Here is a 57,671-nt window from a genome sequence, read left to right on the forward strand (position 1 = left end):
TAGAGCACAATCAAACTAGGAGATCACACTATGAAAATTGCAATTGCTGGCGATAGTGCTGGAGAAGTTTTGGCGCAAGCCTTGGTAGAACATTTAAAAGGGCGTTTTGACGTAGCGGATTTATCCCGTGATGAAGCGGGCAATCCAGATGATTTTTACGCAAATATGTCTGATCGAGTTGCGTCTGCCGTCCTTGAAGGACAATATGACCGCGCAATCTTATGCTGCGGTACAGGTATTGGAGTGTGCATCGCTGCCAGTAAAGTTCCGGGTATTCGAGCTGCTTTGACTCATGATACTTATTCAGCAGAGCGTGCGGCCTTGTCGAATAATGCGCAAATAATAACAATGGGGGCGCGTGTGATTGGTCAAGAGCTCGCGAAATCCATTGCTGAGGCGTTTCTTAAAGAAACATTTGATGAAAGTGGTCGCTCCGCTGAAAATGTAAAAGCAATCGATGCGATAGATTCTAAGTACCATTTGAATATATAACGTATTAATCTCATGAGTGTTGGCGGGGCGATTTTTAGCCTGCCAACACATTTAATTTTAGATAATAATATTTGTTTTGCTTTATGCGTTTCTCTTAAATTTTTAAAATATATCTCATAGAAAGTGCATATCTGGTTCCCTCAATAGCTTTCCCTGTCCTGCGATTTATTAAGTTAATCCCTAACCACCCAAATTCACCTGCTTTAGCATCATTGTTTGCTAAAGCGGTTTCAAACGACTCTTTTTTCGATATTCCTAAGTTCTTTCTCCAGTGAGGGATACATTTTCTCATGATGTTGCTATGACTTTGGCCTTTGCCATGCAGTAGGGAGAATGTCAGCGTGACATCATCAGTTTTAAGTAAGGACTATGCTTCGACAATAGACTTTGCCGCCTCAACACTTGTGAATCTTATTAAGTGGTTTCGCTTTTGGGTATACAGTTGGAACCCGTTTAAAAGTATTTGTAGCTGTTTTGGCTGATTCTTACCCAGCTCAGCAAGTGACTTAAGTAGGCTTAGATACGCTGGGCGATCTTGAACCGTTTTTCTGGGTTTTGCGGGTAGGGGAAGCGTTTCGCCGTTATAGCTTTCTAAATTGATTTTCTTGGCGTTCGATATGTCGAATTTTTGAGCACCTGCACCCAAAAGTGAAAGTAGATTGTTCTGCCATATTTCAATATCGGACGTAGCTATACTAGTGCTATCAGATAGCTGCGAGAGCTTATCTAATGTATTGGGGCTCTGTATTAATTTGAAGAGAACCTTACGACATTGATCAAACTCTTTTTCGAGGTCGCTATTTGAGGACTCAAGACTAAAGTTCATGATCGCTTCTGCGGGTGTTATAGGTATTGTTTTCTGATCGTTATCGTGACTGAATTTGTTAGTAATTAGCTGATTTAACTTTGAGTAATTTAAATTTTTTATAGGTATGTGAGGCTTAACGATCAGCACCACATATTTGGAGTGATGGCACCAAATAGTCACTTTTTGGTCACTAGTGATAAATAATAGTGTAGGTGTGACTAAAAGAAGGTAAAGGTGTCTTTAATAAGTTTGGTTTTAATCCATCAAATATTGATGACGTAGGGAGTACAAGTGAGTTGAGGTAGGAGAGTACTTTTTACCAATGACTGTATAAGAAAGTGGTACGCCCGAAAGGATTTGAACCTTCGACCTTCGCCTCCGGAGGGCGACGCTCTATCCAGCTGAGCTACGGGCGCATTGCACTAGGGCGCGAATTATAAGGGCTTGAGGCTGGGGACTCAAGACAGAATTTAGCTTTGCGTCACAAAATTACTGTTAAGCTGCAGCAATCACTAATCTGCAATATTTAGATTTCCCTAAAATTTCGATTTTGGTGTAGTCAAAAGGAATTTAAACGTGCGTAATACGTCTATAATGCTAACAATTGTTTGACGAATTAAAGGAATCTGTATGTCTAAATCTAATGTTCGACAACGAGTGATTGGTGCAACACTGGCTATGAGCGTTGTATTTGCTGCGCCTGCCTTTGCGGAAAGTAGTATGAGTACGATGCCCACGTCGGTGTGGGCGATCGATGATCAGCATAAATTGATCAATGTGAATCCCAAGCAGCCTTCAAATGTCAAAAAATCTGTCCAAGTTACAGGCTTGGCCGAGGATGACAAGATTATTGGAATTGACTTTCGCGTTGCCTATGGCGATATGTATGCACTAGCGAATACAGGGCGTATTTATCTAATCAATTTTAATACTGGTGAAGCAACGTTAGTGCCGGGATCGTCTCCTGTCGACTATATGGCAATGGGACCTTATGGGTTTGACTTTAACCCCGCGGCAGACAAGCTTCGTGTTGTTGGCGGTAAAAACCGTAATCTACGTTTACATCCCGAAACAGGCGGAATTGTTGACTTTGACAAAACAGTTCCCGCAACACAAGTGGATCCTAAATTGGCGTACAGTGAAAGCGATCAATTTGCGGGCGAGCTGCCTGATATCGTAGCAGCGGGTTACACGTATAATACAAAAGACAGCAAGCTGACGACGAATTATGCGATTGATCGTCGTAATGGTATGTTAGTGATGCAAGGTACCAAAGAAGGAGCAACGCCCTCCGTCTCTCCGAATTTAGGCGTATTGTATTCTGTTGGACACCTAGGGCTAGGTGCGATTCGTGATGCATCTATGGACATTAGTGATGTTAACAATGTTGCATTAGCCGCCATATTAAGCAGCCAAAACGAGCACACTGTGTTGGTAGAAGTTGACCTTGACACGGGGCGAAGCTACACATTAGGTACGCTAGGATCAGGTACTCATTACACAGGTTTTGCTATCGAACCTTAGTATAAGGACGTTTCTTAATGCAGAAATCGTTGTTTTTTGCAGCATTCTTATTGTCGGCGATGTCTATGTCCTCGTTGGCATCGGACATCCAAATAACGGTGTTGGATAATAGAGGTGAGCCACTTAAAGATGCGGTGGTGTTTTTGAAGTCAGATGCCTTGATCGCAACAGCGAAGCCTTTAGATGGGGTGGAAATGGCACAACAAGATCGCGAATTTGTGCCTGGTTTACGTGTAGTCACTCGTGGTAGTGGGGTTGAGTTCCCTAATCGTGACGATGTGCGCCATCATGTGTACTCTTTTTCACCCGCTAAGACCTTCGAGTTGAAGCTCTATATAGGGAAGCCCAAAGCGCCCGTTGTATTTGATGAAGAGGGGGTTATTGAGCTCGGGTGCAATATTCATGACACCATGCTGGGCTGGGTTTTGGTGACCTCGACACCTGTGTATGCCAAGACGGATGCAGAAGGTAACGTTGTTTTCAAAGGACATAAAGCGGACCAATATACGCTTGATGTATGGCATCGTTCTTTCCCCTATGGTGCACCTTATGAGCAATCATCATTGGCCGTTGCCAATGATGATGTTAGCCATACGATTAGGCTGTCTTCGACGGGAGGCGCGTTTTAATGAGGCGCCTCCTTGCACTGTTGCAATCTCGGCTTTCCACAAAGTTCGTTTTATTCACTCTGCTTTTATTGATCATTATTCAAGCTGCTGGCTTTTTGATTGTACGTGAAACTGTTGATCGTCATGTTCGAGCCCAATCAAGCGAATCGATCGCGGTATCTGAACGTATTTGGGAGCAGTTTCTAACGCAAGTTCATGATCGATTACAAGAAGGTGCTGAAGTGCTTTCTGCTGACTTTGGTTTCCGGTCGGCAGTCGCTTCAAGAGATGAAAAGACCATAGCGTCCGCATTGGTTAATAGCAGTGAGCGGATCGGGGCATCGGTGGCCATTTTGGTTAACCCTCAGTGGGAGTTACAGGCTTCTTCCTCTCAACACTCGATGACTTCCAAAAGTTTGGATGTGTTGATTCATCATTTAGCTGAATCCCATAGTAATAATGATAACGCTGATTTAATTGCTATTTATGATGGCCAGCCAACACAATTTGTGTGGGCTCCGGTTCGAGCGCCTCGTGTCGTGGGGCATGTCTTGATGGGATTTACGATCCAAGAAAGCCGAATTCAAGATGCTAGTGAACTAGCTGATGTTGATATGGCGCTACTCACAAACGATGGAAATTCAATCAAAGTACTTGCCAGTGCACCAAAGTTCTACGATTACTTCGCCGATCATATTTCGCCAGCGTATTTTTCTGATCGAGGGCAACGAGAGCTTACGATTGATGATGAAACCTATGTGACCGTTACTCAGGGCATGGAGGTAATTGGTGGAGACATCAGTATTGTGTTTATGGAGTCTCTAACCCAAGCAAGTGCCCGATTTAATCTTCTCGCTGATCAGTATCTTATTATTACTGGTGCGGGCGTGTTGATATTTGGTCTCTTGATTATTTGGCTTTCTAATCGTGTTACTCATCCTTTGGTAGCGTTAACCAAGGCGACCAGCGCTCTTGAAAAAGGGGACTTTCACGCTGACATTGGCGGTTTTGAGCGGCATGACGAGATCGGTGTCCTCGCTCGTAGCTTTGACGGTATGCGGACCAGTATCAGTGATCAGCAGGCAAAAATTAAACAGCTTGCGTATTACGATCCACTGACTTCTTTGCCCAACCTAATTAACTTTCGTACACACGTGCAGCAGGCCATTGAATCGCAGCAGTACGATCGAGTGTCCATTATTACCATCAACTTAGACCGATTCAAGCAAGTCAATGATGTGCTTGGTTATGAGATGGGGGACAATATACTCAAGGCAACAGCTAACCGTATTACGGCCATAGACTGTATTGAGCCCGATCAAGTTGCACGAGTAAGTGGAGACGAATTTTCGATATTAGTGTTACCTAATTGCACGTCGAATATGGACGTCGCCAAAGCGTTGCAAAATGCTCTTCGTGAGCCAATGGAGATTGATGACACGCAAATAGACTTGAGCTCAAGTATTGGTATTGCATCATGGCCAGATGATGTAGCGGATTGCAATAATTTGATCAACGCGTCCCAGCTAGCCATGTATTCGGCGAAAGCACGAAAAGAAGAAATCGTTGAATATCGAGAAGATCTAGTGACGTCTGCACCAGAAAACCTAGGGCTATTGTCTGAGTTACGTCGAGCGGTTCGACAAAATGAGTTGCGTGTTTTTTTGCAGCCTAAAGTGGATACGCGTAGCCATGAAGCCGTCGCAGCAGAAGCTTTGATCAGATGGGAGCATCCAGAGAATGGCATGGTTGCGCCATATCGTTTTGTCCCCTTTGCTGAACAAACGGGGTTCGTCAGAGAACTGACCAAATGGATGATTCGAGAGATTGCTAAAAATTGGCATGCCTTGCAGCCAGAAACCGGCATGTTACGCATTTCGGTCAACTTGTCGACACGAGACTTGATGACTTCTGGGTTGCCAGAATTTTTGCACGACGTGCTAGAGCGGTACCAGGTACCTGCATCGGGTATGTGCTTAGAAATCACCGAAAGCGCTATTATGGATGACCCTAAATTCGCCGAACAAACATTAGCGAAGTTGTCTGCTATGGGGTTCCGGTTGTCCATAGATGACTTTGGTACAGGGTATTCGTCGCTGGGGTATTTAAAGCGCCTTCCGGTGAATGAGTTGAAAGTTGATCAATCGTTTGTGTTTGGCATGATTGAAAATCCAAATGACTTGGTGATCGTTCAGTCAACGATCGATTTAGCCCATAATCTAGGTTTAGATGTTGTCGCTGAAGGGGTAGAAACCGTTGAGATGTATGAGGCGCTAAGTCAACTGGGCTGCGAGGAAGCTCAGGGGTATCTTATTAGTCGGCCTATGCCTATGGAAGAGTTCAAGGCATGGCGTCAGGATTGGTCTTTAAAACAGGCGTCGAGTGATCATCCCGTTTTTTCATAGTATAGATTTAACGAATCAGCTCGGAAGAGAGCGCTCATATTAAAAACTTATCATGGAAAAGAGCATGGTATTGCGGCGCTTGGTGTTCCAAACCTATGCTTCAGTACACCTCGTAAGCGCAGGTTTTACCGCTATTGTATGATAAAAGCATAAAATGCTGACTTGTTTGTGGTATTTTTTGTAAAATTAATACAGGCTAGTTATATGTGTTATTTTACTCAATTGCCCTTATGAACAGGAGGTCTACAGCGAGTGTCTAGTGAAAAGCCTGTACGTCCTAAGAGTAATCATATTGAATTAGCGAAAAAGCTGATTGATATCGTGTCCGCAAAAGGAATGAGTGTCGGCGATAGGTTGCCTGAAAAATACTTTGCCGATCAATGCGGCGTGTCTCGTACATTAATTCGTTCAGCTTTTAAGCTATTGAAAGAACGGGGTGTTCTTGATTGGAAAGAGGAGGTGGGCTACACGCTGATCGCTTCGTCTCATGATTTACTAGATTTTCAAGATGGGCTCCCAGCAGCAAGTGAGAGTGCGTTAGCAGACCAAATTCTATTGGATCGAACGGCGCGTCGGATCGCTCAAAGTGTGTCTGTTAGTGCGCTTACTCGACGATACAATGTTACTCGTCAGCGCGTATTAAGCGCGCTACAAAAGCTTCAAAGTGATGATTTAGTTAGTCAATCGGCTAGTCAATCTTGGGTGTTTCAGACGTTGTTGGATAATGCTGATTCGATAAAAGAGAGTCTAGAGTATCGTTTGGTCGCGGAGCCAGCAGCTATTTTGGCAAATGGTTTTAAGTTACATCAGCAGCTTGCTGTATCACTTCGTAAACAAATCGAATCCTTTTTAAAGGTCCCTGTTGGGGGGGCAGATCTTCAGCTGTTTATCCAGCAGGATGTGGAATTCCATCTGTTGCTCGCCACCTCCTCAGGTAATCGCTTTTTGGCGGACAGCTTGACCAATCATCACAGACTAAGGCAGTTGCCAAATGCGAGGATCAGTCTTACTGATTTTCGTATGCGTCAAGCGCACATGGAGCATTTAGAGATACTAACGATGATTGAGTCGGGTCAATTTGATGCTGCGGCAGATATGATGAAGGTTCATTTGAGATTGTCGCAGAGCTTGAGGCCTAGTACTGTAAACCGCGGAAGTCCCCCCCTTTTTAAGTAAAGTGTTATCCTTGCGTTACTCTTTGGGTGGGCCCCATAAATACATAATTGAGTTGTTTGAATGTCGAATCGTGCTCCATTAATTGCTTTTTTTCCCGAGGCCAGCTTTGGTGCTGCGCTTAATTGCGTCGCTATAGCACAATCTCTAGCGGAGTTGGGTGCTGAATCTGTGTTTGTGTGCCATCCCGGTTTTTCAGGTGTGTTCTCTCAATATGGTTTTAAGGAGTATCATCTTTCTCGCGATGTCGATGTCTCTCAAGATGAAACGGAAGATTATTGGCAAGAGTTTATTGAGCGGCATACTCCGCATTTTTCATTGTCTCCTCTTGATCAGCTAGATACGTACGTGGGTCCCACTTGGGATGCAATTGTAGAAACAGTAGAAAAGGAAGATGGGTCTCTTTATTCCTTGCTGGGACGATTGTCACCAGATTTAGTAGTGTTGGACAATGTCATTATGTTCCCCGCTATTCTGCGTTTGTCCATACCTTGGGTAAGAGTTATTTCTTGTGTGGAAACAGAGCTGGCGGATGCGAATGTTCCGCCTTACCTTTCGGGGTTGTCTGTGGGAGATGAGTCAGCAATTCAGACATTTAATGAAGCTTATTTAAAAGCTGTGGAGCCCGCTTGGCATCGTTACCAAAAATTTCGGCAAAGTCATAAATTACCCGTTTTATCTGATGGGGAATTTCTAGAGCCTTCGCCTTGGCTTAACCTTTTGTTAGCGCCCTCTATGGTAAGGCGAGAGCGCAGTGAGGTATTGCCCAAAGACAAATTTGTATATCTCGAAGGGTGTGTGCGACGAGAAGCCCCCTTTAATCTGCCGGTATTTGCAAAAGACACGTTTCCCCTTGTCTATGTGAGCTTTGGCAGTCTAGGGGCGATTGATGTTGCTCTGATGCAAAGAATGATCCGTGTTTTTGAGCGGATTGAAGCAAGATTTATTGTTAATGTCGGGGGGTTTTTAGAAAATTATGACAATGTTCCTGACAATGTGTTCTTAGGGGCGTGGTTCGCTCAGCCTTCTATCGTTAAATTAGCCGATTTGTTCGTTCACCATGGCGGTAACAATAGCTTTTGTGAGGCGTTGTATTTTGGTGTTCCTTCTTTGGTGATGCCCTATTGTTGGGATGGTCATGATAATGCTATTAGAGCCGTTGAGACAAAAACCGGTAGCATGTTGCACCGTTCAAATTGGACGGATGAAGAATTGAAGGATCATATAGAATCGTTGCTTGATAATAACTCTATGAAGAAGCGTCTGCGGGATAATGCAAGGGTCATGCAGCAGCAGCCGGGATCTGCTACGGCCGCGAATGCAATTTTAGCGTTGTGCTCTAAGTAAGTTCTCAATGCATAATTTTTTGCTACTGTAATTAGTCAGCTTGTTCGTGAGCGTATATCTGTAGTGGTCTGATTGTTGATGCCACTACAGAACTCATTCGGATATACATTTCTGTATATCCAACTCTATTCTAAACGGGCTCGTAACTGCCTTGTTACGTTAGTTTAACCTCCCTTATAGGTTGTGGATAATGTCAATCCTGTTATTGGGATGTTCCATACTCTACCTTTCTAATCCCTCCTGAAACAACGTTTTTAACCGTACCTAGAAGGTATGCAGTCAGTATTTCTTATGGTTCTTCAGTAAATTGTTTACCAAGCAAGCTGAAGTGTGCAAAGGGTGTGAATGCGTAACTAATGTTGTGCTGCGTGAATTCTAGAGCATTTCTTTCGAGATTTTTTATTTTTAGTTGACTCCCATAATTTTGTGATTTTCCAGATAGGGTTTTATAACTGTCTGTTTTAATTGGTGATTTATTATATCTGGATTGCTCTTCTTAGACGAAACTGGGTGTTCAGTCTTTACGTTTTAAATGAGTCTGTACCCTTCACTTGATTGGATAGGTCGTCGGGAAATGAACTTATATTTTTATCCATTGGTATTTTTTATAAAAAAAGTACTAAAAAACAGGTTGATTATTTTTTAATCTGGGTCCATATTATTTTCACAGACTTTATGAATTGCTTGATGCCGGTAGATCGGTTTTGCGGTCTGAATCTGATTGCGGCCTCTTTTTCGTTTGGTTTTGTAGATTGAAGTGAGTGAAAAATGACCTGCTAGCTTGGAGAATGATATGAGAATGGTTCGAGACTTTATTGTTAAAAGTTTTAGTGTTTCAGTCCTTTTTGCCGCAATAGCCAGTACAAACGCTGCAGCAGATGGTTTGGTGATTTCAAACTGGGATGGCTACATGGCGGCAGATGCGTTGCATAATTTTAAAGAGACTACCGGAATAGAATCCGAAATGGTTAACCATGCAACCAATGAAGAGATCATGGGTAAGCTAATCGCATCGAAAGGCAAAGGATATGATGTGGTATTTGTGTCCTCGCCATTTGCTGAAGTTTTGCATCAATTGGGCCTTGCTGCTGAAATAGACCATTCTAAAATTCCAAATCTTGCCAACCTTTACCCAGAAGCGAATAAACTCCCTCATGATCCGGGCAATACGTTCTCTGTCCCTTACACTTGGGGGACGACAGGGTTGTGTTATCGTGAAGATCTGGTTTCCCAAACACCAGATTCATGGAATGATTTGTTGAAGCCTTCAGCTGAGCTAGACGGAAAAATTACGATGTTGTCTACAGACCGTTGGTTACTTGCCGCTGGTTTCTTAGCGAATGGCTACTCCGTCAATGAAACAGACTCTAAAAAACTTGAGCAAGTTAAAGATGATTTAATTGAAGCTAAGAAACATCTGCTTGCCTACGATGATACAACGTTTTACGCCAAGCTGGTTTCTGGAGAAGCCTCACTGGTCCACGCTTGGGATGGCTGGTGCAACTACGGTATTGCCGAAAGTACCGACATTAAGTACGTCGTTCCAAAAGAGGGGACTGATTTATGGGTCGATACAATGGTGGTGATGAAAAGCTCTAAAAATATAGACGCGGCTTATACGTTTATCAACTATTTGTTGGATGCTAAGAACCATTCCTGGGCCGTAGAAAACATTTTATATAAAGTCCCGAATAAAGCGGCAATGGAAATCGTTGATCCATCTTACGCCATTCAATATCCAAATCTCGCAATGTCTCCTTCCGAACTTACTTCTTACGAAGAGCTTCGTGATGTTGGTAAATCCCAACGAGCATACTCTCGAGCAGTGAGTGAAATAAAAGCCTCTCAATAATTTAACCTAATAACTCTAATTTTAATAAGGTGTAGCCGCGTTCGATTAATCGTCGAACGTGGCTAGGGGAGACGTCGTCTTGAATTTCAAAAACAAAATGTCATCTGTACTCATTGCACCAGCGTTTTTATGGCTAATTGCGCTGATGGTCGTTCCCTGTGTGATGATACTGGTACTCGGTTTCTTCCAGCGTGGTATCTATGGCGGCATAGAATACAACTTTACATTGGAGAACTTTCAGCTGGTATTTGATTCTTTATATGCTGGAATCTTCTTAAGTTCAGCGCGGATCGCGGGAACAGCAACGATCATCGCGGTTTTTATAGGCTATTTTGCCGCCTATGCAATAGCGACCAGTCCCAAGAAATGGCAGCCAACATTACTCTTTTTTGCAGTGTTACCGTTTTGGTCAAATTACTTAATTCGTACGTACGCTTGGATTGTGTTGTTGAATCGTGAAGGGTTGCTAGTAGGTTTTTCAAAATGGCTTGGTATTGACGGCGGTATCCCATCAATACTCTATACAGAAAGCGCTGTGATATTGGGTTTAGTATACAACTACCTACCCTTTGTAATTCTATCTTGTTATGCGCCCTTGGCTCGTATGAATCCAGATTTTCGCGAAGCTTCAACTGATTTGGGGGCGAGCAACTTTACAACCTTTCGCCGAATTACATTGCCGTTAAGTGTGCCAGGAATTGCTGCTGGTGCAGTCTTTGTCTTTGTATTATCGATCGGGAATTTCATCACGCCTGCTTTATTGGGTGGAGGTCGTTTCCAAATGATTGGGAATGTTATCTACGCTCAATTCTTAACAGCAAATGATTGGCCATTAGGGGCTGCTCTTTCTATGGTTCTGATAGGCATTATGATGATTTTACTCATGATTCAAGCAAGTGCTGCTCAGCGATCTATTGGGCAAAAAAATAAGGAGCAGCTAGATGGTTAAACAACCTTATTTTAAGCGGCGCTTATCAGTTTTAGCATTTGTTTTTGCGTTTTTATATGTGCCTATCTCGGTACTAATAGGTCTGTCATTTAATGAAGGTGGACTGCCCACTGTTTGGTCTGGTTTTTCACTTAAATGGTATGAACGATTATTTCAAAATGATGCGATTATTAACGCAACTATTAATACTTTGATTGTTGCAACAGTTTCTACTGTCATTGCGACAATATTAGGAACAATGCTAGCGATTGGGGTTGAAATAAGAAGAAAAAATGGACGCTGGTTAGAGTCTATTATTTTTGCACCTATGATTATTCCAGACATTGTATTGGCGATTGCGTTGCTAAGTATGTTCTCCATGTTAGATATCACTATGGGATTAGATACGATTATTGTTTCTCATGTGGTCTTTAACCTTGCGTTTGTATGCTCGGTTGTAAGAGCGCGATTAAAAGGCTTTGATTGGTCGGTTGTTGATGCTTCAACAGATCTAGGGGCAAGTAGTATTACAACATTGCGACGTATTACATTGCCAATCTTAATGCCTGCGATCATTTCGGGTGGATTGTTAGCGTTCACGCTGTCACTTGATGAATTTATCATCGCATTTTTTACTTCTGGTGCTGGAAAAGACTCAATTACTCTTCCAATGCAAATATTTTCAATGATCCGTTTTGGTGTTACGCCGGAAATTAATGCATTAGCCACATTAATTATGTTTGCTAGTGTGCTCGCACTTTCTATTTCTCAACGGATTAATCGCGGAGTTGTTAGCTAATGAATAATGAGAACACTTTGTTATCTATTCAAAATATCAGCAAGCATTTTAATGACAGTAAGGCTGTTGATGGTTTGTCTTTAGATATTTATGAGAATGAATTTTTCGCTTTACTCGGGTCTTCAGGCAGCGGAAAAACAACTTTGCTGAGAATGTTAGCGGGTTTAGAAACACCTACAGAAGGGCAAATACTGTTAGACGATAAAGATATGGTTCCAGTTCACGCGAGTAAACGCCCAGTGAATCTAATGTTTCAATCTTATGCGCTATTTCCTCATATGAGCGTCGAGCAAAATATCGCTTACGGCTTAGAGATGGAACGTATGGAGCGTTCGTTAATCGATAAAAAAGTACAAGAAATGCTCGAAATCATTCAGTTGGAGAAGATGGCCAAAAGGCGTCCTGATCAGCTGTCTGGTGGACAGCGTCAGCGTGTCGCGTTGGCTCGAGCTTTAGTTAAAAAGCCGCGGTTGCTATTACTTGATGAGCCTTTAGGCGCGCTAGACAAAAAGCTCCGTAGTGAGATGCAGCTTGAATTAAAGCGTTTGCAGCATGAGGTAGGTATCACGTTCGTGATCGTAACACATGATCAAGAAGAGGCGTTGGTAATGGCAGACCGGATCGCAATTATGCGTGATGGAAACCTGCTTCAATGCGGTACACCACAAGAAATCTATGAGCACCCTAAGGATCGTTTTGCAGCAGACTTTATTGGAGAAATGAACTTTTTACCGGGTGTAGTTCAAGGTGACTCTATTATTGCTTCATCAAAAAGAAAAATTAGCGTCATGTCTACAAACGGTTTTGAGGATGGGGAATCTGTGGTCGCCGCGATACGGCCAGAACGAATGTCTTTATTTTTAGAGAACGCTGAAAATTCAATTGAAGGAAAGGTTCATACTTCGGCCTATCACGGTATGGATATTTTACTTCACGTTTCTACAGAGTTTGGTGAAAAGCCGATTTCTGTCCGTGTCCCTATTCACTCCGTTGGTGACAAGCCATTTAAGGCTGGAGACTCAGTGACACTTTACTGGTACGAGAAAGACACCCGTGTCTTTGCAAACAAATAGTAAGAATAAATTAGTGAGGCTAACTATTATGTCTGAAAAAGTATTTGCATTTTTTCCTGAAGCAGCTTTTGGTCCTGCTTTAAACTCGGTGGGAATTGCTCAAGCGGTAGCAGAAAAGGGACACAAAGTAGTGTTTCTTTCGGATCCAGGCTTTGTTGATATTTATAGAGAATACGGTTTTGAAGCGTATCCGGTTAACTTATCAGAACCAATGCCAGCAGATAAAATGGCTAAGTTTTGGGAAGACTTTATTAATGGACATATTCCTAACTTTCGTAAATCACCTATTGATCAAATTGATAACTATGTGAAGGAATGTTGGGAAGCTATTGTTGATAGTGCAAAATGGGCTGAGAAAGATTTGCCTAGTATTTTGGAAAAGATCAAACCAGATGTTATTGCGGTTGATAATGTAATTTTGTTTCCTGCGATAAAACAGTACGGAAAACCTTGGGTGCGAATTATTTCTTGCTCTGAAAACGAGATTGAAGACGACGCTATTCCTCCCCATCTATCTGGGTGCTCCGAAAATGATACTGAAGGGCACGCAGCGTTTAGAAAAAAATTCAATGAAGTGATCAAGCCTATTCATGATGACTTTAATGAGTTTTTACAGTCATGTAATGAAAAGCCTTATCCACTAGGTCAATTTTTTGAAGCATCACCATTTTTGAACTTATTGTTATATCCAGAGCAGGCGAAGTTTAATCGTTCTAAACCACTGGATCCGAATAAGTTTCAATATCTAGAAGGTTGTGTCCGTAAAGAAAAGCCTTACACAGTACCGACTTTTTCAGCTAACAATGATGGGCCATTGCTCTATGTCTCTTTTGGCAGTTTGGGGTCAGGCGATACGGATTTGCTAAAACGATTAATCACGTTGTTAGGTAAAACTCGTTATAGAGCCTTAGTTAATGTGGGGGATTATAAAGACGAGTATTCAGATATTCCTGATAACGTCATTATTGACAGCTGGTTTCCACAACCTTCGGTGATCCCGCAGGTAGATGCTGTGATTCACCATGGCGGCAATAACTCATTTACTGAGTGCCTGTATTTTGGCAAGCCCGCGATCATTATGGCTTATGTTTGGGATGGGCATGACAATGCAATGCGAGTTCAAGAAACGCACCATGGTTTCCGAAGCGATCGATATGATTGGACGGATGAAGAACTTATCGAAAAGATCGAAAAGTGCCTAACAGACCCAACTATCCAAGCCAAAATGAAATCAACTTCTGACTATATGCAGAAGCAAAATGGGCCTCAAAAAGCAGCGAAGTATCTCATCTCGCTTTTAGGAGAGTAAGTGTGATCAATACAAACTCGACAGCTCCTCATATTTATAACGCTTCCACCATTGATGATTTAGTCGATTGGGGGACTCAGCCAGATGCCATCGTTGAAGGGTCTCATTCTTCGGGGCGATTATTATTCAAGGGGCCTAACAATCAGCCAGAGTCAGGTATCTGGGTATGCACGCCAGGAACGTGGAGCTTGGCTATTCCTCGCGATGAGTTCTGTCACTTTGTTGAGGGGCGGGCACGTTACATCTCTGACAGTGGTGAAGTGATTGAAGTAAGCGCTGGCAGTTGCGTACTGTTCCCAGCGAACTGGTCGGGACAATGTGAAGTGATTGAAACCATCCGAAATTTATACATGCTTGTTTAAAGGATCAAAAAATGAAAACACCGATTATGCAAAACCCTTTGTCTGTTACCAACCTTGATGACTGGGGACCCATTAACACCATGGTAGAAGGTCAGTCTAATACCTCTGGTAAGTTGCTTTACAAAGGAGAAAATGGCGAATCCGAATGTGGCCTTTGGGTTTGTACTCCTGGTACTTGGGAGTGTCATGTAACCAAAGATGAGTTTTGCCATTTCTTAGAAGGTCGCTGTACCTACACGCACGAAAATGGCGAAGTGATAGAGATCAAACCAGATACGGCTGCATTTTTTCCACAAGATTGGAAAGGGGTCTGTGTTGTCCATGAAACAGTTAAAAAGGTTTACATGATCCGATGAACAAACAAGATACAGAAGCCCAAATCGGAATAGAGATTCAGTCCTTTTTACAAGGGCTGGGCATCAGTCTGAATTTGGTACAGCCTTTGCCTTCGGACGCTTCAGCGAGGCGTTATTACCGTCTTGCTGACAAGGGACGTATGTTGATGCAGGAAGTACCAGGGTCGAAAGATTTTAATCAGTATTTAATTGTCGCTGAGCATCTCTTTCGATTGGGGTTTTCTGTCCCTCAGGTGTTTGCCGTTGACCACAGTAATAATCTTGCATTAATAGAAGATTTTGGCGACATGACCTATACGCGTGCGTTTGCCAAAGGGCACAGTGAGTCCGATTTATATGCTCTTGCAATAGATACGATACTTGCATTGCATGCTCATTCAGAGGCGACTGATGTTAACTTGCCAGAATATGATGAGCCTTTGTTAATGGAAGAATTAACGGTCTTTAGTCAATGGTTTGCGCCATATGTTCAACCCAATATTGATGTGGCCGAATTTGAGCAACGCTTTTTAAGCTTCTGGCAGGCACCTATTAAATCAGTAAGTGGAATCAGTGATGCATTAGTACTGAGAGATTTTCACGTAGATAACTTGATGCTACTTGAGGGACGCTCTGACATTAAAGCGTGCGGTCTGTTGGATTTTCAAGATGCGGTACTAGGCTGCGCTCAGTACGATCTTGTTTCAATTCTGCAAGATGCAAGACGAGATTTACCAGAGGGTCTAGAAGAGACTTTGCTCACACAATACTTAACTCATCGACCTGAACTGGACACCTCTCTATTTATGAAACGTTACTGGATTTTGGCAGCGCAGCGTCACGCTCGAATTGCTGGCGTGTTTATACGTTTAATGAAGAGAGATGGGAAAGACAATTATCTTGCTTTTATGCCGAGGGTGTTAAAGCAACTCAAGACAGCATTAAACAGGGCAGGCTTTGTTGAGCTGGAATCATTCTTACAGGCTGAACTTGGAGAGTGGTGGCAATGGCTCCCTGCTACAGAATTAACCTCAACGACAGGTGATCATAATGTATAGCCCAGATTTACCAAGTTTATACATCACGCCAAATTATTTGGATGCTAAAGGTGCGGAAACAACAGTTATTAATCCGGCAACCTTAGAAGCGGTCGGAAAGTATGCACAGACTACGGATCAAGAATTGAACACTATTTTGGCGCGGGTTAACAGCGCACAAAAAAAATGGTCCAAGGTAGATGCGAAAACGCGGGCTGGATTTTTACATCGTTTAGCAAACCGTATCGAAGCCACGGATATGACCGAGTGTGCCATTTTGATGAGTCGCGAAATGGGTAAACCCTACCCTGAAGCGATTGGTGAGGTGGCTAACTGTGCTCCTATATTTCGATATTATGCAGAGATGGCGAGAGATGAGGCAGGCAAAGTTGCTGGGACGACCCAATTTGGTTCTTTACAGTATGCCCGCTATGAAGCTTTAGGGGTGTCTGCCCATATTATGCCTTTCAACTTCCCTATTTTATTGATGTGTTGGACGGTAGCGGCTTCATTAGCAGCGGGAAATGGCTGTGTCGTTAAACCAGCAGAAGCAACCACACTATCGACGATGGAGTTTATGAAAGTTTTCAATGAGCTTCCTGACGACCTTGTCGCGTGTGTATCGGGCAATAGAGACGTCGGGGAATATCTCGTGTCTACAAAACAAACGCATGCCGTTGCGTTTACTGGTTCGGTAGCTGGTGGGCAAGCCGTCGCTCAGGCTGCTGCCAAAGGACTGAAGCCTGCTGTGATTGAAGCGGGTGGATCTGATCCAATGGTCATTACCAATCATGCACCGATAAGTGTTGCGGCAGCGGGTGCAGTAACTGGTGCTTTTCATATGTCTGGTCAGGTATGTACTTCCACAGAGCGTATGTATGTCGTCGATGGGATTCATGACGAGTTTATAAAGGCTTTTGTTGAAGAAACCAGAAAACTTCGTATCGGAAATGGACTTGATAAATGTGAGATTGGACCACTTGTAAGCAAAGCAGGGCGTGACAAGGTTGAACGTTTAGTAGCTGATGCGGTGGCTAAAGGCGCCAAAGTCGAATGTGGTGGTCGAATCCCTCCGGGGTTAGAAAAAGGGTGGTTTTACGAACCCACCATTTTGACAGGATGTACCCCAGATATGGATATTTTAAAAGAAGAAGTATTTGGGCCAGTTGTCGCAGTTGTTCGTGTGGCTGACTTTGATCAAGCAATTAAGCTAGCAAATGACAGCGAATTTGGATTGGGGGCGTCTATTTTTACCACTGATTTAGCCGAAGCACACGAAGCAACGGAGCGTTTAGAAGCAGGTATGGTATGGGTCAACAATCCAATGATTGATAACGATGCTTTGCCGTTCGGAGGTTGGAAAAACTCTGGGATAGGTCGTGAGCTTGGCCGTATGGGATTGGACACGTTCCGTCGATCAAAAATGGTGATTCTTGATCATAAACCTGTTCATCAAGATTGGTGGTACCCCTATCCAGATGAGTGGTTTCTTGACGCTGGTGGACGTAAACACGTTTGACCTGGTGTACACATGTCATAGAAATCGTTCGCATGACTTTGGTGGTTTCGTTAATAGAGGAGAGGTTTGTTGATGGCTACGCAACTTTATATAAACGGCACATTTGTTGATCCGATAGATGGAGATGCTTTTCCATCCGTTGATCCATCTACTGAAGCGATCTTTGCGCAAATAGGTGCAGCAAAATCCGGTGATGTTGATAAAGCTGTTCATGCTGCACGTGACGCCTTCGATTCAGGATGTTGGTCGAACTTAACTGCGAAGCAACGAGCTGAAGCACTTCGTCGTGTGGCGGCGGGCATTCGAGCTCGTGCATCAGAGCTTGCGGCACTAGAAACCAAAGATAATGGTAAACCTTTACCCGAATCCCAGTGGGATATCGATGATGCTGCTTTTTGTTTTGAATACTATGCGAATCTTGCAGAGCAAAAAGAAGCCGCGGGTGCTATTGAGGTTGATTTAGGGGATGACCAATTTGACTGCCGAATTTGGCATGAACCTGTTGGAGTGGTTGCTGCTATAACGCCATGGAATTTTCCAATGCTAATGGCGGTTTGGAAGGTTGCGCCTGCGCTCGCAGCGGGCTGTACGATTGTGTTGAAACCGTCAGAGTTGTGCTCGTTGACGTGTGTTGAGATGGCAAAAATTATTCATGAAGCAGGTATCCCAGCGGGCGTATTTAATTTGCTAACAGGTTTCGGCCCAGATGCTGGAGCCCCGTTAACAGAGCACCCTTTAGTCGACAAGGTTGCTTTCACTGGTTCTGTCGCGACTGGCAAAAAGGTTATGCAGGGGGCTTCACTTGGGATTCGTACTGTTTCTTTAGAGTTGGGAGGAAAATCGCCTTTTATCATCTTTGACGATGTTGATATTGAAAAGGCTGTGGAGTGGGCCTTATTCGGGATTTTTTGGAATAAAGGAGAGGTATGTTCGGCTACGTCAAGAATACTGGTTGAGCGGGGTATTTATTCCAAGTTCCTCGATCGTCTAAAAGAAGCAGCAGAAGCCATTACCATCGGACCCGGTGAGTGCGAAGGGGTAAAGTTGGGACCGATTGTCTCGGAAAGCCAGTACAAAAAAATTCTTGGCTTTTTAGAGCGGGTGTCGAGCTCTGATGCTCGTTTAGTGACTGGCGGCGCGCGTCCAGAAGGTTTTTCCAATGGTTTTTACCTTGCGCCAACTATCTATGCCGACGTATCAATTGATGCAGAAATTTGGCGTGAAGAGATCTTTGGTCCGGTGGTATGTGTTGTACCTTTTGATCAAGAAGAAGAGGCGATTGGCTTAGCGAATGATAGTCCTTATGGCCTTGCTGCAGCGGTGATGTCGGATGACTTAGAGCGTTGTGATCGTGTCGCCGCGAAGCTAAGAGCTGGAATCATTTGGATTAATTGTTCCCAGCCAACCTTTACGCAAGCCCCATGGGGCGGCTACAAATCGTCTGGCATCGGGAGAGAGCTAGGAGAAGCTGGATTCAACGCGTATCTCGAAACCAAGCAGGTCACTCGGTTTGATCATACTGAACATTGGGGGTGGTACTTGGGCAGTGATAACGCCCCCTCAGATGTTGGAGTTAAATAACAATGGCGCATCATTCCAAGACTAAAGCAGTAATTCAAGCCGTGGTGTTGGCGGCAGGCAAGGGCACCCGCATGGGGTCTGATTTGCACAAAGTCCTGCACTCACTTGCAGGAAAACCTATGCTGGCTCATGTGCTTGATAACCTCAAAAAGCTTGATGCTAGTAATACCGTGGTTGTCGTTGGGGCAGGGCGTGAACAAATTACCAATATGTTCCCTGATATCAAGACCGTTATTCAAGAAGAGCAGTTGGGAACGGGCCATGCGGTGCTTGCTGCTAAAAACGCGATCGCACAAGATTCTAGCGTTACTTTAGTGCTGTACGGTGACGTTCCCTTGGTATCTGCGGATACGATGCAAACGCTTTGTAATAAGGTGACACAGCAAAGATGTTTAGCTGTGCTGGGTTTTCGGCCCAAGGATACTCTTGCCTACGGGCGCTTAATAACTGATGACACGGGCGAGCTAGAGCGTATTGTGGAGTATGCAGAAGCCAGTGAGGCGGAGAGGCAAGAGCCTTTATGTAACTCTGGTATCCTGGCAGGTCGAAGTGATGTTTTATTTGAGCTTCTAGCCCGCGTAGAAAATGACAACTCAAAGGGTGAGTATTACTTAACGGATGTCGTTGCGCTGGCAAGAGACGCCGGATATCAAGTTGTAACGGCGGAAGCTGATCCTTTGGAAGTGACTGGTGTTAACTCTAAAGATGAGCTTGCTAAGTTAAATAGTCAGCTAGCGGAAGAGCGAGACGTATTATGATGGACAATGTTCAAACCAACTATCATGCGCTTCAAAAAGAGCCGTACTGGTTAGAAACCGTTGCCGAACGATCAGATTTTCCCCAACTAGTGACTGATAAAGTGTGCGATATTGCCATAATTGGTGGTGGTTTTACTGGACTTTGGGCCGCACTAAAGGCCCGCGAGGCGTTCCCTGACTCAAGCATTGTCGTATTGGAAGCGGATCATTGTGGCAGGGGAGCGAGCGGACGCAATGGTGGCTTTTGCGCACCGAGTATTTCTCATGGAGTATCCAATGCTGTGACGCGATGGCCGAACGAAGCAGAAACGTTAGTTCGTCTAGGGCGACATAATCTGGATGAACTTGCCGCAGACCTTGATGCCTATGGTATCGATGCTGAGTTTGAGAGAGAGGGAAAGCTTAACGTTGCTGAAACACCGTGGCAGAAAGAAGGGCTTAAAGCAATGCTAGCGACGTATAAGCGTTTCGGAATCGATGCTTATTATTTGGAAGGTGAGGATTTAGATACGCGTTTTAATTCGCCCAAGTACATTGCAGGATTATTTGAACAAAACTACGCGCTTGTGAACCCAATTAAACTGATTGATGGCCTTTGCCGAGAGTGCCTTAAAAGAGGCGTTGATATTCATGAAAGTACGTCAGTGACTCGGTTGTTAGAAGAAAAAGAAGGGCTACGGCTTATTACATCAAAAGGCAGCGTACAGGCAAAGAAAGTGATGATGGCTACCAATGCTTCGATTCCAATATTGAAGCGTCTACGGGCGTCGATTGTCCCCATCTTTGACTATACGCTGATGACAAACCCATTAACCGAGGACCAACTTAAAGCGATTGGCTGGGAAGGTCGTTATGGTATTGCAGATAGTGGCAATCAGTTCCACTACTTTCGTAAAACGTCAAATAATCGCATTTTATGGGGAGGGTATGATGCGATTTATCATTATGGGAGTCGCCGGGATAAAGCCCTACATTATCGTCCAGAAAGTTTTTCTAGGCTTGAAAGTAATTTTAATGAAGCGTTTCCCGCTTTATCTGGAGTAGGTTTTTCTCATGCTTGGGGCGGGATTATTGACACTTCGGCACGAACCACCTTTTTTACAGGAACCGCTTACAGTGGACGCTTAGCCTACGCCATGGGGTTTACTGGGCAAGGGGTCTCTGCTTCGCGTTTTGCTGCCCTGACGATGCTCGATTTACTGTCGGGAGAGGCAACCGAAAGAACTCAACTGCGCATGCCAAGTAGTTGGGCCGTTCCTTTTCCTCCAGAGCCCTTTCGGTATATGGCGATTCGCAAAGCGCAAGCTGACTTAGCACATGAAGATAAAACTGGAAGACGATCGCTATTATTGAGATCACTAGACTATTTTGGCATAGGTTTCGATTCTTAATAGTTAATGAGGGACTAAATAATGAGTAAAGATCCAGATTTTGTTATTGGGTTTAATACCGAGAAAATGCAGCCTAAAGAACTCACAATAGATGACCCCAATCTAGTGGACACGCCATATAAAAGTGCTAGTTGGCGATTTTTTGAAAACGCTGAAAAAGGTGCATTATCAGGAATTTGGGAGGCAGAGCCTCACCTAGAACGATGCTCATGTGACTACGATGAGCTTTGTCATATCCTACAAGGTAGAGTGCGATTAACGGATGATTCGGGCGTGTCGCGGGAGTTTGGTGCAGGAGAGTCGTTTGTCGTTGCTGCAGGATTTAAGGGTACGTGGGAAAATTTGACATTTGTGAAGAAAGTTTTCTTTATTCTATAGCGCTATCGTTAAAGAGTGAGTTACGTGAAAGCTAGTGTCTTTATTAGGTAATCAGATGGATCGTCCTCATAATATTGCTCCAACTTACGCAACTGATCGTAGAGAAATTTGCCTTAAGTATGGTCAGTTTGAAGCAGGCATAATCCCTGATCTGGGGGGGTGTCTAAGTTATTTTAGGCAGATTAAAAAAGGAGTGATGATTGACTGGCTGCGACCAATGTCTAAACAAGCATCAAGTCCACTAGAATCCTCATGCTTTACTATGGCACCTTTTTTTAGCTGGTTAGAAAATGATAGGTTCTCTTTTGCGAACAAGAAGGTCCAGTTAAAGACCAACGGTGGATCAGATATCCAGCGGCGAACGATGCACGGTTTTGCATGGCAGCAGCAATGGAAAGTACTCTCTTGTAGTCAACAGAGACTGATTTTGGAAGTGGTCATCGATGATTCTTCGTGGCCATGGCTTCACCGTGTTCAGCAAGATATTTCTTTAACGGAGAAGGGGCTTATATGGACAGTATCTGTGCATAATTTGTCCGATACAGTGATGCCTTTGGGGCTGGGTTTCCACCCTTTTTTTGAAAATCCCGATAACGTTTGTTTGAAAGCGCAATGTTCTGCCATGCATACCATGAGCGCTCAATCATTACCTGAGAGTGTTGATGAACAAGATAGCGCGCTACTGGCAATGCGATATGGAAGTGAGCTACCTAGAGGGTACGATAATGTATTTCAAGGGTTTGGGGGGGAATTTACTTTAGTTTGGCCTGACAAGGTTTTGAGCGTTGAATCTAGCGAAGAGCTTACGTTCCTTACTCTGTACTCTCCCCATAACAGCCGTTTCTTTTGTGTTGAACCTGTTAGCCACACAACGAATGCCTTTAATCTTAAAGACACTGATTGGAGTGAAACTGGCTTTCGCACCCTTGCGCCCGATGCAAGCCTTACTGGTAGGATGTGTTTTTACCCGCAATAAAAAATGTCACATTCACTTCTTCGCGCGTGCTCCTCATGGTATTAGAATACATAGTTTCTAAGTTGTGTGATGCTTTGTTAAATCATGAAAATCTTATGCAGTCATCGAAGATGCTGTTGATGTCTAACGCTAGGTCTCTTAAATTGTCAGGATAAATGGCTATTTTGGAGCACGTATGTCATCCGAGTTTGAAAAACAGTTTATCGATGGAGTCACTCGATCTCACTCTCACGTCGCTTGGGACGGTGAAACCACGTCTGATGTTCATGTTATTGTATGGCCTACATGGGGCGGTTTGAGTGATTTCGAGAAGCGTTTTGCAAGTGACGTGGCCAGCTGGGGGCATTCGACGACCGCTGTTGATCTGTATGGTGTAGGTAATAATCCTACTAAGCCTGAAGACAAAGCGAATACGTTAAAGACATTGGTTGCAAATCAAGCACCTTTAACAGCGCTATTGAGTGACATCACAAAGGAAATCGAATCGTCTTATCCAAGTAAGAAGATTGTTCATGTTGGTTTTTGTCTTGGCGGGAGGCTTGCTATCGAAGCTGGCCTGCATATTCCTTCGAGCGCGGGGGCAGTCAGTTATCATGGACTAATGAATTTTTATCGAGTCGAACCCGAGTGTGACGCCAACCAATCTGCTAAATTTTTAGTATGTAATGGTTACCAAGACCCTATGGTTGACGAAGACTCTGCTGAATCTGCACGAGCCTACTTTGACGAGCTGGGAGTTGACTGGCAGTTTATTGATTTCGGGAATGCAAAACACTCATTTATGCTACCTCAAGCAAATGCTCCTCAAGAGGGGCATGAGTTTTCTCCTGAAGCCAGCGCTCGTGGACGGACTTATCTTCGAGGTTTTCTCGAAGAAATAAATTCTCAAAAATAATGAAAAACGGTGCTGATTAGCACCGTTTTTCATTATAAGCCATCGTACGATCATCTAATTGTCTGCTGGCACCGTATTACCTCTAAGTTCAATTAGGAGGTTGGTGCCATGTTGGTATTGCATCATTTAGAAAATTCACGCTCGCAACGTATTGCGTGGGCACTTGAGGCGATAGGTGTTGAATACGAAGTGCAGACATATTTACGCACTGCGGAGCAAACGGCACCAGAGAGTCTTAAACGTATTCACCCGTTAGGTCATGCGCCAGTTTTGCAAGATGGCGATATCGTCTTGGCCGAGTCAGGAGCGATATTGGAGTTCTTGGCCGATCAATATGATTCGACGCGTGTGCTGAAGCCAGAGGGCAAGCAAGCAGTGATAGATTATCGGTACTGGCTACATTTTGCAGAAGGATCCTTCATGCCTTTATTACTGATGTTGCTGCTGTTTCGGAAGATCCCTCAACAAAAGATGCCGTTTTTTGTAAAGCCAATCGCTCGCTCTATTTGCAAAAAAGTGGAGGCGAGTTTCATTGCCCCACGTTTGAATGACGTTATAAATTTAGTAGAAGGCCATCTTGGAGAGCAAAAGTGGTTTGCGGGCGATCAATGCAGTGCTGCGGATATGCAAATGAGTTTTCCTTTATTGGCGCTTAAGGAAGTGATGAACCTATCGTCTTATCCCAATATAACCCGCTGGATTACAATGATTCGAAGTGAGCCTGCTTATCAAAGCGCTGCGAATCGTGTCGGAGAGTTTCAAGCGTTTTAACCAGTACGCGAAACGGTCAGCGCCCTTTGAAAGCTCGTTTGGGCGCTCACTGTTGATGTATCGGCAGTCAATTTTAAGAATCTGAACTGGTCACTAAGTCGCCTACAACAAGAGACACGTGCTCAGCACCTTTGAGTATTTCGTCAATGATGCCCGACGCTTCTTGAATCCGTTGAGAGTTCCCAGAGGCTTGTTCTGTTACTTTAATCATTGACGCTTTGGTTTTCGCAACAAGTTGGGTGTTTTTGCTTACCATCTCGTTGATTTCATCGGTGGATTGGCTTGTGCGAGCGGCCAAAGTACGTACCTCATCAGCAACAACAGCAAACCCGCGACCGTGCTCACCAGCCCGCGCAGCTTCTATTGCCGCGTTAAGGGCTAATAGGTTGGTTTGATCAGCAATGGCTCCAATGGTGGTCACAATTTTATCGATCTCCTCCGACTGATGGTTGAGATCCTCAATTAGTTGCGCAGAATGCTCAATGTCTTTGGTGATTTGCTCGGAATTCACCACCGTCGCGCGAAGCAACTCGGCACCACGCTCGGACACTTGAGCCGTCTCGACAGACGTGCTGTGGGCAACTTCGGCTGCTTTTTGAATACTCAGTTGCTTTTCAACACGCTCGGTGATATCGGAAGCAACTTTCACCACCTGTGTTACGTTACCATGGTCGTCAAAGATTGGGTTGTAGCTTGCTTCTATCCAGACAGAGTGACCATTAAGGCTGCGTCGCTCGAATAGACCTGATTTAACAGTCCCTCGAGAAAGCTCTTGCCAAAAGTTCGGGTTTTCCTCATAGAAAGCGTCGAAACAAAAGATCTTATGGTGCTTTCCGATTAAATCACTTTCGGATTTATAACCAAGAGCACGAACAAAATTGTCGTTAGCCGACACTACGATTCCATCTGTATTGAACTCGATCACAGCATTGGAGCGGTCAATCGCGTTAAGCAGGGCGTTTTGTGCTTGGCTTTTTAGTTTTTCGGCCGTAATGTCCGCAGCAATTTTTAAAACTCGGTCGACAGCGCCATCTTTTTTGATGGGGACGTAGGTCGCCTCTAACCATAATATGTCTCCATTTTTACGACGGCGTAAAAATTGTCCTTTATGGCTGGAACCTTGTTGTAGTGATTGCCAAAATGACGCATAGGCGACTGAGTTTACTTCGTCCGATTCACAGAAGATTCTATGGTGTTGCCCTTGAATCTCCGCGAGTTCATAACCTACTGTGTCTAAGAAGTTTTTGTTAGCGGTTATGATATTCCCTTGCGGTGTAAACTCAATCGTTGCACAGTGCTCAGTGAGTGCTGCCATTGCGTCTGCGTTATCATCCATGATGTTAAGTTGAGAGGCATCCGTTTGTTTGCGTTTTAAGAACATCATGTAACCTACTTTTCTATTAGAAGTTACTAACGATGATAGATGGCTTTGTCGAAAAAGGGTATTTCGATTTGCTGTTTTATTAGAGAGTTCTGTAACAGATTATGCACTTTTGTGAGGTTCCCCTTATAGGCTATAGCTCTGCAAATGCATGCCGAGTAAGGTTATTTACATTTTCTACGCCCACTACAACATTGTCTTCTATTCGAATTCCGCCATAGGGTATAAGTTGTTCGATCTTGTTGACATTGCAGCCATGGTTGGCCGTATTGGCTTTAAGCTGATCTAGTAGCATGGGTATAAAGTACAACCCTGGCTCGATTGTGATCACCATATTCTCTTGTAAGGTACGGGTAAGACGGAGAAATGGACTATCTGTCGGTGCGGGGAGCACGCTACCATCTCGATCTGTTTGACGACCACCGACATCATGAACTTGTAGTCCTAACAGATGGCCTAATCCGTGAGGAATGAAGTGATGCGGGATCCGTTTATCAATCTGCTCTTCTGTACTTAGTCGGCAAATATCATGCTGGCGTAACACGGTAGTTGTGCCTAGTAGCATTTCATTGTGAAGGTCGATAAAAGATTTACCCGCAACGGCTTTGCTGGCGATAGTTTGTTGTAAGCGATCTATATCATTTTTGAGAGCTGTAAAGTCATCGTCCAATACCGTTGTTGTTCTAGTAATGTCACTCGCGTAGCCAAATTCGGACGCTCCTGCGTCGACTAAGAGCGTTAAAGGCCGAAACGGTCGATTGCGATCTTTATGCTCATAATGAAGCGTTGCAGCATGCTCATTGATGCCAACGATATTAGGATAAGGCGTGTATGCAGAGTCTTGCAGTGTCGCTGATAAATAGGCGCAATGGATTTCAAACTCACTTGCACCGGAAAGAAAAGCATTCTGCGCCGCGACATGTCCTTTTACACCGACCTTAGACGCTCTCGAAATACATTCAATTTCATATTCTGTTTTGATGGCTCTATCATAATTTAGCCATGTTTCTAAGGCATCAGAAAAGGCAACGTTGGACAGCGTCGCCGGGCCAATGAGTGCGCAGCGGCTGGGTAATGCCTGACACCATTTGTCATTATTAACTGGTGTGAGGCGCCACGCCTTTTGCCAATCACCCTCTGGTATCGCGTTTATTTGATGCCAGAAATCCTGTTTTGCAGGCCAAATTAGCTCGGTTTTATCATGCTTGATAACGATAAAACAATCAGAAGGTAGATCAAACGGCAACCATTGTTGGGCGCCAGCATAAGGCTTGAAAGGATGACTATTATCATCATGATAATAGTAACTTACGCTGCCACTTGAGATAACGATGGCGTCTAACTTAAAGTGAATGAGTGCCTCTCGATATCGTTGTAAGAGAACGTTCAGATGTGTGATATACAAAGTATTTTGCATGAGATTTTCCATAGTTAACAAGCTGTCCTTCGATTGAAGGCACTTCGGAACAGTTTAAAGTCCTTTAAGAAGACGCTAGCCTGAGGTTTGTCATTGTATTGGAGCACGCAGAATCGTCACGTAGTCCTGAGGGGTGGAGGTATCATGAGGTGATACTTCGTAGATCTCTATTTTTGGCCGATGGTTACCCACTTTTAAACCATGGCACTCGCAATAGCGGTTTAAAATGTGCCAACCAAGGCCTAAATATTGATAGCTTCCTTGAAACCTTAGGCTAGCATATAGTCCTTTTAGGACAATTTTTTCTGGGTGTGCATTGCAGGGGGTAAAACATTGAATTGGGACCCCAAGTTTTCCGACAAAATAATGATGACTAGGGTCGGCAGTTTCGTATAACGCAAAACGGGGCCCTGCAGGTGGATTGTCCGGTCCGAGAGAGGTAATTAAGTCTTGGAAGCCTTGTTCCATTTTTTGCGACATAGGCTGGTCGCTGACGATAAATGGTCGTGTTACCGCATCAACATTCTCAAGCTGTTTACAGTCTTCTAACTCGATTTGCAGAGCGTATTTTGGGTCTTTATCAACATAACTCTGTATCTTAACCAACATTAACTTAAGATCTGCGTACAGTTGATTAAGTTGTTGTGGTTGTTTATGTCGCTGCCAAAAAGCCAGTTCGTTATACCCAGTTAAGTGTATGACACACTCACCCGTTTCGGACAACTGATGGCTGACAGTGATATCGAGGACGCCAAAGAACAATTTATCCGACAGAACTTGAAATGTGAGAGAATCATTAACTTGATAGTCAGTGACCCTACAGGTCACAGTGCCAAGAGCTTGGCTTTTAATAGAGATAACAGCGGATTCAATTGTGGTTGATGGGCTTTCTTCAAATGTAATCGTAGGGGTATTATCGTAATCAACCCATGGAAGCCAACTAGGCCATGATTCGAGTTGAGACAGCTGGTCGAAAAGCTTTTGTGGGGGCGCTTGTAAAATTGACGTATGGTGGACGTAACAACTTCTATGTGTGAATAACATGTAGCCAAGTAAACCAATACCCAGCAATGTGAATGTAATGATTCCTATGACCACAGTCTTTGTACTCCTTACTGCCACATGATGGGACAAGATTAAACTTTTCTCGCTAGGTTTACTGTCCCTAATAATAGATAAAAAGGCAAATCCTTAAATCAGTATAGTTAATTCAGAACAATGATTAAGAGAGAATGGAGAGGGTATGAAAAAAATACTAGTATGGGATTGGCCTATACGCGTCATGCATTGGCTGATTGTTGTGTTATTCACAGGAATGATTATCACAGGCAAGTCAGATGAAGACTATATGCAGTGGCATTTTTATATGGGTTATGGACTATCTGCTGTCGTCATTGCTCGTGTGCTTTATGGGTTTTGGGGATCGAAGTTTGCACGCTTTTCAGAGTTCCTTTATCACCCTATTGAAACGACTCGATTCGTAAGCACGTTGTTGACTGGAAAAGGTCGAACGTATTTAGGGCACAACCCTGTCGGCGGGCTAATGGTTATCGTGTTATTGGTTGCATTGTCATTGCAATGGATAACCGGCCTGTTTAATAGTGATCAAGTATTCTGGTATGGCCCTTTTTATGAGTGGGGCTCAAGCACTGTTTTAGAGACCGCAGCAAGCTTACATTACCAACTCCCGGATGTATTGCTTGCTCTGGTAGCGATGCATATTTTGGCCGTGTTATACCATGAGCTACGCTTTAAAGAGCGTCTAATTGGTGCGATGTTGCATGGGAAAAAACCTTTGCACCATGATGAGCGAGACATTAAAGAGACCAATCCTCCCGTCCAAACACCTAGATTAGGTGTCACCGTTGCACTGGTAGCTTCATTAGCGTGGTTGGCTTGGTTGTGGAGTTTGCCAATATAGTGCCGTTCTCTGAGAAAGTGATGAGGCATTATGCCGCATCACTTTCTGAATAGACTTCATTGTCGTCATACTCGGTAAGAGGTAGATCATCTGTCTCGGCATAGTCTGGGCCATTGTCTTCCTCTTCGAAATAGGAGTCAGCATCCGGCTCAATAACCAAATCCTCTAATAATGGCGCTGTCGTATTAACTGCCGTGTTTTTCTTAGTTGTTTTATTGGCCGCTTTTTTTCGTTTATTACCAAGTGCTGACAGCACGTCGTCTTTGTTCTCTGCCAAGTACATTGCCAATTGATGAACGCATTGTTCATTCTCGATTATGCCACTTTCATTCAGTACATCCTCGAGACTCTCTGCCGTGTCGAGCAGCTTATCGTATTGATCTGCTTCGGCTTTAGATGAAAAGGTCATTTTTTCGACACCATTGCGTTCCACGACATATTTGATTACCACCGGCATATTTAGCACCTCATTTAAAATACTGTATAAATATACAGTTATAAAATTCTGTTTGTCTAGTATTTTGTTTGGCTATTGGAAGCTAGGTTGGTAAAGTTGCGCCAGACTAAAGAGGCTCGGAGTGTTATGTCTACCTTTGATTTTCCACAAATAGATTGGTCGGTTTTGTCTGACAATTATGAGTACATTGGCACCGTTATTTGGGTGCTGGTGGTTATCTTGGTGCGCCGCTATACCAAGCATGCTCTGCGTGCCAACGCAAAGCTGGATATGGATCGTAAGCGAAGACGTTTAAACGCGGTTGATAATATTTTTAATTTTGTGATGGTACTTGGCTTGATTCTAATTTGGGCCACAGAGATCCAGGATTTAGCCATCTCAATTGCTGCCTTTATGGTTGCGTTAGTGATTGCAACGAAAGAGTTTATTTCTTGTATTGTTGGTGCTTTTTATAAAGCTAGCACACGGCCGTATCAGGTTGGGGAGTGGGTGCGAATCGGTAATTTTGAAGGGGAAGTAACGGACAGTGATTGGTTGTCGACAACCTTATTTGAGGTCGATTTTAAGGGCGGAAGCTATGCTTACACTGGTCGCACCACAGTCGTCCCTAACAGTCAGTTGTTAACGCATTCCGTGCAAAACTTAAATTACATGCGACGTTATGTTGAGCATTCTTTTTCGATTTCTAGACAGACAGATGATGTAAATTTGTTTGAAATAAAGGAGCCAATACTCGCTAAAATTCGCGAATACAGCGAGCACTTTCATGAAGTCGCGATTCGCTACAACAATCTCATTGAAAAACGTTTGGACATCAAAATAGCAGGTCCAGAACCGACCGTGAGAGTGAAAACAACAATCGAAGGGTTCAATGTTTTTACCGTGTCATTATTTTGCCCGACGCACGAAGCTGCAGAAATAGAGCAGAAGGTAACCGAAGATTTTATGCGTATTTGGTTTGAGAAAAAGCGTCAGCAGTAGGAATACCAAAATGAAGAAATTTATAAAGTTAGTGAGCGCGGCGGCCATTGCATTTGCCCTAACAGGTTGTACCGACATGAGTGTGTCGCAGACTGACTTAAACAGAGAGGTTGCCCAGCGTTTGCAAGAAAAGCAGCCCGATATCATCAATTTGACGTTAGATGACTCAGCACTGAATTTAGACCTATTGGTGAAAAGTGCTGATATTGATTTGAGTAGTCGTGATGGTGGGCTGGTTTTAGTCGATATGAAAACCGACATACGGGGCACCCTAAAAGCCTTTGGTCGTGAAATGACGATGAAAACGGAGCTTGACCCTTCACTGGAGTCCGGTTTACGAATAGAAGAAAACCGAATTTATTTAGTAGGACCTAAGCTGACGAGTATTGTCGTGCAAGGATCTAGCTTTAGCGACCAAATGCTGCGCAATTATTTAGGTGGATTACATAATGAATTTGAAGCGGCGATTGCTCGGTATTTTGATGAACACCCCGTTTACGTTCTCAATCATTCCACGGCAGAGAAAGCGGCCGCGAAGTTGGTTAAGGATATTATGATTACCGACGATAGCATTGAATTTATGATTTTTTAGGCGATGTTAGTGTTATTCCGCTACAATAGCGCCAAATTTTTATGAGGATATAAGATGTCGATCTCTGATAATACGGTTGTGCAATTCCACTACACGCTTCGTGAAGGCGAGACTTTGATTGAAACGTCTGCGGGCAGTGACCCACTAGCGTATTTGCACGGTGCAGGCAATGTTATTCCAGGTTTAGAAAAAGCAATGGAAGGTCGTTCTGCTGGGGATGAATTTGAAGTGACAGTAGCACCAGAAGATGCCTATGGTCAGCGTCATGAAGATCGCACTCAGCAAATGCCCATCAAGCACTTGCAAGGTGCTAAACGCTGGAAACCCGGTATGATCGCCACGGTTCAAACTGATCAAGGGATGCGTCAAGTGACGATTATAAAAGCAGGCCTTAAACACGCGACAGTTGATTTAAACCATCCATTGTCTGGTAAAGAGCTTACCTTCTCTGTGCAAATCGTTGATACACGTGATGCGACAGATGATGAAATTGCGCATGGCCATGCGCACGGTATTGGTGGTCATCACCACTAAGTTATTTGCCTTGCCGTCTTCAAAGATGGCAAGGCGTTACTCCTTCCAATGATTACTTCGAACTGTTTTTTAAACTAGTTATCATCTTTAAATCCTTCCCCCACGTCATTTTTTAGCGGTATTTCGACTCTTTTTGCGCAAAATTTGAAGAATTTGTCGCTACCCTGAATTAATTAAGTCGAACACGTGCGTCAATCTGAAACTTGACAGGTCAAACCGTTAATGGTTAATTGATAATTATTATCATTTGCATTGGTGGAGGGCGTGTTATGACAAGACAAATGGTGCCATTTTCTGTTATTGAGCAGATTATTAGGCGTGGTGCGTGCGTTGATTCGCCAAATGTGTTGTACCGCTATATTAATCGTATCGAAGAATACGCTGATCGCTGCGGTATTACCCACGCGTATTCGGTATATCGACGAGCTTATCAAGTGCTCATTGAAACCATCTGTGATGGCTCGGTATCAATGCAGTGGCGTGAATTGTGCCTAGATATGATTCACCGCCCGTTAATGCAATTGAAGCGGTTTGTAATCACTGATCAGGATGCGAAAGAGTATTATCACTTAGAACATGAACTGCGTGTTCTCAGTCATTTTTTTATGGCAAGGGCAAAATGTAGGAGTATTGGATGAAAACTCGAACAGAACAAGACAGTATGGGTGCGCTTGATGTTGCGGAAGAGGCGTTATATGGCGCCCAAACTCAGCGCGCAATAAATAACTTTCCAATCAGCGGACAGCGCTTGCCCAGTGCTTTTATTCGGGCATTGATACAGCTCAAAGCGTCGGCAGCGAAGGCAAATTTAGAGCTTGATTGTCTGGAACCTGAATTAGCTGGCGCCATCGAGCGGGCCTGTGAAACGCTGTTAGACGATCCTAATATGATGCAACATTTCCCTGTAGACGTCTTTCAAACAGGGTCCGGAACTAGCACCAATATGAATGCAAATGAGGTCATTGCTACCCTTGCTAGTCGGCATTTTTCGGGAGTCGTGGGTCCGAATGATCATGTTAATTATGGTCAAAGTAGTAATGACATTATCCCTAGCGCAATTCACGCGAGCGCGGCGATCGAAGTTAAAAAACGCTTACTGCCAGCATTGGAACACCTCAAAACCACGATTACATTAAAAGGCAATCAGCTAAGTCACCATACTAAAACAGGTCGTACTCATTTGATGGATGCGATGCCGGTTAGAATGGATCAAACCTTTCATGCTTGGGCTGCTCAACTACAAGATAATCTCGATAACTTAAACCATGCTTTGACCAAGGTAACGAGACTTGCACAAGGCGGCACCGCTGTTGGTACAGGGATCAATGCACACCCAGACTTTTCAGCGTTAGTAACCAAAGAGCTTTCTAGAAGAACCGCCGTTGAGTTTGTGCCCGGTGAAAACCTATTTGCGCTGATCGGATCCCAAGATTCTATCGTGGCATTGTCAGGTGTGCTCAAAGCGACGGCCGTGACCTACATGAAAATCGCCAATGATTTACGGTGGATGAATTCTGGGCCGCTAGCCGGTCTAGGTGAAATCACCTTAGAAGCACTCCAGCCTGGCTCATCGATTATGCCTGGCAAAGTAAATCCCGTCATACCAGAAGCCACGGTAATGGTTGCTGCACAAGTGATTGGTAATGACACAGCGATTACAGTCGGTGGCCAATCCGGCAATTTTGAACTCAATGTGATGCTGCCAATGATTGCCTACAATGTATTGAATAGTATTGAGCTACTTACCAATAGTGCTCATTTATTGGCAAACAAAGCCATTGATACCTTGATTGTTAACGAAGCGAAACTCAAAGAGGCGCTTGATAAAAACCCTATTTTAGTGACTGCGCTTAACCCTATCATTGGTTATGCAAAGGCTGCCGAGATAGCAAAAAAAGCTTACCAAGAAGGTCGTCCAATTGTTGACGTAGCCGAAGAAGAAACCGAATTAAGTCGGGAAGAGCTTTTAGAGCATCTTAACCCCGCCAAGCTCACTCATGGTGGATTGTAGTTAGCGAGGTCTTAGCGTTTAGGAGGTTTCTAAAATAAAGTCTGCTGCTGCCCGCGCATGAAGTCGTGTTGTATCAAACAAGGGCATATTGGTGTGCTCTTGTTTGACTAGCAGGGTAATTTCGGTACAGCCTTCAATGACACACTGGGCGCCACCTTCAGCCATTTGATCAATGATATCTAAGTAATGTTGCCGCGAGGATTCTAAAATCTTGCCCTGGCATAGCTCTTCAAAAATAACCCTGTGAATCACATCTCGCTGTTTTAGGTCAGGGATAACCATTTCTAAGTTGTAGCGTTGCTCTAAAATATCGGTATAGAAACTTTCCTCCATGGCAAATTTTGTTCCCATGAAGCCTACTTTTGTGTGTCCTGCGGCTTTTATTGCAGCGCCTGTTGCATCCGCAATATGAATAAATGGAATGGTCACACCATCCTCGATTAACGGCAAAACCTTGTGCATAGTATTGGTGGCAATGAGTATTCCTTCGGCGCCAGCTCTTTCTAATCCCTGCGCTTCTTTACGCAAAAGATCAGCCGCTTCATTCCACTCTCCTGCTTTTTGCATGGCGGCGACTTCTGCAAAATTGACGCTGCTGACTAACATCTTTGCTGAATTTAGGCCTCCTAGAGCCTCTCGTACAAAACCATTAATCAGTGAGTAATACAGAGCCGTAGACTCCCAACTCATGCCACCTAAAATACCTATTTTTTTCATGTCATATCCCTCTAGTAATAAAGGTAGCGTACTGTCGTTGAAATGGATGAAACAGATACAGTTGGTGAAAAAAGTAGATAGGTACTGTACAGATGACAGACTTTTCCTTTGTGTTTGCAATAAAAGAGTCGCCGCATTGGTTTATGGTTGAGGCAACTCAGCAGAAAAAACTATCTCTTTATTAGTTTTTATTAATTAGAACCCTTTTAGAAATACATCTATAACTATTAGGAAAGAGAATTACTGAACGCACATTGCGATAAGAGGAAGGAACATGTCTAACGAAAGCAAATGCCCATTTCACCAAACTCCAAATCAGGGGACGACTAACCGCGACTGGTGGCCATCCTTACTAAACTTGAATATTTTGCATCAGCATTCCTCCAAGGCGAATCCGATGGGCGAGGATTTCGATTACGCTAAAGAGTTTGAATCACTAGATTTGCAAGCTGTGAGAGACGACCTGTTTGCATTGATGAATGATTCCCAAGACTGGTGGCCCGCTGATTACGGACACTACGGTCCATTTTTTATTCGTATGGCGTGGCACAGTGCGGGGACTTACAGAACCGCTGACGGCCGTGGCGGCTCAGCGTCTGGAACACAGCGTTTTGCTCCCCTGAATAGTTGGCCAGATAACGTAAGCCTGGACAAGGCCCGCCGCCTATTATGGCCGATCAAGCAAAAGTATGGACGTAAGATTTCTTGGGCGGACCTAATGATTTTGGCGGGTAATTGTGCGCTTGAATCAATGGGGCTTGATACCTGTGGGTTTGCAGGGGGCCGTGAGGATCTTTGGGCACCTGAAGAAGACGTGTATTGGGGTAAAGAAAAGGCTTGGTTGGATGATAAGCGATACAGCGGTGATCGAGATTTAGAAAACCCGCTGGCAGCGGTTCAAATGGGTCTGATTTACGTTAACCCAGAAGGCCCAGACGGTAAACCAGATCCATTACAATCCGCCCGTGATATTCGCGAAACATTTGGTCGAATGGCCATGAATGATGAAGAAACCGTTGCTTTGATTGCGGGTGGGCATACCTTTGGTAAGGCTCATGGTGCTGGCGATGCAGAACAATTAGGGGAAAACCCAGAAGCAGCAGGGTTAGCTGCGCAAGGATTCGGCTGGCACAACCCACAAGGTACAGGTAATGGCGCGGACACCATAACAAGTGGTCTTGAAGGGGCTTGGACGCCACAGCCTACGCAATGGGATATGGGTTATTTTGACATGTTGTTCGGCTACGATTGGGAGCTGACTAAAAGTCCCGCAGGTGCCTGGCAGTGGACACCAAAAGATGGCGGCGGAAAAGATCTTGTGCCGGATGCTCACGATGCGAGCAAACGTCATGCGCCGATGATGTTCACATCTGACCTTGCGTTGCGTGAGGACCCAGCATACTTGAAGATCAGTAAGCATTTCCACGAGCATCCCGAAGAGTTTGCTGATGCGTTTGCGCGTGCTTGGTTTAAGCTTACACATCGTGATATGGGGCCAACGACTCGTTATTTGGGGGGATTGGTGCCAGAGCAAGAGTGGTCTTGGCAAGACCCCATTCCAAGCGTGAACCACGCGCTTGTCGACGAAGAAGATACTAAAGAGCTGAAAGCTAAAATTTTAGCGTCAGGGCTAACTGTTTCTGAATTAGTGGGTGTCGCGTGGGCATCAGCATCGACGTTCCGAGGTTCGGACATGCGTGGCGGTGCAAATGGCGCGCGAATTCGGTTGGCACCGCAAAAAGACTGGGAAGTGAACGAGCCTGAGAAATTAGCAAAAGTTCTTGCAGTACTGGGTGGCATTCAAACTCAATTCAATGAAAGTCAAACAGATAAGCAAATTTCGATTGCTGATTTGATTGTTTTAGCAGGCAGTGTCGCGGTAGAGAAAGCGGCATTGGATAGTGGGTTTGAGGTCGAAGTACCTTTCACGCCAGGCCGAGCCGATGCGAGTCAAGAGCAAACGGACATCGAGTCGTTTGAAGTGTTAGAGCCTGAAGTAGACGGATTCCGTAACTATCACCCAAAAAGCTTCACCGTATCCGCCGAAGAGCTACTTGTTGATCGTGCGCAACTACTTACTTTATCAGCACCTGAAATGACGGCGCTTGTAGGCGGCTTACGTGTATTAAACGTTAATTACCAAGGCAATCAAGAGGGTGTGTTAACGGATCAGCCAGGTGTGTTGAGCAATGATTTCTTTGTGAATCTGTTAGATATGAGTACAGTTTGGAATCCTAAAAACGATGAGGAAACTTCGTTCGAAGGAAGAGATCGTAAAACTGGTAAGATTAAGTGGACAGGAAGCCGTGTCGACCTTGTCTTCGGCTCTAATTCTATCTTACGCGCCATTGCGGAAGTGTACGGCTGTGATGATGGCAAAGAGCGTTTTGTGAACGACTTTGTCAAAGTCTGGACGAAAGTGATGAACCTAGATCGCTTTGATCTGCGTAAGTAATACGTGAATCGGCGTTAACGCAATTGACCTAAAAAAAGCCGCTAGCGAATGCTTAGCGGCTTTTTGTATTTAGAGTGGTGTGCTAATCATCAAATCGGATTTGAACTTTAGGTTGGGCTTTTTTCTTTGCCTCAGGAAGTTTTAGCGGTTCAACGATTTTCTCTAACCCATTCACTTTAACTTCCAATGCGAGTTGTAACCAGCGTCCGAGTTTTCCTTCAGGCCACCCTTTGTGATTGAACCAGAGCAAATACTCTTCTGGTAGATCTATAATAAGGCGACCTTCATATTTACCAAAAGGCATGGTTTGACGTGCAATATCCAGTAGGTCTTGTTTTTCAATCATGGTGAATGTCTGGCATCAATGGGTTAAAACTGCAAAGTTGGACGCTATGTTATCAATACTCTCTCATCCACTACAAAGAAAGATTGTGCCATCTATTTACAGTCTTATAGCGCTAACCTTTAGAAAAGAGGCTAACGCTGCAATTTATTAGGACAATGGCGCAAAGCGTTTTGTGACTTTATGGAGGGAGCGCACGAGCAACGAATCGATGAGCGTGACAAGGATAATACCCAGAGCACCCATAGGAAACAGTAATGATATAGGCAATAACAACCAAACCGCATGTTGCCAGCGTTTAAGATTTTGTGGCTTGGGCGGCGCTGAGAAACCTTTAGCCCTGCTTGGGCGACGCTTCCACCACATTACGATGCCTGATAAACATAGAAGAATAATAGCCATACAAAATGCCGTGCAGGCGACTAGGTTCCACATACCAAATTGCCCCATATGTAATGCAATACCAAACGCCATAGACTTTGCGAACCAGTTGTAGTCCATGAAGCCAACATCGGCGATTACGGAGCCTGAATAGCGATCAAGGTGCACGGTCCGGTCATCCAATGCGTTGTTAATATCGCGCCCCATTGTGCTTGCGGTAGCGGTAAATACACCTTGCTCACCTCGTGGGAAGTGAACCTGAAAACGCGTGAAGCCCATGTTTTTTGCGTCGTCAACCACTCGATCTAATGTAATGGTGTGGTCGCCAAATGCTGACGACTCTGGGAGTGGAGATTGCTCAAGGTTCCAAGGGATTTGTTTTACGCCCTTTGGATTGAGATCGTTGTGAGTTAAATTCGACGAAACGTTCTTCGCACTTTTTTCCATTGGAAAAGTGCTCCACGCCTGAACTAATTTCCCGCCCCAGACACTTGCCCAAGCTAATCCCGAGATACAAAAAAAGAGTAGGATGATGGCGCTCCAGAGCCCTGTTACGCTGTGAAGATTACGCCACATTAAGCGTCCTTTACCTTTTATGGTAGTCGCTGCTTGCCAAGCTGATTGAGCTTTTCTGGGCCACCACATGTATAGACCTGTGAGTATTAATAATATCGTGAAGCTGACGGCTATTTCGATCAGCCAGTCTCCCGTTAGCCCTATCATAAAGGTGCCGTGCGTATCATCTGCCCAAGCGTACAGAGAGTGGCTGACAGACAAATTTCCCAGTACTTTGCCTTGGTAAGGGTCAACGAATACTGAGCGTGTTTCATCATCGACTTTCACTTGAAAACGCGTAGCATCCGATGGCGTATCAGAGACATAGACCTTTCTGATCGAATCATTTAGGTACTGGTCAGCGACCAGTTGATATTGTTGTTCGTAGGTTAGCGGCGACGCAGTGACATTCTCAACAGTGTACAAATGAGAATACTGCATGCGTTCTGCAATTGGAGCGAACAGCATAATGAGGCCAGTGACAGACAGCATAATTAAAAACGGTGTAACGTATAGTCCAGCAAAAAAGTGCCAGCGCCAAACAGAACGATAGAAGTCCTTGGTACCAAACATGAAAATTCCTGAAATTATTTAGGCGTAGTAAAGTGATGCCCTCATAATCATCAGGGCATCATGCTAACTTTTGATCATCACTCAACGCAGTTATCTTCGGTGGTGCACGCGCTTTACTGCCCGAAAGCGTGCGAACTATGGGCCTTTTTTCGGTTGTACTTTGAAGGTTACTAACCGAGTGCGGGAGGTTTAACACCATCAATGTGATGGCAGTATCAATAGAGAAGTGCGTACATGGACAGGAATGCGAATGGCCATGCTGAGAAGTGAGAGAGGCTTGTTCGGATGGCGTGTCTGCCGTGGAAACAAAGTAACTTTCGACGCCTTGCGTAGTACAAATCTCGATGCGCTGTACACCTGACTGACCAAAGCCATTCACTAACGGTACAGCAAAGTACGCTAGCCAGCAGAGCATCAAAAAGAAATAGGAGCGGTGTTTCATCGATAATGACATGCAAATCCGTTTTACGTGGCGCAACTTTAAGAAAAGTCTACCGAATGAGCAAGCAGTAAAAGAATCTAATTACTATGCAAGAAGATCACAGAGCATAAAGGCGTTCATTTTAAACGCGAGCTAATCAGCGTCACACAGATTTTCTCTTACCGCTATCTGACGGTGAGCTTAATCTGCGTGCTTTACATGACTATTTTGAAGTATTGTCCAGCAATCATGAAAACTTGGAGTGTCTTTACGCTAACCGAGTGCGTCCCTGAGCTTTCTATGTCAGTTTGAAAGAGTATTCACAGCAATAGAAGGTGACGAACGATATGGAATTGACAACGATATATGGGACGGCGTTTTGGGGTATTTTCCTGATACTTCTCACGTGGATGGCTCAGTGGTTCATTGCGACAGGAAGCAAAGGGCGCAAGGCGGATGCAGTGCCTGGAAAAATTGATGACTCCCTAGGGCACAAGTCGTTTACCTTCCGTGCCCATCGTACTTTTATGAACTCCATCGAGAACGTACCCATGATGTTGGGCGCGATCTTTTTGTCAATTTTAGTTGGAGCGGACGCGTTCTGGGTAATGATCTTTATTTGGAGTTTTGCCGTTTCGCGAATTTTGCACATGCTTATGTACTACGCTGTAGCGACTAATGAAAACCCAAGTCCACGCTCTTACTTTTTCTTGATGGGACTCTTATCAAATATAGGTTTGTTGGTTCTAAGCGCAATCACGATGATGAACGGATGATGCGCTCAATGAGGCAACAAAGCATTCTGACTAATACAAATGATTTATGTCAGATTCGCGCTCTCCAATTGGCAAAAATATCCTCCCGCTCAAAGCGCTGTATCAAATAGTCACACACAGATTTGAGTTTTGGCGAGGGCTTAAGCGCGCGCGGGTAGACCAACCAAACACCGGTGTAAGGATATTGATACTGAGGCAAGAGGGAAATTAATCGGCCAGATGCTAGGTCTTCTTTGACGTAGTAATCTGGCAGTTGGGCGATACCTAACCCGCGTCGTATCGCATCAAGCAGAGCTGGGCCTGAGTTGCTGCGCCAGTGGCTCGATACTTTCACTTCTTTACGTTGGCCGTTTTGGCTGAACACCCAATGGGTCTTCGACCCCATCAAACATTGATGTTTATTTAGCTCGGCTAAAGTATGTGGCATGCCGTGTTGGTCGACGTATTCGCGTGATGCACAAAGATACTCTGCTCGGTCGCACAAACGCCGAGATAATAAACTAGAATCTCGTAGTGCCCCCATTCGGATAGCCAAGTCATAACCTTCTTCAATTAAATCCACTTCGCGATTAGTGAGATGTAGATCAAGGTCGACTTGTGGGTTTTGCAGTAAAAAGTCATTTAATAAAGGGGCGAGGTAGCGCTCACCAAAAGTGGTGGCGCACGTAATACGTAATGTGCCCATGGGCGCTTGGTTTAACGCACTGACGGCTTCTTCGGCAGTGGCCAGTGTGTTCGGTAGCTCACGGCAGTGTTGATAGAAGCGTTCGCCTGCTTCGCTGAGGCGAATGCTACGGGTGGTACGAAATAATAGAGTGGTATTTAAGCGCTGCTCAAGATGTGTAATAAGGCGGCTCACATGTGAGGCCGATACGTCAAGCCGGCTAGCGGCTTTAGAGAAGCTTCCTTGGTGTACTACTTCCACAAACGCTTCCATTGCTTCCCATTGTTTCATAGGTACTGAATCTCATTGTTGCTGTATGACAATAATGATTTGCTAAAATGGGTATTATCGCAATAGTTTTTTGATACTACACTGTATGTACTTGTTTCACTAACTGTTAAGTTAAAACGGAGTTCACAATGTTGAAATGTAAAGCGGCCGTCGCTTGGGGTCCTGGTCAACCTCTTAAAATCGAAGAAGTTGAAGTGCAAGATCCACAAGCAGGTGAAGTACTTGTTCGCATGGTTGCAACAGGTGTTTGTCACACTGACGCATTCACGCTTTCTGGCGAAGACCCAGAGGGTATTTTCCCTGCGATTCTTGGCCACGAAGGTGCAGGGATCGTTGAGGCTGTCGGTGAAGGTGTGACATCTCTAAAGCCAGGCGATCACGTTATCCCTCTTTACACAGCAGAATGCGGTGAGTGTAAATTCTGTAAATCTGGTAAAACAAACCTTTGTCAGGCGGTTCGTGCGACACAAGGTAAAGGTCTTATGCCAGACGGTACTAGCCGTTTCAGCATCAATGGTGAGCCGATCTTCCACTACATGGGCTGTTCTACCTTCTCTGAGTACAGTGTTGTACCAGAAATTTCTTTGGCTAAAGTGAACGAAGACGCTGCAATGGACAAAATCTGTCTTCTAGGTTGTGGTGTCACAACGGGCATCGGTGCCGTTCTGAACACAGCCAAAGTAGAAGAAGGCGCTACCGTAGCGGTCTTCGGACTAGGTGGTATTGGTTTATCTTGTATTCAAGGTGCTCGCATCGCAGGCGCTGGCCGTATCATTGCGATTGACCTAAACGAATCTAAATTCGAAATGGCAGAGCAATTCGGTGCGACGGACTTCATCAACCCATCAAAATTCGACAAGCCGATCCAAGAAGTGATTGTCGAGATGACTGACGGTGGCGTGGACTACTCTTTCGAATGTATTGGTAACGTTAACGTTATGCGAGCAGCGCTTGAGTGCTGTCATAAAGGCTGGGGTGAGTCGATCATCATCGGTGTCGCCGGTGCAGGTCAAGAGATCTCAACGCGTCCATTCCAGCTAGTAACGGGTCGCGTATGGCGTGGTTCTGCGTTCGGTGGCGTAAAAGGCCGTACTGAGCTTCCAGGCTACGTAGAAGACTACATGAGTGGCAAGATCGAAATCGATCCATTCGTGACGCACAAAATGAAGCTTGAAGACATCAACGAAGCTTTCCACCTAATGCACGAAGGTGAAAGTATCCGTACGGTTATCGAGTTCGACGCAAAATAAGCGTTACCCGTGACAAGAAGCCCATCTCTAGGATGGGCTTTTTTACTGATACGAAGAGGGATTTATGGAACTTTTATCAAGTACAAAAGTAAGCGGTGGTTGGTTGAAGCGCTACCGCCATGAAAGCTTATCTGTTAAAGGCGACATGGTATTCGCTATCTTTTTGCCAGCCCAAGCAGAAAGCGCAAATGTACCAGTGTTGTACTGGTTGTCAGGTTTGACGTGTACGGACGAAAACTTCTCGCAAAAAGCGGGCGCGTTTAAGAAAGCTGCGGAGCAAGGCCTTGCGATTGTTATGCCTGACACAAGTCCACGTGGTACTGATTATCCAGCAGAGCATGAAAGCTACGACTTTGGCTCTGGGGCAGGTTTCTATGTGAATGCGACAGTGGCACCTTACTCAAACACTTACCACATGTATGACTACGTCGTAAAAGAGTTACCAACCTTAGTTGAAGAGCACTTTCCAGTGACAGATAAACGATCTATCTCTGGACACTCAATGGGTGGTCACGGCGCGTTGATCTGTGCGCTTAAAAACCCAGGTCGCTACCAGTCTGTGTCTGCGTTTGCGCCGATCACTAACCCAACTCAGTGCCCTTGGGGTGAGAAAGCGTTCACGGGCTACCTAGGCGACGATCGTGAAGCCTGGAAAGCATGGGATGCGTGTGAGTTGATTGCGACAGCCTCCGAGCGTCTGCCTTTGCTCGTTGACCAAGGTGAAGCGGATGGTTTCTTGGAAGAACAGCTGAAACCCGAAGCTTTAGAGCAAGCTTGTGAGAAGGTGGGTCACCCACTCACGTTACGTCGTCAGTCTGGTTATGATCATAGCTACTTCTTTATTTCTAGCTTCATTGACGACCATTTGGAGCATCATGCGCAAGCACTTAAGGCGTAATTGCTAGCCTTTGAAATAAAAAGCGAGCTATTAAGCTCGCTTTTTTTACGTTTGTTTTAATTGTATTTATGAAAATCGAAACTGATTGATCTGATGGCGGAGTGAGTCAGCCATTTGCGCGATCATGTTAGACCCTTGAGCCACTTCTTCAGAGTCCTGCAACACTCGCTCAGAGACATCTCTAATTCCCATTAAATTACTGTTAATTTCTTCGGCTACTTGACCTTGCTGTTCCGCCGCTGAGGCAATTTGAGTGCTGCGATCAGAGACATCGTCGACTTGGTCTAACATGGTATCCAATTTATGGGCGGCCGCTTTCATACGTGCTGCACTTTGCTCTGCTTGCTCGGTACTGGTCGCCATTGATTGAGAGGCTTCTGAAGACTGCGATTGCAATTTTTCAATGATGGCTTTTATTTCAACCGTTGAGCTTTGAGTTCGACTAGCAAGGGATCGAACTTCATCTGCAACCACTGCAAAGCCTCGGCCTAGTTCCCCCGCACGCGCAGCTTCAATGGCAGCGTTGAGCGCCAGTAAATTGGTTTGTTCAGAAATGTCACCGATGACACCTAATACCGAGTCTATTTCTTTCGTTTGAGAAAGTAGCTCAGTGATGACCTGGTTAGCGCCTTCAACGTGGTGGGTGAGTGTTTGTATGTTCTGGTTGGTTTCGTTTAAATCACTGCTAGAGCTGCGAGTGACGTCTTGTACCGATAAGGTGGCGCTTGCAGTATCTTTGGCATTGTTGGCGACATCTCGAATGGAATAAGACATTTCGTTCATAGCCGTTGCCAATTTTTCGACTTCGTTAAACTGTGAATTCATGCCTTGTTGAGTCGCTGTTGTGTTGCTCAGCATTTGGGTCGATACCGCTTGCAGCTCATCAATCGCAATGGCAACTTGCCCTAGTGTTTTGCTTAGGGAGTCGGACATATAATTGGCAGAGTTTGCTAGCTTACCTAATTCATCGTTGCGGTTTAATTTGAGTTTGGCTGTTAGATCACCGCCAGCAATGGTTTGCAAATGCTGGGTTACGGCCTGCAGAGGCTGAACTATACTGCGGACAATGACGCTACTGAGCACCAATGCGATGATCACAACGAAGCTTTCAACTAATGCAGAAGTGCGGACCTCAGTCCAAAAGGTCTCTTTTACATCGCTTAGAAAAACACCAGACCCAACGATCCAGCCCCAGCTTTTTAGACCTTTCACATAGGATACTTTCTCTTCTGGTTTGTCGACTTGGGGACCTTTGTAAGTGTATTCGACATACCCTTCGCCTTCTTTTGTCACCACATTTACCATGGCTTGCCAATGAAATTGGCCGCTTGCGTCCTGTGTGTTCGTTAAGTCTTTCCCATTTAACTGAGGTTTGAGAGGGTGCATGATTAGGGTGTGTTGATAATCATTGATCCAAAAATAGCCACCATTACCATATCTCAACGCGGCAATCGCTTGTTTTGCTTGTTGTTGTGCGGTCTCTAAGCCCAGTTGATCACTCTGGCTTTCGTAGTAGGATATCAGCGAATATGCACTTTCAACTTGCTCTTTTACCTGTGCTTTGCGGTCATCAAGCAGTTCGCGATAGAGACTCGTATAAGCAACGACTTCAAAAGCAAGCAGTAGAGCAATCAGCAAACCAATTAAACCCCATAGCTTTTTTCTTACACTGATATCGTTAAGAGTCATCATTCTATTCCTTGAAATTGTTTGATAAGCAGGGATTATGGATTTTTGACTGATTAATGTTCTGATCTACATCAAAGTTAGTGTTCAATAACGTAAAATAGGTGGGCACGCATCAACGGTGGGCTTGTTAATAATTCACACAGTAGGGATGAATATGCGTTATTCAGTATTAGTAACGGGTTGTAGTAGCGGTATAGGGCTAGAAGCAGCCAAAATATTGCAGCAAAAAAACTATTTTGTTGTGGCCAGTTGTCGCAAGAACGAGGACGTTGCGCGCCTAAAGCAGGAAGGTTTTAAACATGTTGTTCAGATTGACTTAGCGGATTCAGAGTCGATTGCATCAGGGTTAGCCGAAACATTAAAGATTACTGGCGGTGAATTATTTGGATTATTTAACAATGGTGCCTATGGACAACCAGGCGCCGTAGAAGATTTGTCAGTTGACGTGTTGCGCAAACAATTTGAAGTAAACGTATTCGGTACCCATGATCTCACCACACGAGTAGTGCGAGTGATGCTGCAGCAAGGCTACGGTCGTATCGTTCATAACAGTTCGGTTTTAGGGTTGGTCGCAGCACCTTTTCGGGGCGCGTACAATGCCAGCAAATTTGCATTGGAAGGGCTAACAGACACAATGCGCATGGAGCTAAGGGATACGCCTATCCATGTTTCATTGATCGAACCGGGCCCCATTACAAGCCGATTTCGAGAAAACGCATTAAAAGCCCTACAGGCCAATATTGATATGGACGCCAGCCGTCATCAACAAGGTTATAAAGAAGCCATTGCAAGACTGACTAAGCAGGGGCCTGCGGCGAGAGGGACTCTCCCTGCGAGCGCTGTGGTGGAAAAATTATTACACGCATTTGAGTCGTCACGGCCGAAGCCTCGTTATTATGTGACGTGGCCAACCTATGCGGCGGGCATGATGAAAAGGCTTTTGCCGACGCGCTTGCTAGACAGAATTATGGCGGGTCAGGGGAACTAAGTATTGGTTAAGAAGGCAGTATTATTTAGCCATTGATCAACAGAGCGAAGATAGTCTTTCCGAATGTCGGCGGGGGAAAGCATTAAGTCGTGGTAGCCGCCTTGAATACTTTGAGTTGTGAGACACTCAAATGTTTGTTTGGCGGCCGCTTTCATGCTGTCGACATCCAGCACACCATCCCCCTGTCTCGTCGCTTCGACGTCATCATTGTTGAGAGTGCTGATTGCTGAATGGCACATAAGCGTTGGTGTTTGAATAATTTGCTGCTTGAGATCTCGTTGCGCCAAGATAACTTGTTTCAACCAGTGAAACGATAGTGGAAATCCTTGAGCAGGCTTCCAGTCTAATCGATAACCCCATTCCCCAGCGAAGCACTTGTGCAGTGTTTTGGCATAAGTACTGATTTTTTTAGCACGGAGGGCATGGAATGGAAGCAGAGAAACAGCGACCCAAATGGGCCAACTGATGCGCTTTACTAGACGTGGTGGAAAAGGTAGCTCCAAGAAAGGACTGTTTAAAATTAGACCTTTTATGGTGGGACATGGCAGTTGTCTTTCTGGTGCCATGTCTAGTTCTTTCGCGAGATAGCTAGATGCAACCAGTCCCCCTGTTGAATGCGCCATAATGACTAGCTCTGAGACACCACGGTTTGCTATTTCAGCCAATGCGATGCGAATGTCATCATGATATTGATGCATGCTGTCGCACCAATTTGGTGGGGAGTTAGGTCGAATGGAGCGGCCGTACCCTTGTAAATCTATGGCGAAAAAACGATACCCTTGTTTAGCGAAATGTTCAGCTAGCTCTGTTTGAAAAAAGTAATCGGTATAGCCGTGTAGATAGAGGATAGCTCGTGAGCTTTCAGAGTTTTCCAAATGTTCGATCATTGTTGTAACAATGGTTGAAACGGGTCCCTGAAAGCTAAAGGTATGCGCCACAAATCTAGGCCCTAAGAAATCTTCTTTAGAATGCTCTAATTGCCACGTTAGCACGATAATCCCCTAATGGTTGACGGTAAGCGTGTTAAAAAATTTGTTCGCCTAGCTGGTCAATAGTGAGTTTTGCTTTGCGAACGGTTAATTCAACGCACTCATCACGATTTGCAACCAAGTCTGAACGAATAAATTGGTGTACTTTTTGAGACTCACCTTCTCCCTTAGTGATTTGAGCGCAAATCCGATACTGCCCTTGATCAGGTTGGGGGGTTGGCGTAATGAAAAAACCGTTGTATTCGACTGGGTCAGCTGACGGTGCAGAATTGGAGTTGCTGTCAGAGGAGAAGAGCTTGGCAAGGCTAGAAAGAATACCCATGAAACGAAGTCCTAACGTAAAGAATGTTAGGCTTCATTTTCAGGGAATTTTCGGCAGTGTCAAATGCTTAAGTGTTATGCAGGAGAATTTGGTTCTCTGATGATAATAGATGCGCGCTTTCGGCTCGACATCATCGTAAACATAGCCAAAAGGATTGCAGGAATCATTAATAAATTGAGTATTTGCCAGCCAAACAAAGACTGCCAGTAGCCTGCCAATAAACTGGCTGCGGCACTGCATGTGAAAACGATTAGGTCATTGACACCTTGAACTCGAGCTTTGTCTTCAGGTCGATGAGCCTTCGTCAACATAGTGGTTGCACCGATGAAGGTAAAATTCCAGCCGACCCCTAATAAGATCAAAGCACTGAAAAAGTGCCAATACGTCATACCGACTTGGTTTAATGCGATGCAGCTGAGTAGCAGCAGACACCCACTTTGAATCACGCGATAGCTGCCGTAGCGGGCGATCAATTTGCCCGTTAAAAAAGAAGGCAGGAACATACCCAAAACATGCCACTGAATAACATAGGCTGTTTCGCCAAAACCAAATCCGGTGTGCTGCATTGCCAGTGGTGTTGCGGTCATTACAATTACCATCACCCCGTAGCCGATTGAGCCGGCGACAATGGCGCTACGTAAATCAGACTGTCGTAGCAGCTCTTTATAGGGGCGAGGTGTGCCGGACTGCTCTGCTTTGGACGGCGGTTTTAGTGGCAACAAAGCCACCAACAGAGTGTTAAATGCGTACAGAACGATAAGCGCTGCAAACGCTCCCAAGTATTGTCGATCAGGAGCCCAATATTCAAACCAAATAGCCATGTTCGGGCCAAGTACCGCAGCAATAACCCCCGCACCCATGATCAAACTGATCGCTTGAGGGGCTTTCGAGGAAGGGGCGTTCTCCGTCGCGGCAAAGCGGTATTGCTGGCCAACACCTATGGCCATCCCCAATAGAAACGTAGAAAGGCAAAATAGAGGAAACAGTTCATGCTTAACTGCGAAGTACGCGAGTATTGCACCAGCCACACCAATGATATTGCCAAATAGGAATCCTTTTTTACGACCTAGCCAAGCCATAAGCAGAGCAGCGGGTAATGTTACCCCCATTAATCCAAGAAACTGTAATGCAACGGGGAGAGTCGCCATGGCAATGGAAGGCGCTAAACTTTGCCCAATAAGAGCTGTCACAGAAACAAGGAGGATGTTGCCTGTGATTAGGATGGCCTGCCCAAGTGCTAGTCCCCAAACGGTCATACCCAACATATGTCGTTGTCCTTATATGGCTGAATGAAAAGGTTAGCTTGTACGTATCATGGCCAGCCGTTGTCCATAGATAGAAAATTAACATGAGTGTAGTTGATATCAAAGCACTAAAAGTATGAATCAGGTTCACGTTTAATAGCGTAAACTACGTCCGCATTTAATATAAGGAGACATTTTTGGATCATCTGATTCCATCCCATAACGATCTTTGGTTTCTTCCGCTTGGAGGCACTGGTGAAATCGGTATGAATATGAACTTATATGGCCACGACGGGCAGTGGTTGATGGTTGATTGTGGGGTGTCGTTCAACGAGCCGTTAAAACCTGATAGCCAAACTACTTATGAATTGGTTTGCGCAGACCCTTCTTTTATTTCAAAACAACGGCATAGACTAGCAGGCATCGTGATCACTCACGCCCACGAAGATCATTTGGGAGCTTTGCCTTTTTTATGGAAGCGATTCAAGGTGCCAGTGTATGCCACGCCTTTTACCGCTGAAATCCTGCGGCGTAAGCTTGCTCAAGTGGGCTTGTTATCACAAGTGGATATCCGTGAGCTACCCATGGACAGTCGCTTTCAGGTCGGTTCATTTAGCCTCCAGTGGATCACGCTCACACACTCTATTCCGGAACACAGCGCTTTAATGATTGAAACCCGTGCTGGCAATGTGTTTCATACAGGGGATTGGAAGATTGATCATACCCCTGTCATCGGCGAGCGTTTCACACCAGCAACCCTCTCGACGTTGCGTCAACGAAATGTCAGTGCAATGGTGTGTGACTCGACCAATGCGTTACGAGCAGGTCACTCTATTTCAGAAGAAGCCTGTTATGACGCTCTACTTAATGTCATTAAGAACGAAACAGGGCGAGTTGTCGTCGGGTGTTTTAGTAGCAACATCGCGAGGCTTGTTTCCATTGCACGCGTGGCAAAAGAGACAGGTCGTTATGTCGCTTTTATTGGTCGCTCTCTACAAAACATGGTCAGCGCAGCCCGCGTCACAGGTTATTGGCCGGAAGGACTACCAGTTATGGAGAGCTCGCACTTAGGTTATTTGCCCCCAGAAGAGGTCATTGCCGTCGCGACAGGAAGTCAAGGGGAACCAAGAGCTATGCTGAGTCGATTAGCTAATGATACGTGTTTTGATTTAACTCTTGATAAAGGCGACCTCGTGTTATTCAGTGCGATGACTATTCCGGGTAATGAGATGGCAATAGGCCGGCTGGTAGAGGCTTTCAAAGCCAAAGGGATTCGAACATTGCAGGCGCAAGATACGGATCAGCCGATACATGTGAGTGGGCATCCGTGTCAGGATGAGTTGATGGCGATGTACGATTGGGTTCGTCCACAGTTGGCGTTGCCGACCCATGGAGAGCCGGAGCATATGTTAGCCAACGCAGAGATCGCGAAATCCGCTCACGTGCCGCGCCAATTAACCGGATTGAATGGAGATTTATTTACCATCGCCCCTGAAATAGGCGTACGTAAAAACGCGATTAAAGCAAAGCGGATTGCCATTGATCGATAGCTAGTAATCCGTTCCAATGAAAACGCCCGCCAAAATACTGTTTAGCGGGCGTTAAGCTGAGGCTTTTAACTAAAGGTTGACTGCTAAACCTTCAGTAAAACCAAGCATTAGGTTTAAGTTCTGAACGGCTGCGCCGGATGCACCTTTACCTAAGTTGTCTAGCTTGGCTGATAATACAGCGGACTTGCCGTCTTCGGACGCAAACACGGCAAGCTCTACTTGATTAGTGTTTTCCAATCCGTGAGGCGTTAAGAACGGAGCGTTTGGATCATTCACTTCATTGAACGGATGAACCGTTACAAACTCTTCTTCGGCATAGGTTTCAGCTAAAGCAGCATGAAGCGCTGGCGCATTTCCCTCTGCTAATCGCACAGGAATGGAGATTAGCATCCCTTGCGCGAAGCTGCCGACACTGGGGATAAATGTTGGTGTTTGCTTAAGACCAGACCATTTTTCGATTTCGGGTAGATGTTTGTGTTTAAAATTCAAACCGTAAGTCGCGTAAGTTGGTGCATTCGCATTATTCTCGTATTGATCAATCAGTTTGTTACCACCGCCAGTGTAGCCTGAAATGGCATTGACCGAGTAGTGGGCGTCAGAGGCAAGCAAACCCGCTTCTACAAGAGGTTTAAGCAATAAAATAATCCCAGTTGGGTAACAACCGGGGTTTGAGACAAATTGTGCATCTTTTATCGCATCGCGTTGGTCAGAAGCCATTTCGGCTAAGCCGTATGTCCAACCATTGGCAACGCGGTGAACTGAACTCGCATCCAGTACGCGGCAGCCTTCTTCTTTCGCCAATGCAACACTATCGACAGCAGCGTCGTCAGGTAGACACAACACCGTGACGTCAGCTTCTTTCATCAGGCGACGCTTTTCGTCTACGTCGCGCTTTTTCGCAGGATCAATACTGATAATTTCGATACCTGTATGGTTTACAAGGCGCTCACGGACTTGTAACCCTGTGGTACCCGTTTCACCGTCGATAAATACTTTTTTCATGTGGACTCCCAGTAAGCTGCTGTAATACACCACGCAGCGGACAAATATTCATTGCGCAATCATAACATTGGCGTGATAGCTAGAAAACTAAGCACGTGGCCATACTAATGAGATAGATTAGTAAACCACTCGCGTGCTTAGTTGATTTGTATAAAGACTATGCGTCACCTACGTCTTCTTTTGGCATAGAAGCGTTACCGATAGCGGCTTCAAATGCCTTAAGACGCTTGTAAATAGACAGTAGCTCGACAATGGTTGTCCATGAGTTCACTAAGAACTGAAATGAATTCTCAACTTGTCCAAAAGCGTTAGAAATACGCTGCATCACGCCAAGAGTAAAAGCGCCCGCAACAATAGAAGGGCCGAGCGCAATCAAGGGTACTAAAACCCCTGCTTGTAGATAACCATAACGCACGACGTTGAAATACATGTAATGGAAATACAAGCGGAAATAGTTTTTGCGTACGTTATTGAATAGTTCGGCGAGTTTTACAGGCTGCGCACGATCTTCATAGTCCTCACCATACACCAGCTCTTTCCGATAAGCGGCCTCGACACGTTGGTTTTTAAATTCCAAACCAGGCAATTTAATCCCTGCTGTCGCTAATAAAACTGTACCAATGATTGACCAGAGGATAGCAACAAAGACCAAGGCTTGAGAGACTTCCCCTATGATTGGTAGCTCCGTGACATAGCTCGAAAGGCCCCATAATACTGGCAAAAAAGCGAGTAGAGTCATAATGGAGTCGAGGAATCGTACCCCTAAGCTTTCCATGATGCTCGCGAATCGCATCGTATCTTCTTGAATACGCTGCGAGGCCCCCTCTATATGGCGCACTTTCGGCCAAATATCGGTGTAGTAATTGTTCATGGCAGTACGCCAACGGAATACATAATGGCTGACAAAAAAGTGGTTAAACACCGCAACCGTGATGGCGACTAGGGCGATAACGGCGAAGGTCAACAATTGTCCATAAAACTCTGTGAGCGTAATGGTGTTTGGTGCCGTCAGTGCTTTTTGAATAAGATCGTAAAAACTGCCGTACCACTCGTTGATCATCACGCTCACTTGTACCTGGAACCATGTGATGAATACAATCAGCGCCGAGCCTAATACCGACCACTTGGCCCATTTTTGCCCACCGTATACCATCCAGCCAATGACAAACGCGGCATAGCACACGAACATGTATTGGTAGAGCCATACATCGGAGGCAAAACTGTAGGCTTCTTGGTAAGCTGCCTGAGCGGCGGCGTCAGCCGCTTCGCCCAACGCTGAAGGGAAGTCGATGCCAAATAATTGACCCAAGCTCAGCGATTTTCCTAAGTCAATACCAACGGTGTACCAAGTAATAACACTGGCTAGGGCCCAGAGCACAAACGTCAGAAAGAACAGTTTTGGTTTGGGGAAAAAGGATAAAAACACAGTTTATATCTCTCTAAAAAGTGGTGAGTGGTACCGCCTAAGCGATTGATTTGCCTGAAAAGGGTTAGGTGCGTCAACAAGAGCTTAAACCAGTGTGGCTATCAGGACAACGTAGACATTCCAAGGAAGACGCAAATTAAGAGCAAAACCGAAGATTGAACGTGGCACAAAAAAGCCGTAATCAACTTTTGTTGGTTACGGCTTTGTTTTTCAATTAGGGTGATCTTGCTGCTACTGGTGATCTGAAACCGTTTGCGCAACCGCACGTTCAAAGCGAGCAAAACCCTCTTTGATGTCTTCGTCAGGAATGATCAATGACGGCGTGAAACGCAGCACATTCGGCCCTGCGACAAGCATTAATAATCCTTCATTTGACGCGTGGCTAAAGAAATCTTTTGCGTGGCCCGCATACTTCTCTTTGACTTCAGCGCCAACAAGTAAGCCCATTCCACGGATTTCTTTGAAAACATCGTATTTTTCATTGATGGCGGTGAGTGCATCAACAAACATCTGATGGCGGTGTTTAACGCCATTAAGCACTTCATCGGTATCAATGATTTCGATTACCGCCTCAGCGATCGCTGCTGCCATGGGGTTACCGCCGTATGTACTGCCATGAGTACCAAAAGCAAGGCTTTTAGCGACAGACTCAGTGGCTAACATTGCACCAACGGGAAAGCCATTACCTAATGCTTTTGCGCTAGTAAGGATGTCTGGGGTCACACCCAATTGCTCGTAAGCGTATAACGTGCCGGTTCTGCCCACACCAGATTGGACTTCGTCGTACACTAATAGGGCGTTGTGTTCATCACATAGCTGACGTATTTGCTTAGCAAACTCTTTATCCGCGGGGATGATACCGCCTTCACCTTGGATTGGCTCCATCACAATTGCACAAGTTTTGTCAGATACGAGAGCTTTTACTGCTTCGATATCATTGAAGGCACAGTGATGAATGCCACCTGGCGTCGGCTCAAAGCCCTCTTTATATTTTGCTTGGCCACCCACTGAAACAGTGAACAGCGTCCGTCCGTGAAAAGATTGATAAAACGAAATGATTTCATTTTTTTCTGGACCAAAGTGATCGAACGCGTAACGACGAGCGAGTTTAAATGCAGCTTCGTTGGCTTCTGCTCCACTGTTGGCAAAGAAGACGCGGTCTGCGAACGTCTTTTCCGTCAGCTTTTTCGCTAATCGAAGGGCAGGCTCGTTGGTCATAATATTTGAAAGATGCCAAAGTTTGCCCGCTTGCTCACGCATAGTGTTAACCAAAGTTGGGTGGGAGTGCCCTAATGCAGTCACGGCGATACCGCCTGCAAAATCAATGTACTCTTTACCTTCCTGATCCCACACGCGAGAGCCTTCACCACGCACAGGAATAATCGCTGCTGGTGCGTAGCTTGGAACCATTACTTCATCAAATGTTGCTCTCGTTACTTGTTCAGTCACTTGTTATACCTCTTAAAGTCAAGCGGCCCCTGATGGGCCGCTCAGGGTTTATATCAGATTTCTTAACTCACGAATAGCAACTGTTACCATGGAAAGGGACAGTTCTGATTCGGATTTAATTTCTCCAAATGTTGCGTGGTAATGTTTAATGTTGTCGCTGTTAAGGTCATTCCAACGCGCTAGACGACTTTCAAGTTCATTGATGTCAGCGCCCGTCTGAATGACTTCTTGCGTAATGGTGCGTAACGCATTATCAACTTCATTACCCAAGCCAGCTTTTGCACGACGTTCCCACATGTCATCGGCTGGAAGTTCGTTAACGCTTTGACGCAACCAATGTAAGCCTAAGTCCATTTCCAAGGCGAAGTACGTTTGTGCTGCATCGAGGACTTCTTTTTCGGTATTGGCAGCGACACGGATGATGTCTAAGCCATAGAATAAGTAGTCTAGAGCGCAGTAATTATTTGCAACGTCTGCAGGGATGCCCTGCTTTTGCAACTTCTCGCTCATCGCCGCTAAGTGTTCACTGCTTGGCTCGGTAAGAATCGCTTCTAGATTACTGCGAATAATCTCAACACCTGGCTTGTAGGTATCGGTCAAACGTTGAATCGAAAGCGATTCACGGGTGTTGCGCAATAACCAAAGGGTTGCCCGCTCCACCATAAACTGAATATGAATCAACAGGTTGTTCAGGGTGGCATTATCGACGGTGAAGTCTAGATCATTGATGGCTTCCCATAAGCCCGACACATTAAAGATGTCTTCAGCTGCCATGTAGGCTCGAACGACATTGAGGGCGGAGGCGCTGGTTTCTTCCTGTACGTATGTACTGAAAGTCGGCCCCATTCGGTTACCTACATCGTTGGTGACATGCGCTGCGATGATTTCGTGAACCAGAGGATGGCTCTTCATTGGCTCGCTAAAGCGTTTAACCAAAGGGGTCGGGAAGTAATCTTTGATTTGACCAATCAAGTCTGGGTCTTCGCCGATACCATCTTCTACCAACTGCTCAGCGAATTTTATCTTTGAATACGCCAATAACACAGATATCTCAGGTCGAGTTAGACCAAGGCCTTTGTTCATGCGTTTTTTGATCTGAGAATCAGACGGCAGGAACTCAATCTCGCGGTTAAGACGGCCTTCACGCACCAACGACAAGATTAAACGCCAATGATCTGCAACACGCTCTGGAGCTTGTGAGTTGGCAAGTGACAACACATGACTTTGTCCGGTGTTATGACGTAATACCAAATCCGCCACTTCATCGGTCATTTCAGCCAGCAACTTATTACGCTGCTTTTCCGTCATATCGCCATTTTCGACAATGCGGTTCAGCAAGATCTTGATGTTTACTTCGTGGTCCGAGCTGTCGACACCCGCTGAGTTGTCGATCGCGTCAGTGCTGACTAGACCACCGTTTTGTGCAAATTCAATACGACCTTTTTGGGTAAAACCAAGGTTGCCGCCTTCACCAATGATTTTGCAACGTAGCTCTTTACCGTTAACTCGAAGGGCGTTGTTGCCACTGTCACCTACCTCGGCGTGGCTTTCAGACTCTGCTTTAGCATAGGTACCGATACCGCCATTCCAAAGTAGATCAACGGGGGCTTTAAGAATGTGTGAGATCAAGTCCGTCGGCGCCATGGATTTAACGTTACCTTCAATCCCAAGCGCTTTACGGATATCAGCATTGATTGGAATCGATTTGGCGCTACGGCTAAAGATGCCACCACCTTTAGAGATGAGTTCTTTGTTGTAATCTTCCCACGACGAGCGTGGCAGCGCGAACAGGCGTTGACGTTCCTTAAACGAGCTGGCTGCGTCAGGAGTAGGGTCAATAAAGATATGCATATGGTTAAACGCAGCGATTAGTCGCGTGTGTTCGGACAACAGCATGCCGTTACCAAATACGTCACCCGCCATGTCACCAATGCCTACAGCTGTGAAATCCGTAGTTTGGCAGTTGATACCCATTTCTTTAAATTGACGTTTAACCGATTCCCAAGCACCGCGAGCAGTAATGCCCATTTTCTTATGGTCATAGCCATTAGAACCGCCAGAGGCAAAGGCATCACCGAGCCAGAAACCGTATTTTTCAGAAATGCTGTTAGCCAAATCTGAGAACGTTGCCGTACCTTTATCGGCAGCTACCACAAGGTAAGGGTCGTCTTCGTCGTAACGTAGAACAGATTGAGGTGGTACTAACTCGTTTTGTTTCAGGTTATCAGTAATATCTAGCAAGCCTGAAATAAACGTGGTGTAGCAGCGTACTACTTCGGTTTGAACTTCTTCGCGTGAGACATTTTTCTTGAGTTGTTTGGCAACAAAGCCACCTTTGGCACCTGCTGGAACAATGACAGCATTTTTAACCATTTGAGCTTTAACCAAACCAAGGACTTCGGTACGGAAGTCTTCCATTCGATCAGACCAACGCAAACCACCGCGAGCGACTTTACCTCCACGCATGTGGACACCTTCAACCCATGGGGCATAAACAAAAATCTCGAATTTAGGGCGAGGCAATGGAACAGCAGGGATTTCTGTGGGGTCGAGTTTAAAGGATACGTAATCTTTCACATCACCATCTTCAGACGCTTGGTAAAAGTTAGTACGTAGCATGGCCTGAATGACGGACAAGTAATGTTTTAGAATTCGATCTTCATCCAAATTGTCGACTTGATCAAATGCAGCTTCGAGTTTCTCCAGTAACTTAGCAACTTTGTCGTCACGTTTTGCTTCTAGCTCAGGATCAAAACGCTGCTCGAACAACTGCACAAGCAAGCGAGCGATGGGGGCATTCTTTTCTAGGGTTTGCTGCATATACTGCAATGAGAACGGTACTTGCAGTTGAACCAAGTACTTAGTAATGGCACGCAGCATTGTGACTTGGCGCCATGTTAATGATGCATCCAATACTAATGCGTTGAACCGATCATTTTCTACACGACGTTTGAATACTTGGTTAAACGCGTTTTGGAAGTCATCGCGGTACGCTTTCTTCTCAAGATTAACGCTAGGGTTAACACTGATCGCAAACTCAACGACCCAAGTGTTTGCTGTGCCGTCTCCATTTTGATCAAGCTCGTAAGGGCGCGCTTCCAATACGCGAAGCCCCATGTATTCCAGAATCGGCAATACATCGGATAAGACAAGTGTGGTGCCCGCTCCGTATACTTTAAAGAAATAGTGATTCTTGGATTGACCAACTTGGCGGTATAAATGCGTAGAGATATCGCCCTCGTTAGCTAATTCATTTAGACGCTCGATATCCAATACGGCAGAGTTAGGAGAGAAGTCTTCTCGGTAAGCCGCAGGGAAATAAGGCGCGTATTCACTGTAAAGCTTGTTGCCGCTTTCTTCGCCTTGGCTAGTGTGTAACGCAGCCAATAACTTGTCATCCCAAGATAGCATCGCGTCTTGCATTTTACGCTGGATATCATCGACATCGGGCGCTGGGCTGTGTTCTGGGTCTGCTATCTGAATGGTGAAGTTTACGCGAGCCAGAACTTGTTGCGAGAATTGGACATTAAATTCTGAACTTGTCCCATTGCACGCTTCCATCAGGATGTCCTGCATTTTCATACGCAGCTCTGTGTTATAGCGATCGCGCGGAACGTACACCAACGCGTTTAAGAAGCGGCCGTAGATGTCTTTGCGTAGGAAAACTCGCAATTGACGACGCTCTTGAATGGCAAGGATCCCTTCAATGGTATTAAACAAATCATCAATCGGAGCTTGAAGCATCTCGTCACGAGGGTAGCTGTTTAATATATGCTTAAGTGTCTTGCCTTTATGTCCGTATGGATCGACATTAGCTCGTTCAACAATGGTTTCGAGCTTTTTACGTAGCAATGGGATGTCCTGAAGACGCGCAACATATGCGGCAGAAGAGTACAGCCCGAAGAAGCGCCATTCGCCGATTACCTTACCCGCTTTGTCAAAGCGTTTGACCCCTAGATAGTCCAAATGAACCGGTCTATGCACCGTTGAGATGGCGGTAGATTTTGTCAGCACTAAAGCGTTTTCACGGTCATAAGCTAGAGATGATAGACGTTCGTTCAGGATAACGTCGT

General features: G+C 45.0%; 53 protein-coding genes, 1 tRNA gene and 1 pseudogene (2 of these 55 running past the window's edge). 35 read left to right on the plus strand and 20 right to left on the minus strand.

The features are described 5' to 3' along the window. Together DN730_RS09075 and derI are read left to right on the plus strand one after the other, a co-directional pair. Positions 1-19: the 3' portion of a triose-phosphate isomerase gene (locus tag DN730_RS09075; RefSeq protein WP_115467798.1), read on the plus strand. Its footprint begins 767 nt before the window's first position; only the last 19 of its 786 coding nucleotides appear in the window; its start codon lies beyond the left edge, outside the window; it ends in the stop codon at positions 17-19. 11 nt (positions 20-30) lie between these two features. Then, complete coding sequence (gene derI, locus DN730_RS09080; protein WP_115467799.1) at positions 31-492, plus strand: D-erythrulose-4-phosphate isomerase; 462 nt, start codon at positions 31-33, stop codon at positions 490-492. Between the two features lie 367 nt (positions 493-859). Here the strand turns inward: derI and DN730_RS09085 are convergent, their stop codons facing one another. Together DN730_RS09085 and DN730_RS09090 are read right to left on the minus strand one after the other, a co-directional pair. Further along, the gene (locus DN730_RS09085) at positions 860-1,318 is read right to left on the minus strand and encodes a hypothetical protein (protein ID WP_147290572.1); all 459 of its coding nucleotides are present in this window, start codon (positions 1,316-1,318) and stop codon (positions 860-862) included. Between the two features lie 321 nt (positions 1,319-1,639). Continuing rightward, positions 1,640-1,716 (minus strand) — tRNA-Arg (locus DN730_RS09090). A 214-nt stretch (positions 1,717-1,930) separates the two neighbouring features. On the opposite strand from DN730_RS09090, the gene DN730_RS09095 reads away from it, so the two are divergent. The 21 genes from DN730_RS09095 (at position 1,931) to DN730_RS09195 (ending at position 24,321) form a co-directional block, all read left to right on the plus strand. After that, positions 1,931-2,824, plus strand: coding sequence for a DUF4394 domain-containing protein (locus DN730_RS09095; protein ID WP_115467801.1), 894 nt, complete (start codon positions 1,931-1,933; stop codon positions 2,822-2,824). Positions 2,825-2,841: 17 nt separating this feature from the next. Continuing rightward, positions 2,842-3,453 carry a methylamine utilization protein gene (locus DN730_RS09100; RefSeq protein ID WP_115467802.1) on the plus strand — a complete coding sequence of 204 codons (612 nt, stop codon included), beginning with the start codon at positions 2,842-2,844 and terminating at the stop codon, positions 3,451-3,453. Continuing rightward, positions 3,453-5,837: a bifunctional diguanylate cyclase/phosphodiesterase gene (locus DN730_RS09105; RefSeq protein WP_115467803.1), complete on the plus strand. Its 2,385-nt coding sequence runs from the start codon at positions 3,453-3,455 to the stop codon at positions 5,835-5,837. Before DN730_RS09100 ends, DN730_RS09105 begins: the two co-directional genes overlap by 1 nt. A gap of 252 nt (positions 5,838-6,089) precedes the next feature. Beyond that, positions 6,090-7,013 (plus strand): GntR family transcriptional regulator, encoded by a 924-nt coding sequence (locus tag DN730_RS09110; protein WP_115467804.1) that lies wholly within the window; start codon positions 6,090-6,092, stop codon positions 7,011-7,013. Positions 7,014-7,073: 60 nt separating this feature from the next. Next, positions 7,074-8,357: a glycosyltransferase gene (locus DN730_RS09115; RefSeq protein WP_115467805.1), complete on the plus strand. Its 1,284-nt coding sequence runs from the start codon at positions 7,074-7,076 to the stop codon at positions 8,355-8,357. Positions 8,358-9,150: 793 nt separating this feature from the next. Then, positions 9,151-10,209 (plus strand): polyamine ABC transporter substrate-binding protein, encoded by a 1,059-nt coding sequence (locus DN730_RS09120; RefSeq protein WP_115467806.1) that lies wholly within the window; start codon positions 9,151-9,153, stop codon positions 10,207-10,209. 79 nt (positions 10,210-10,288) lie between these two features. After that, a complete protein-coding gene (locus tag DN730_RS09125) occupies positions 10,289-11,158 on the plus strand; it encodes an ABC transporter permease (RefSeq protein ID WP_211313859.1) in 870 nt (289 codons plus the stop codon). Beyond that, positions 11,151-11,936, plus strand: coding sequence for an ABC transporter permease (locus tag DN730_RS09130; RefSeq protein WP_115467807.1), 786 nt, complete (start codon positions 11,151-11,153; stop codon positions 11,934-11,936). Before DN730_RS09125 ends, DN730_RS09130 begins: the two co-directional genes overlap by 8 nt. After that, complete coding sequence (locus DN730_RS09135; RefSeq protein WP_115467808.1) at positions 11,936-13,009, plus strand: ABC transporter ATP-binding protein; 1,074 nt, start codon at positions 11,936-11,938, stop codon at positions 13,007-13,009. Before DN730_RS09130 ends, DN730_RS09135 begins: the two co-directional genes overlap by 1 nt. A gap of 28 nt (positions 13,010-13,037) precedes the next feature. Then, positions 13,038-14,318, plus strand: a complete 1,281-nt coding sequence (locus tag DN730_RS09140; protein WP_115467809.1) for a glycosyltransferase — start codon at positions 13,038-13,040, stop codon at positions 14,316-14,318. Between the two features lie 2 nt (positions 14,319-14,320). Then, entirely contained in the window at positions 14,321-14,680 is a 360-nt protein-coding gene (locus tag DN730_RS09145; protein WP_115467810.1) for a cupin domain-containing protein, read from the plus strand. A gap of 11 nt (positions 14,681-14,691) precedes the next feature. Continuing rightward, positions 14,692-15,036 carry a cupin domain-containing protein gene (locus tag DN730_RS09150; protein ID WP_115467811.1) on the plus strand — a complete coding sequence of 115 codons (345 nt, stop codon included), beginning with the start codon at positions 14,692-14,694 and terminating at the stop codon, positions 15,034-15,036. After that, entirely contained in the window at positions 15,033-16,073 is a 1,041-nt protein-coding gene (locus DN730_RS09155) for an aminoglycoside phosphotransferase family protein (RefSeq protein ID WP_115467812.1), read from the plus strand. Before DN730_RS09150 ends, DN730_RS09155 begins: the two co-directional genes overlap by 4 nt. Next, positions 16,066-17,571: an aldehyde dehydrogenase family protein gene (locus tag DN730_RS09160; RefSeq protein ID WP_115467813.1), complete on the plus strand. Its 1,506-nt coding sequence runs from the start codon at positions 16,066-16,068 to the stop codon at positions 17,569-17,571. Before DN730_RS09155 ends, DN730_RS09160 begins: the two co-directional genes overlap by 8 nt. Positions 17,572-17,643: 72 nt before the next feature. Continuing rightward, positions 17,644-19,152, plus strand: coding sequence for an aldehyde dehydrogenase family protein (locus DN730_RS09165; protein ID WP_115467814.1), 1,509 nt, complete (start codon positions 17,644-17,646; stop codon positions 19,150-19,152). A 2-nt stretch (positions 19,153-19,154) separates the two neighbouring features. Next, complete coding sequence (locus tag DN730_RS09170) at positions 19,155-19,910, plus strand: sugar phosphate nucleotidyltransferase (protein ID WP_115467815.1); 756 nt, start codon at positions 19,155-19,157, stop codon at positions 19,908-19,910. After that, a complete protein-coding gene (locus DN730_RS09175; protein ID WP_115467816.1) occupies positions 19,907-21,301 on the plus strand; it encodes an NAD(P)/FAD-dependent oxidoreductase in 1,395 nt (464 codons plus the stop codon). The genes DN730_RS09170 and DN730_RS09175 overlap by 4 nt, the downstream gene beginning before the upstream one ends. 21 nt (positions 21,302-21,322) lie before the next feature. After that, complete coding sequence (locus DN730_RS09180; RefSeq protein WP_115467817.1) at positions 21,323-21,679, plus strand: cupin domain-containing protein; 357 nt, start codon at positions 21,323-21,325, stop codon at positions 21,677-21,679. A 55-nt stretch (positions 21,680-21,734) separates the two neighbouring features. After that, positions 21,735-22,655, plus strand: a complete 921-nt coding sequence (locus DN730_RS09185) for an aldose epimerase family protein (RefSeq protein WP_115467818.1) — start codon at positions 21,735-21,737, stop codon at positions 22,653-22,655. Positions 22,656-22,830: 175 nt separating this feature from the next. Beyond that, a complete protein-coding gene (locus DN730_RS09190; protein WP_115467819.1) occupies positions 22,831-23,550 on the plus strand; it encodes a dienelactone hydrolase family protein in 720 nt (239 codons plus the stop codon). A 108-nt stretch (positions 23,551-23,658) separates the two neighbouring features. Next, complete coding sequence (locus DN730_RS09195; protein ID WP_115467820.1) at positions 23,659-24,321, plus strand: glutathione S-transferase family protein; 663 nt, start codon at positions 23,659-23,661, stop codon at positions 24,319-24,321. A 73-nt stretch (positions 24,322-24,394) separates the two neighbouring features. Here DN730_RS09195 and DN730_RS19435 read toward each other — a convergent pair whose 3' ends face one another. The 4 genes and pseudogenes from DN730_RS19435 to DN730_RS09210 form a co-directional block, all read right to left on the minus strand. Further along, positions 24,395-24,871: a methyl-accepting chemotaxis protein gene (locus DN730_RS19435; RefSeq protein WP_425452736.1), complete on the minus strand. Its 477-nt coding sequence runs from the start codon at positions 24,869-24,871 to the stop codon at positions 24,395-24,397. A 69-nt stretch (positions 24,872-24,940) separates the two neighbouring features. Next, positions 24,941-25,705: pseudogene (locus tag DN730_RS19440) on the minus strand (PAS domain-containing protein); the annotation flags it as partial. 130 nt (positions 25,706-25,835) lie between these two features. Further along, on the minus strand, positions 25,836-27,119 hold the full coding sequence (pepQ, locus tag DN730_RS09205) for a Xaa-Pro dipeptidase (RefSeq protein ID WP_115467821.1): 1,284 nt from the start codon (positions 27,117-27,119) through the stop codon (positions 25,836-25,838). Positions 27,120-27,209: 90 nt separating this feature from the next. Continuing rightward, positions 27,210-28,217 (minus strand): SRPBCC family protein, encoded by a 1,008-nt coding sequence (locus DN730_RS09210; RefSeq protein ID WP_115467822.1) that lies wholly within the window; start codon positions 28,215-28,217, stop codon positions 27,210-27,212. Between the two features lie 145 nt (positions 28,218-28,362). Between DN730_RS09210 and DN730_RS09215 the strand changes: the two genes are divergently transcribed. Further along, positions 28,363-29,040, plus strand: a complete 678-nt coding sequence (locus DN730_RS09215; protein WP_115467823.1) for a cytochrome b/b6 domain-containing protein — start codon at positions 28,363-28,365, stop codon at positions 29,038-29,040. A gap of 28 nt (positions 29,041-29,068) precedes the next feature. On the opposite strand, the gene DN730_RS19400 is transcribed toward DN730_RS09215, so the two are convergent. After that, on the minus strand, positions 29,069-29,497 hold the full coding sequence (locus tag DN730_RS19400; protein WP_115467824.1) for a YebG family protein: 429 nt from the start codon (positions 29,495-29,497) through the stop codon (positions 29,069-29,071). 126 nt (positions 29,498-29,623) lie between these two features. Between DN730_RS19400 and DN730_RS09225 the strand changes: the two genes are divergently transcribed. The 5 genes from DN730_RS09225 (at position 29,624) to DN730_RS09245 (ending at position 33,615) form a co-directional block, all read left to right on the plus strand. Further along, the gene (locus DN730_RS09225; RefSeq protein WP_115467825.1) at positions 29,624-30,478 is read left to right on the plus strand and encodes a mechanosensitive ion channel family protein; all 855 of its coding nucleotides are present in this window, start codon (positions 29,624-29,626) and stop codon (positions 30,476-30,478) included. A 10-nt stretch (positions 30,479-30,488) separates the two neighbouring features. Next, entirely contained in the window at positions 30,489-31,070 is a 582-nt protein-coding gene (locus DN730_RS09230; protein ID WP_115467826.1) for a DUF1439 domain-containing protein, read from the plus strand. Between the two features lie 54 nt (positions 31,071-31,124). Next, the gene (locus DN730_RS09235; RefSeq protein ID WP_115467827.1) at positions 31,125-31,604 is read left to right on the plus strand and encodes an FKBP-type peptidyl-prolyl cis-trans isomerase; all 480 of its coding nucleotides are present in this window, start codon (positions 31,125-31,127) and stop codon (positions 31,602-31,604) included. A 269-nt stretch (positions 31,605-31,873) separates the two neighbouring features. Then, on the plus strand, positions 31,874-32,242 hold the full coding sequence (locus tag DN730_RS09240; protein ID WP_115467828.1) for a hypothetical protein: 369 nt from the start codon (positions 31,874-31,876) through the stop codon (positions 32,240-32,242). Then, complete coding sequence (locus DN730_RS09245) at positions 32,239-33,615, plus strand: class II fumarate hydratase (protein WP_115467829.1); 1,377 nt, start codon at positions 32,239-32,241, stop codon at positions 33,613-33,615. The genes DN730_RS09240 and DN730_RS09245 overlap by 4 nt, the downstream gene beginning before the upstream one ends. Positions 33,616-33,633: 18 nt before the next feature. Here the strand turns inward: DN730_RS09245 and DN730_RS09250 are convergent, their stop codons facing one another. Beyond that, positions 33,634-34,332 (minus strand): aspartate/glutamate racemase family protein, encoded by a 699-nt coding sequence (locus DN730_RS09250; RefSeq protein ID WP_115467830.1) that lies wholly within the window; start codon positions 34,330-34,332, stop codon positions 33,634-33,636. A gap of 274 nt (positions 34,333-34,606) precedes the next feature. On the opposite strand from DN730_RS09250, the gene katG reads away from it, so the two are divergent. Continuing rightward, the gene (gene katG, locus DN730_RS09255; protein WP_115467831.1) at positions 34,607-36,787 is read left to right on the plus strand and encodes a catalase/peroxidase HPI; all 2,181 of its coding nucleotides are present in this window, start codon (positions 34,607-34,609) and stop codon (positions 36,785-36,787) included. An 82-nt stretch (positions 36,788-36,869) separates the two neighbouring features. On the opposite strand, the gene DN730_RS09260 is transcribed toward katG, so the two are convergent. The 3 genes from DN730_RS09260 to DN730_RS09270 form a co-directional block, all read right to left on the minus strand. Further along, positions 36,870-37,133: a DUF3820 family protein gene (locus tag DN730_RS09260; RefSeq protein WP_115467832.1), complete on the minus strand. Its 264-nt coding sequence runs from the start codon at positions 37,131-37,133 to the stop codon at positions 36,870-36,872. A 147-nt stretch (positions 37,134-37,280) separates the two neighbouring features. After that, positions 37,281-38,639: a PepSY-associated TM helix domain-containing protein gene (locus tag DN730_RS09265; protein WP_115467833.1), complete on the minus strand. Its 1,359-nt coding sequence runs from the start codon at positions 38,637-38,639 to the stop codon at positions 37,281-37,283. 58 nt (positions 38,640-38,697) lie between these two features. Continuing rightward, a complete protein-coding gene (locus DN730_RS09270; protein WP_115467834.1) occupies positions 38,698-39,093 on the minus strand; it encodes a hypothetical protein in 396 nt (131 codons plus the stop codon). Between the two features lie 314 nt (positions 39,094-39,407). On the opposite strand from DN730_RS09270, the gene DN730_RS09275 reads away from it, so the two are divergent. Next, a complete protein-coding gene (locus DN730_RS09275; RefSeq protein WP_115467835.1) occupies positions 39,408-39,836 on the plus strand; it encodes an MAPEG family protein in 429 nt (142 codons plus the stop codon). Between the two features lie 49 nt (positions 39,837-39,885). On the opposite strand, the gene DN730_RS09280 is transcribed toward DN730_RS09275, so the two are convergent. Continuing rightward, positions 39,886-40,791: a LysR family transcriptional regulator gene (locus tag DN730_RS09280; protein WP_115467836.1), complete on the minus strand. Its 906-nt coding sequence runs from the start codon at positions 40,789-40,791 to the stop codon at positions 39,886-39,888. Between the two features lie 131 nt (positions 40,792-40,922). On the opposite strand from DN730_RS09280, the gene DN730_RS09285 reads away from it, so the two are divergent. Then, entirely contained in the window at positions 40,923-42,041 is a 1,119-nt protein-coding gene (locus DN730_RS09285; protein WP_170139018.1) for an S-(hydroxymethyl)glutathione dehydrogenase/class III alcohol dehydrogenase, read from the plus strand. A gap of 64 nt (positions 42,042-42,105) precedes the next feature. Continuing rightward, complete coding sequence (fghA, locus tag DN730_RS09290; protein WP_115467838.1) at positions 42,106-42,939, plus strand: S-formylglutathione hydrolase; 834 nt, start codon at positions 42,106-42,108, stop codon at positions 42,937-42,939. Positions 42,940-43,005: 66 nt separating this feature from the next. Here fghA and DN730_RS09295 read toward each other — a convergent pair whose 3' ends face one another. Beyond that, complete coding sequence (locus DN730_RS09295) at positions 43,006-44,631, minus strand: methyl-accepting chemotaxis protein (RefSeq protein WP_245957931.1); 1,626 nt, start codon at positions 44,629-44,631, stop codon at positions 43,006-43,008. A gap of 151 nt (positions 44,632-44,782) precedes the next feature. On the opposite strand from DN730_RS09295, the gene DN730_RS09300 reads away from it, so the two are divergent. Next, positions 44,783-45,616 carry an SDR family NAD(P)-dependent oxidoreductase gene (locus DN730_RS09300; RefSeq protein ID WP_115467840.1) on the plus strand — a complete coding sequence of 278 codons (834 nt, stop codon included), beginning with the start codon at positions 44,783-44,785 and terminating at the stop codon, positions 45,614-45,616. Here DN730_RS09300 and DN730_RS09305 read toward each other — a convergent pair. The 3 genes from DN730_RS09305 to DN730_RS09315 form a co-directional block, all read right to left on the minus strand. Continuing rightward, entirely contained in the window at positions 45,613-46,608 is a 996-nt protein-coding gene (locus tag DN730_RS09305) for an alpha/beta hydrolase (RefSeq protein WP_245957932.1), read from the minus strand. The two genes, DN730_RS09300 and DN730_RS09305, sit on opposite strands and share 4 nt — an antisense overlap. 31 nt (positions 46,609-46,639) lie before the next feature. Continuing rightward, complete coding sequence (locus tag DN730_RS09310; protein WP_115467841.1) at positions 46,640-46,927, minus strand: HlyU family transcriptional regulator; 288 nt, start codon at positions 46,925-46,927, stop codon at positions 46,640-46,642. Positions 46,928-47,001: 74 nt separating this feature from the next. Continuing rightward, a complete protein-coding gene (locus DN730_RS09315; protein WP_115467842.1) occupies positions 47,002-48,192 on the minus strand; it encodes an MFS transporter in 1,191 nt (396 codons plus the stop codon). A gap of 176 nt (positions 48,193-48,368) precedes the next feature. On the opposite strand from DN730_RS09315, the gene DN730_RS09320 reads away from it, so the two are divergent. Next, positions 48,369-49,721 (plus strand): ribonuclease J, encoded by a 1,353-nt coding sequence (locus DN730_RS09320; protein ID WP_211313860.1) that lies wholly within the window; start codon positions 48,369-48,371, stop codon positions 49,719-49,721. A 69-nt stretch (positions 49,722-49,790) separates the two neighbouring features. On the opposite strand, the gene argC is transcribed toward DN730_RS09320, so the two are convergent. From argC to DN730_RS09340, 4 genes are all read right to left on the minus strand, one after another. After that, entirely contained in the window at positions 49,791-50,723 is a 933-nt protein-coding gene (gene argC / locus DN730_RS09325; protein WP_115467843.1) for an N-acetyl-gamma-glutamyl-phosphate reductase, read from the minus strand. 157 nt (positions 50,724-50,880) lie between these two features. Then, positions 50,881-52,149: a peptide antibiotic transporter SbmA gene (sbmA, locus tag DN730_RS09330; RefSeq protein ID WP_115467844.1), complete on the minus strand. Its 1,269-nt coding sequence runs from the start codon at positions 52,147-52,149 to the stop codon at positions 50,881-50,883. A gap of 231 nt (positions 52,150-52,380) precedes the next feature. Continuing rightward, a complete protein-coding gene (locus tag DN730_RS09335) occupies positions 52,381-53,598 on the minus strand; it encodes an aspartate aminotransferase family protein (protein WP_115467845.1) in 1,218 nt (405 codons plus the stop codon). Between the two features lie 48 nt (positions 53,599-53,646). After that, positions 53,647-57,671, minus strand: partial view of an NAD-glutamate dehydrogenase gene (locus DN730_RS09340; protein WP_115467846.1) — the 3' portion only. It continues 793 nt past the right edge of the window; 4,025 of the gene's 4,818 nt are visible here — the last part of the coding sequence; the start codon falls outside the window, past its right edge; the stop codon is at positions 53,647-53,649.

Source organism: Marinomonas piezotolerans (assembly GCF_003362755.1).
Lineage (GTDB): Bacteria > Pseudomonadota > Gammaproteobacteria > Pseudomonadales > Marinomonadaceae > Marinomonas > Marinomonas piezotolerans.

What these genes read in the sequence shown, in the direction of transcription:
- derI (WP_115467799.1), top strand. Translation starts at nt 31, where the DNA reads ATGAAAATTGCAATTGCTGGCGATAGTGCTGGAGAAGTTTTGGCGCAA.
- DN730_RS09085 (WP_147290572.1), bottom strand. Translation starts at nt 1,318, where the DNA reads ATGAACTTTAGTCTTGAGTCCTCAAATAGCGACCTCGAAAAAGAGTTT.
- DN730_RS09095 (WP_115467801.1), top strand. Translation starts at nt 1,931, where the DNA reads ATGTCTAAATCTAATGTTCGACAACGAGTGATTGGTGCAACACTGGCT.
- DN730_RS09100 (WP_115467802.1), top strand. Translation starts at nt 2,842, where the DNA reads ATGCAGAAATCGTTGTTTTTTGCAGCATTCTTATTGTCGGCGATGTCT.
- DN730_RS09105 (WP_115467803.1), top strand. Translation starts at nt 3,453, where the DNA reads ATGAGGCGCCTCCTTGCACTGTTGCAATCTCGGCTTTCCACAAAGTTC.
- DN730_RS09115 (WP_115467805.1), top strand. Translation starts at nt 7,074, where the DNA reads ATGTCGAATCGTGCTCCATTAATTGCTTTTTTTCCCGAGGCCAGCTTT.
- DN730_RS09120 (WP_115467806.1), top strand. Translation starts at nt 9,151, where the DNA reads ATGAGAATGGTTCGAGACTTTATTGTTAAAAGTTTTAGTGTTTCAGTC.
- DN730_RS09130 (WP_115467807.1), top strand. Translation starts at nt 11,151, where the DNA reads ATGGTTAAACAACCTTATTTTAAGCGGCGCTTATCAGTTTTAGCATTT.
- DN730_RS09135 (WP_115467808.1), top strand. Translation starts at nt 11,936, where the DNA reads ATGAATAATGAGAACACTTTGTTATCTATTCAAAATATCAGCAAGCAT.
- DN730_RS09140 (WP_115467809.1), top strand. Translation starts at nt 13,038, where the DNA reads ATGTCTGAAAAAGTATTTGCATTTTTTCCTGAAGCAGCTTTTGGTCCT.
- DN730_RS09150 (WP_115467811.1), top strand. Translation starts at nt 14,692, where the DNA reads ATGAAAACACCGATTATGCAAAACCCTTTGTCTGTTACCAACCTTGAT.
- DN730_RS09155 (WP_115467812.1), top strand. Translation starts at nt 15,033, where the DNA reads ATGAACAAACAAGATACAGAAGCCCAAATCGGAATAGAGATTCAGTCC.
- DN730_RS09160 (WP_115467813.1), top strand. Translation starts at nt 16,066, where the DNA reads ATGTATAGCCCAGATTTACCAAGTTTATACATCACGCCAAATTATTTG.
- DN730_RS09165 (WP_115467814.1), top strand. Translation starts at nt 17,644, where the DNA reads ATGGCTACGCAACTTTATATAAACGGCACATTTGTTGATCCGATAGAT.
- DN730_RS09170 (WP_115467815.1), top strand. Translation starts at nt 19,155, where the DNA reads ATGGCGCATCATTCCAAGACTAAAGCAGTAATTCAAGCCGTGGTGTTG.
- DN730_RS09175 (WP_115467816.1), top strand. Translation starts at nt 19,907, where the DNA reads ATGATGGACAATGTTCAAACCAACTATCATGCGCTTCAAAAAGAGCCG.
- DN730_RS09180 (WP_115467817.1), top strand. Translation starts at nt 21,323, where the DNA reads ATGAGTAAAGATCCAGATTTTGTTATTGGGTTTAATACCGAGAAAATG.
- DN730_RS09185 (WP_115467818.1), top strand. Translation starts at nt 21,735, where the DNA reads ATGGATCGTCCTCATAATATTGCTCCAACTTACGCAACTGATCGTAGA.
- DN730_RS09190 (WP_115467819.1), top strand. Translation starts at nt 22,831, where the DNA reads ATGTCATCCGAGTTTGAAAAACAGTTTATCGATGGAGTCACTCGATCT.
- DN730_RS09195 (WP_115467820.1), top strand. Translation starts at nt 23,659, where the DNA reads ATGTTGGTATTGCATCATTTAGAAAATTCACGCTCGCAACGTATTGCG.
- pepQ (WP_115467821.1), bottom strand. Translation starts at nt 27,119, where the DNA reads ATGCAAAATACTTTGTATATCACACATCTGAACGTTCTCTTACAACGA.
- DN730_RS09215 (WP_115467823.1), top strand. Translation starts at nt 28,363, where the DNA reads ATGAAAAAAATACTAGTATGGGATTGGCCTATACGCGTCATGCATTGG.
- DN730_RS19400 (WP_115467824.1), bottom strand. Translation starts at nt 29,497, where the DNA reads ATGCCGGTGGTAATCAAATATGTCGTGGAACGCAATGGTGTCGAAAAA.
- DN730_RS09225 (WP_115467825.1), top strand. Translation starts at nt 29,624, where the DNA reads ATGTCTACCTTTGATTTTCCACAAATAGATTGGTCGGTTTTGTCTGAC.
- DN730_RS09230 (WP_115467826.1), top strand. Translation starts at nt 30,489, where the DNA reads ATGAAGAAATTTATAAAGTTAGTGAGCGCGGCGGCCATTGCATTTGCC.
- DN730_RS09235 (WP_115467827.1), top strand. Translation starts at nt 31,125, where the DNA reads ATGTCGATCTCTGATAATACGGTTGTGCAATTCCACTACACGCTTCGT.
- DN730_RS09240 (WP_115467828.1), top strand. Translation starts at nt 31,874, where the DNA reads ATGACAAGACAAATGGTGCCATTTTCTGTTATTGAGCAGATTATTAGG.
- DN730_RS09245 (WP_115467829.1), top strand. Translation starts at nt 32,239, where the DNA reads ATGAAAACTCGAACAGAACAAGACAGTATGGGTGCGCTTGATGTTGCG.
- DN730_RS09250 (WP_115467830.1), bottom strand. Translation starts at nt 34,332, where the DNA reads ATGAAAAAAATAGGTATTTTAGGTGGCATGAGTTGGGAGTCTACGGCT.
- katG (WP_115467831.1), top strand. Translation starts at nt 34,607, where the DNA reads ATGTCTAACGAAAGCAAATGCCCATTTCACCAAACTCCAAATCAGGGG.
- DN730_RS09260 (WP_115467832.1), bottom strand. Translation starts at nt 37,133, where the DNA reads ATGATTGAAAAACAAGACCTACTGGATATTGCACGTCAAACCATGCCT.
- DN730_RS09265 (WP_115467833.1), bottom strand. Translation starts at nt 38,639, where the DNA reads ATGTTTGGTACCAAGGACTTCTATCGTTCTGTTTGGCGCTGGCACTTT.
- DN730_RS09270 (WP_115467834.1), bottom strand. Translation starts at nt 39,093, where the DNA reads ATGTCATTATCGATGAAACACCGCTCCTATTTCTTTTTGATGCTCTGC.
- DN730_RS09275 (WP_115467835.1), top strand. Translation starts at nt 39,408, where the DNA reads ATGGAATTGACAACGATATATGGGACGGCGTTTTGGGGTATTTTCCTG.
- DN730_RS09280 (WP_115467836.1), bottom strand. Translation starts at nt 40,791, where the DNA reads ATGAAACAATGGGAAGCAATGGAAGCGTTTGTGGAAGTAGTACACCAA.
- fghA (WP_115467838.1), top strand. Translation starts at nt 42,106, where the DNA reads ATGGAACTTTTATCAAGTACAAAAGTAAGCGGTGGTTGGTTGAAGCGC.
- DN730_RS09295 (WP_245957931.1), bottom strand. Translation starts at nt 44,631, where the DNA reads ATGATGACTCTTAACGATATCAGTGTAAGAAAAAAGCTATGGGGTTTA.
- DN730_RS09300 (WP_115467840.1), top strand. Translation starts at nt 44,783, where the DNA reads ATGCGTTATTCAGTATTAGTAACGGGTTGTAGTAGCGGTATAGGGCTA.
- DN730_RS09310 (WP_115467841.1), bottom strand. Translation starts at nt 46,927, where the DNA reads ATGGGTATTCTTTCTAGCCTTGCCAAGCTCTTCTCCTCTGACAGCAAC.
- DN730_RS09315 (WP_115467842.1), bottom strand. Translation starts at nt 48,192, where the DNA reads ATGTTGGGTATGACCGTTTGGGGACTAGCACTTGGGCAGGCCATCCTA.
- argC (WP_115467843.1), bottom strand. Translation starts at nt 50,723, where the DNA reads ATGAAAAAAGTATTTATCGACGGTGAAACGGGTACCACAGGGTTACAA.